Origin of the sequence: Paenibacillus thiaminolyticus (assembly GCF_003591545.1) — a bacterium.
Lineage (GTDB): Bacteria > Bacillota > Bacilli > Paenibacillales > Paenibacillaceae > Paenibacillus_B > Paenibacillus_B thiaminolyticus_A.
In genome coordinates this window covers 341,009-384,039 of the sequence record NZ_QYZD01000001.1, presented here as the reverse complement: position 1 = coordinate 384,039, position 43,031 = coordinate 341,009, and the positions used below count along the sequence as shown (strand labels likewise).

General features: G+C 53.9%; 30 protein-coding genes (1 of these 30 cut by a window edge). 4 read left to right on the top strand and 26 right to left on the bottom strand.

The window, feature by feature from the left end:
* Positions 1-141 precede the first annotated feature (141 nt).
* From DQX05_RS01925 to DQX05_RS01875, 11 genes are all read right to left on the bottom strand, one after another.
* A complete protein-coding gene (locus tag DQX05_RS01925; protein WP_119790381.1) occupies positions 142-3,054 on the bottom strand; it encodes a DEAD/DEAH box helicase in 2,913 nt (970 codons plus the stop codon).
* Positions 3,051-4,703 carry an SWIM zinc finger family protein gene (locus DQX05_RS01920; RefSeq protein WP_259391730.1) on the bottom strand — a complete coding sequence of 551 codons (1,653 nt, stop codon included), beginning with the start codon at positions 4,701-4,703 and terminating at the stop codon, positions 3,051-3,053. Before DQX05_RS01920 ends, DQX05_RS01925 begins: the two co-directional genes overlap by 4 nt.
* 217 nt (positions 4,704-4,920) lie before the next feature.
* Complete coding sequence (locus DQX05_RS01915) at positions 4,921-6,135, bottom strand: Ger(x)C family spore germination protein (RefSeq protein ID WP_259391729.1); 1,215 nt, start codon at positions 6,133-6,135, stop codon at positions 4,921-4,923.
* A complete protein-coding gene (locus tag DQX05_RS01910) occupies positions 6,116-7,216 on the bottom strand; it encodes a GerAB/ArcD/ProY family transporter (RefSeq protein WP_119790750.1) in 1,101 nt (366 codons plus the stop codon). The genes DQX05_RS01915 and DQX05_RS01910 overlap by 20 nt, the downstream gene beginning before the upstream one ends.
* A 12-nt stretch (positions 7,217-7,228) precedes the next feature.
* The gene (locus tag DQX05_RS01905) at positions 7,229-8,875 is read right to left on the bottom strand and encodes a spore germination protein (protein WP_119790376.1); all 1,647 of its coding nucleotides are present in this window, start codon (positions 8,873-8,875) and stop codon (positions 7,229-7,231) included.
* 170 nt (positions 8,876-9,045) lie between these two features.
* Entirely contained in the window at positions 9,046-10,068 is a 1,023-nt protein-coding gene (locus DQX05_RS01900) for a LacI family DNA-binding transcriptional regulator (RefSeq protein ID WP_119790375.1), read from the bottom strand.
* A gap of 94 nt (positions 10,069-10,162) precedes the next feature.
* Positions 10,163-11,908, bottom strand: coding sequence for an alpha-amylase family glycosyl hydrolase (locus DQX05_RS01895; protein ID WP_259391728.1), 1,746 nt, complete (start codon positions 11,906-11,908; stop codon positions 10,163-10,165).
* Positions 11,905-12,735: a sugar ABC transporter permease gene (locus DQX05_RS01890; RefSeq protein WP_087444030.1), complete on the bottom strand. Its 831-nt coding sequence runs from the start codon at positions 12,733-12,735 to the stop codon at positions 11,905-11,907. The genes DQX05_RS01895 and DQX05_RS01890 overlap by 4 nt, the downstream gene beginning before the upstream one ends.
* On the bottom strand, positions 12,732-14,045 hold the full coding sequence (locus DQX05_RS01885; protein ID WP_119790373.1) for a carbohydrate ABC transporter permease: 1,314 nt from the start codon (positions 14,043-14,045) through the stop codon (positions 12,732-12,734). Before DQX05_RS01885 ends, DQX05_RS01890 begins: the two co-directional genes overlap by 4 nt.
* 80 nt (positions 14,046-14,125) lie before the next feature.
* Positions 14,126-15,451 (bottom strand): sugar ABC transporter substrate-binding protein, encoded by a 1,326-nt coding sequence (locus tag DQX05_RS01880; protein WP_259391727.1) that lies wholly within the window; start codon positions 15,449-15,451, stop codon positions 14,126-14,128.
* 530 nt (positions 15,452-15,981) lie between these two features.
* Entirely contained in the window at positions 15,982-17,757 is a 1,776-nt protein-coding gene (locus DQX05_RS01875; protein ID WP_119790370.1) for a glycoside hydrolase family 13 protein, read from the bottom strand.
* Positions 17,758-18,011: 254 nt separating this feature from the next.
* Between DQX05_RS01875 and DQX05_RS01870 the strand changes: the two genes are divergently transcribed.
* Genes DQX05_RS01870 through DQX05_RS01860 form a run of 3 tightly spaced genes read left to right on the top strand, consistent with a single transcriptional unit; the run spans position 18,012 to position 21,773 of the window.
* Entirely contained in the window at positions 18,012-19,118 is a 1,107-nt protein-coding gene (locus DQX05_RS01870; protein ID WP_259391726.1) for a GerAB/ArcD/ProY family transporter, read from the top strand.
* A gap of 17 nt (positions 19,119-19,135) precedes the next feature.
* The gene (locus tag DQX05_RS01865) at positions 19,136-20,614 is read left to right on the top strand and encodes a spore germination protein (protein WP_119790367.1); all 1,479 of its coding nucleotides are present in this window, start codon (positions 19,136-19,138) and stop codon (positions 20,612-20,614) included.
* 1 nt (position 20,615) lies between these two features.
* Positions 20,616-21,773, top strand: coding sequence for a Ger(x)C family spore germination protein (locus tag DQX05_RS01860; RefSeq protein WP_119790365.1), 1,158 nt, complete (start codon positions 20,616-20,618; stop codon positions 21,771-21,773).
* Positions 21,774-21,835: 62 nt separating this feature from the next.
* Here the strand turns inward: DQX05_RS01860 and DQX05_RS01855 are convergent, their stop codons facing one another.
* Positions 21,836-24,079: a bifunctional 2',3'-cyclic-nucleotide 2'-phosphodiesterase/3'-nucleotidase gene (locus DQX05_RS01855; protein WP_119790363.1), complete on the bottom strand. Its 2,244-nt coding sequence runs from the start codon at positions 24,077-24,079 to the stop codon at positions 21,836-21,838.
* Between the two features lie 714 nt (positions 24,080-24,793).
* Between DQX05_RS01855 and DQX05_RS01850 the strand changes: the two genes are divergently transcribed.
* Positions 24,794-25,654 carry an EamA family transporter gene (locus DQX05_RS01850; RefSeq protein ID WP_119790362.1) on the top strand — a complete coding sequence of 287 codons (861 nt, stop codon included), beginning with the start codon at positions 24,794-24,796 and terminating at the stop codon, positions 25,652-25,654.
* A 617-nt stretch (positions 25,655-26,271) separates the two neighbouring features.
* Here the strand turns inward: DQX05_RS01850 and citG are convergent.
* From citG to DQX05_RS01780, 14 genes are all read right to left on the bottom strand, one after another.
* Positions 26,272-27,177, bottom strand: coding sequence for a triphosphoribosyl-dephospho-CoA synthase CitG (gene citG, locus DQX05_RS01845; RefSeq protein ID WP_119790360.1), 906 nt, complete (start codon positions 27,175-27,177; stop codon positions 26,272-26,274).
* 14 nt (positions 27,178-27,191) lie between these two features.
* On the bottom strand, positions 27,192-28,910 hold the full coding sequence (locus DQX05_RS01840; RefSeq protein ID WP_119790358.1) for an NAD-dependent malic enzyme: 1,719 nt from the start codon (positions 28,908-28,910) through the stop codon (positions 27,192-27,194).
* A gap of 27 nt (positions 28,911-28,937) precedes the next feature.
* Positions 28,938-29,498 (bottom strand): citrate lyase holo-[acyl-carrier protein] synthase, encoded by a 561-nt coding sequence (citX, locus tag DQX05_RS01835; RefSeq protein WP_259391725.1) that lies wholly within the window; start codon positions 29,496-29,498, stop codon positions 28,938-28,940.
* Complete coding sequence (citC, locus tag DQX05_RS01830) at positions 29,495-30,535, bottom strand: [citrate (pro-3S)-lyase] ligase (protein ID WP_119790356.1); 1,041 nt, start codon at positions 30,533-30,535, stop codon at positions 29,495-29,497. Before citC ends, citX begins: the two co-directional genes overlap by 4 nt.
* Before the next feature lie 111 nt (positions 30,536-30,646).
* Positions 30,647-31,807, bottom strand: a complete 1,161-nt coding sequence (locus DQX05_RS01825) for an NAD(P)-dependent malic enzyme (RefSeq protein ID WP_119790354.1) — start codon at positions 31,805-31,807, stop codon at positions 30,647-30,649.
* Between the two features lie 69 nt (positions 31,808-31,876).
* Positions 31,877-33,433, bottom strand: coding sequence for a citrate lyase subunit alpha (citF, locus tag DQX05_RS01820; protein ID WP_119790352.1), 1,557 nt, complete (start codon positions 33,431-33,433; stop codon positions 31,877-31,879).
* 25 nt (positions 33,434-33,458) lie between these two features.
* Entirely contained in the window at positions 33,459-34,322 is an 864-nt protein-coding gene (gene citE / locus DQX05_RS01815) for a citrate (pro-3S)-lyase subunit beta (RefSeq protein WP_119790351.1), read from the bottom strand.
* Complete coding sequence (gene citD / locus DQX05_RS01810) at positions 34,323-34,616, bottom strand: citrate lyase acyl carrier protein (protein WP_119790745.1); 294 nt, start codon at positions 34,614-34,616, stop codon at positions 34,323-34,325.
* A gap of 35 nt (positions 34,617-34,651) precedes the next feature.
* Positions 34,652-36,898 (bottom strand): sensor histidine kinase, encoded by a 2,247-nt coding sequence (locus tag DQX05_RS01805; protein WP_119790349.1) that lies wholly within the window; start codon positions 36,896-36,898, stop codon positions 34,652-34,654.
* A gap of 326 nt (positions 36,899-37,224) precedes the next feature.
* Complete coding sequence (locus DQX05_RS01800; protein WP_119790347.1) at positions 37,225-38,577, bottom strand: 2-hydroxycarboxylate transporter family protein; 1,353 nt, start codon at positions 38,575-38,577, stop codon at positions 37,225-37,227.
* A gap of 583 nt (positions 38,578-39,160) precedes the next feature.
* The gene (locus DQX05_RS01795) at positions 39,161-39,859 is read right to left on the bottom strand and encodes a response regulator transcription factor (RefSeq protein ID WP_119790346.1); all 699 of its coding nucleotides are present in this window, start codon (positions 39,857-39,859) and stop codon (positions 39,161-39,163) included.
* Between the two features lie 358 nt (positions 39,860-40,217).
* Positions 40,218-41,489 carry an ABC transporter permease gene (locus DQX05_RS01790; protein WP_119790344.1) on the bottom strand — a complete coding sequence of 424 codons (1,272 nt, stop codon included), beginning with the start codon at positions 41,487-41,489 and terminating at the stop codon, positions 40,218-40,220.
* Positions 41,482-42,387 (bottom strand): ABC transporter ATP-binding protein, encoded by a 906-nt coding sequence (locus tag DQX05_RS01785; RefSeq protein ID WP_119790342.1) that lies wholly within the window; start codon positions 42,385-42,387, stop codon positions 41,482-41,484. The genes DQX05_RS01790 and DQX05_RS01785 overlap by 8 nt, the downstream gene beginning before the upstream one ends.
* Before the next feature lie 14 nt (positions 42,388-42,401).
* Positions 42,402-43,031 carry the 3' portion of an ABC transporter ATP-binding protein gene (locus DQX05_RS01780; RefSeq protein WP_119790340.1) on the bottom strand. 252 nt of this gene lie beyond the right edge of the window, so only the last 630 of its 882 coding nucleotides appear in the window; its start codon lies off the right edge, out of view; the stop codon is at positions 42,402-42,404.

Below are 43,031 nucleotides of genomic sequence, written 5' to 3'. Positions count from 1 at the left end.
GCACGGCAGACGATAGGCACGGCAAACCCTAGGCACTGCAAATGCAAGGCACGGCAGACGATAGGCACGGCAGACGCAAGACACGTGGAAGCGATGCAATGCCAAAAAGGCGCCCCCTGGCCTAAAGCGGGGACGCCTCCGTTATTCTATCCAATGACTCCGCAGGGCGAACAGCTCGCGCAGCTCCGTCGTGGACATTTCCGTGATCCATTTGTCGCCGCTGCTCATCACCTGCTCACTCAGCTGCAGCTTCTGCTCGATCATATCATCGATCCGCTCCTCCAGCGTGCCAAGCGCAATCAGCTTGTGCACCTGAACATTGCGGGTCTGGCCGATGCGGTAAGCACGGTCGGACGCCTGATTCTCGACCGCAGGATTCCACCACCGATCATAGTGGAACACATGATTCGCCGCCGTCAGATTCAGGCCCGTTCCCCCGGCCTTCAACGAGAGAATGAAAGCCGATGCCCGCCCGGCGCCAGCGTCGCTCTCCTCCTGGAACTGCTCGACCATCCGGTCCCGATCCTTCTTCGGCACGCCGCCGTGCAGGAACGGCACCCTTTCGCCGGTCTCCCGCTCCAGCACCGCCTGCAGCAGACGGCCCGTCTCCGCATACTGCGTGAAGATGAGGCAGCGCTCGCCTTCCGAGCGAAGCTCCTCCAGCATCTCCAGCAGACGGACCAGCTTGCCCGAGCGTTCCGGCCTCCATCCTGGCGGCCCTTCCTTGCGCAGCATCGCGGGATGATTGCACACCTGCTTCAGCTTCGTGAGGGCCGCGAGAATATGTGCGCGCCGCTCCAGCATATCCATCCGCTCATCCATTCGCTCGATCGGCGCGAACAGATCCTGCAGCGTCTGCTCGTATAAGGACGCCTGCTCCGCCGTCAGCGGAACATACACCTTCGCCTCGTGCTTCTCCGGCAGATTGAGCTGGATATGCGGGTCGCTCTTCATGCGCCGCAGCAGGAACGGCTGCACCAGCCGCTGCACCAGTTGCATCCATTCCTTGTCACGAGTCCGCTCGATCGGCAAAATGTAGGTCTGGCGGAAATGAGCGAGCGACCCCAGATAGCCCGGGTTCAAGAAATCGAAGATGGACCACAGCTCGGTCAAATGATTCTCGATCGGCGTTCCCGTCAAGGCGATCCGGTGTCTGGCCTGCAGCTTGCGAATGGCCACCGATTGCTTGGCATACGGGTTCTTGATATTTTGCGCTTCGTCGAGACAGAGCGCGCTCCAGACGATCTGCCGAAGCTCCTCCCGATCCTTGAGCGCCAACGTATACGTCGTAATGACGATATCCGCTTGCCGGACCGCAGCGGCGAAGCCTTCTCCCTTGGCCCGATCAAGCCCGTAATGCAAATGCACCTTCAAGCTCGGCGCAAAGCGCTCCAGCTCCTTCTGCCAGTTCCCCATCAGCGAGGTCGGGCAGATGAGCAGAGACGGAACCCGCTCCGGCTCCTCTTCTTGAATGCGGAGCATATAGGCAATCCATTGTATCGTCTTGCCGAGCCCCATATCGTCGGCGAGACAGGCGCCCAGCCCGAAGCGCCGCATGAAGGCAAGCCAGGAGAAGCCCTGGACCTGGTAGCTGCGCAGCTCGCCGCGCAGGCCGGCAGGCGGTTCGCACAGCGGAATGGAGTCGTGATGCCTCAGCTTGTCGATGAACGTCTGAAGATAGCTGTTCAGCTCCAGCTCCAGGCGAACGGCGTCCTCCCGCTGCAGCGGATCCTCCTCATCCAGCGCTTCCCGCTCAGCGGCCAACTGCAGCTCCAGCACTTCGCCCAGCGACAGGCCGTCCCGCTCCGCCTTCATCATGATGCGCCGAATCCGTGCGGCTTCCTCCGGGTTCAGCGCCACCCATTGCCCATTCTGATAAATGAGCCGGCGATCCTCTTCAAGCAGGGCACGGAATTGCTCCTCGGTGAACTGGGCGTCGCCGATGGCGAGCTTCCAGTCGAACTGCACCATCTGCTCCAGTCCGATATAGGACGTCCCGGCGAAGCCGTTCCCGGACAGCTTCGCCTTCAGCCGTGTCTGCAAGCGGCGCGCCCGCTGCCACCAGGCCGGAACGGCGACCAGAATGCCCGCATCGGTCAGAACGAGGCTGCCCTCCGCGAGGAAGCGCCACGCCTCCGCCTCGGTGAGCAGCGTCTTGAGCCCGCCGCCGGCCTCTTCTGGGGCAAGCCAAGGAAGGAGACGGACGATTTTGTCCGTCTCATGATGTACGCGGCTGTCGACATAAGGCTGCCACGCCTCCGGGAATTGGCCTTCCGCGGCGGCGGCCCGATAGCCCCGGCCTTCGGGAATATACGCGCAGGCCAACTGGACGGCAGGCTGCTGCTTATCTTGAAGCAGCACGCGCAACCGCCACGGAGCGCGTTCCTCCTCCGGCTCGTCCAGCCGCAGCATGAGGCGGAACGGCGTCTCGTCCCTCACCCAGCCGATCGCCTCCAGCCAGTCGGACTCCTCCCACCAGTCCGCAGACCGTTCGGGAAGGCGCAGCCACTCGATGCCCGGCCTCACAGATGCGATCATCCGCCATACATCCGGGTGATCGTCGCGCCGGGCCTGGGCGTCAGCCATCAGGTCGTCGAACCAGCGGACCAGACCCGGATCCCCAAGGGCGGCCGCTTCTTGCTCCACCGCTTCCAGAGCCAGGCGCTCCTCCATCGTCAGTTGCAGATCCCAGCCTCGCTTCCCCTGCTTCCACATGTCAAATGACGGCCGGTACCGGCCGTCCCGGAGCACTTCCGCATAGATATGGGCGGCCGATGCCGCAATGCGGAAGCTGTCACCCCATGCAATCCCCGCCCACCGGACGGAGATCGGCTCTTCCGCCAGCTCCAGGAGCATGACGGGAGAGACGGCAAGGCCCGAGACGCGCCCTTCCTCCGCCTCGTCCAGCATCGTGCCGTAAAAGGAAGGCTGGTGCCAGCCGAACAGCGTATGCTTGAACGTCCGCAAGGCCCGTCTGAACTCCCCGTGGTGGAGCAGAAACCCGCCCTGCCGGCGGGAGAGGCATTCCACCTTCCAAGCTCCCTGTTCCTTCATGTCAAGAGCGCTCCTTCTCGTAACTCTTTGTGCAACGCCCGCAAGCGGGCATAACGGGCTGTGAACCGCTCCATGAACAGCTCCCACGTCCCGGCCGCGCCGCAGGCTTCATAGAGCGGCTTCAACCGCTGAAGCAAGCCCGCGGCCTCGCGGTAATGCTCCTTCGTTCGTTCCTCGATATGCCGTTCAATCGCCTGATGGAACAACGGCAGCAGCAGCTCCGGGGCGGTGCGCTCCATCGCTTCCAGTTCGCCAGCGGCGATCTCGGCCGGCGAGATCCGCTGCAGCAACTGAATTTCCGCCCAATCGCGGTACCGTGCCTGCTCCAGCAAAAAGGAAGACAAGTACGGGTAAATGCCAGGCAGCAGGGACAGGACGAGTGCTTCCAGACCAGCCTTGTCTGGCATCCGTTCGTAGACCCGCTTCCAAAATTCCCAATATTGCTCCAGATCGGCACTCTGGCCGGACTGCCGGATAAGGGGAGCGAGGGCGCCCAGCCAATAGACAATCCGATCATAGCGCCCGGAGCGCTCATGCTCGCTCAGGTATCCCCAGTACCGGCCGGGATCGTTGTGATAGGTCAACTCGCTCAGCCGCTTCACAGCCTCGGCTTCGCGTCCGAGCAGCACCTCCAAATGAACCAGCGCCACCCGGATCGCGTCCCGGCGCCGCGGACGCAGCGACGAGACGGGGACGAGCATCCGCTCCAGCCTGCGGTGCGCCTCCTCCATCCAGTCCAGCCGGTTCAGCACCGTCGACCAGAGCAAGGCGAGCACGTCCAGCCCGTCGACCGCCGATTCCTCTTCTGACAAGGCCACCGCTTCCGCTATCTCGCCCAGGGCGGCTACATGCTGCTGGTAAGCCGCAGGCGTGGCGGACAGCTCGTAAGACTCCGCCAGCCGCCGCAGCTCCTCCATATAGGGCCGAACCGTCTCCTCGGCCGGAGCGTCCCTCCCAGGATAGCTCCGGGAGCTGCCCTGGCCGTACCGGATGGACAGCTGCCGCAGCAAGAAAAGCAGAACATGCATGCGGTACAACGGAACAACCTCCTTGGGAAAGCGATCTCCCTCGCGGTACAATTCATTTTGCGCCCAGGCCGCGATATCGGTCACAGGAGAATTGTAAGCGGTGAAGGGCTTGCTATATTTTCGCTGAAAAAAATCATGCCATTCTTGCGCCGGAGCCGATGGGGACAGACTCATCTGCCAAGCCTTCTTCCGCCGCTCGAGCTCCGCCTTATGCTCCGCCCGCTTGCGCTGCACCATGCGTTGGCGTTCCTCTTCGATATAGACCTGGCGGAATTCCGCCAGATACAATTCCGGCTTCTTCCCCAGCTCGTCACACAGCTGAAAATAGACGGCGGCCATATGCTTGCAGCCGCCCTCCTCCGGACAGGTGCACTCGCTCCGCTTGACGGCGGTGCAGTTGAACCGGACACGGTAGCGCTTCGTCTCATACACCTCGGCCGCTATCCACTGATCCGGCTCCGCCCCGCCGCCGGCCTGTTCTTCCGCCGTCATATCCAGCACGGCTTGCTTGCGATAGTAGCGCCAGCCCTGTTCCAAAGTCGCGTAGCGAAAACGGCGCTTCATCTGCTCGGTGACACGGTTGAATGTCTTAACGGATAATCCCAGTTGTGACAAGCGCACGTACCTCCACTTTCACGGCTTCTCATGGAGAAGGCCGCATTCTGTATCCTTTCAGTTTACACAAAATCAACGAAAGATAGAAGAAAAGAGAGTAAAAAAACGGCCTGTGAAGCGCAAGGGGATTATCCCCGAATCGAAGGGAGCACCCGGAGGCCGCGCCAAAAAGAGGGCGCGGGAACATCCCGGACCGCCCTCTTGCGCCACGCTGCCCTATCCATTACTTTGCCTGGAGGTTCGTCGTGCCGAACTCCTTTACCTCCAGCTTCAGATTGTACCGGATGTCGGCATCCGCGAAGATGTCATCCCAATCCTGCTTCCACTTTACCCACATGCGAGGATAATGAATGCGGACATGATCGCCCAGGCCGAGAACGTCGGCCCGGTACTCCTTCTGCACCTTATGCAGCATCTCGCCGATTCGCGTCTTCATCTGCTCGGCCGTATCCGCCTCGACCTGATGAAGATACCGGGGGTCGAAATTGTTGCCTTCGCTAGACCACTGTTCGCCAAGCCGGCCTTCAGATTCGATCTGAATATCGAATGCAATCTTGCCCTTGTCGATGCGCGAGCGGATATGGCTTTTGAGCGACATGATTTCGTAGGCGATAACCTCTCCAGTCCGCTTGTCATGAGACTTGATGATTCCTCCTTTTACTTTCCCGGTGAGCCAGTTAACGGCCTCCAGTTCCTCCTCATCAAGAAATCCAATCAGCTTGTCCGTCTTGCCATAGATGACCGCCGCCCCGGCTAGCTTGACTTCCCCTTCCGCCGCAGCGACATTCTGCAGAAGGAAGCTGGACGACGTATTCATCTTGGGGATCACCTTCGTCAACGACACCGGTGGCAGCAGCCGGCTGCTACGGTCCCGGTTGTTAGTGATGCCGTTCAGCCGCATGGCCGGGAAATCCGTTTTGTCTTTGAGCTCCAGCGTCTTGCGGGCCTCTCCCTTGCTAATAAAGAGGAGGCAGCTTGGCCGGAACTTCTGCTCCCGCATGAAAAAGTCCAGCAGCTGCCGCAGGCTGTAAGCGCGCGCCATCTTATCGCTGATGACGATGACCTTATGATGCTGGCCGAAAATCGGACGGGCGCGGCTCAATGAGATTTCCCGCGTCAGCTCATATAGCGAATCTCCCGTTATCGAAATATTGGTGTAATTCTTTTGCTTGCTGGAGGAGCCTGCCCCCGCGCCCGTGCTGTATCCCGGATCGACGACCTGGAAGGTCATCATCAGCGCGTTTTTTTTCGGATAATCGCCGCCTTTTTGCTCCAGCCCCTGCTGCAGCATCGTCTCCTCGCCCACATCCACCGCGGTGCCGACCGTCATTCCCAGCTCCTCGATCTCCTTTGCGCTCCAGCAGCCGGAAGTCAGGACGAGCAGCGCAATCATCGCACATGACAGCGGGGTCTTCCAGCTATGTCGTGTCCAGCTCACGCTTCCCACCCCGCAGCTTCACGATCCCGAGCAGGACGGCGGGCAGCACGCCGAACAGCACGATTCCGGTATTGCCGATATTGTCGGCGAACCGGAACAAATCGTCAATATTTTTCGGCAGCATCGCAACAATGAACACGATTGGGATTATGACATACTGTAGCGGGCCAATCTCTTTTTTTAGCATGGTCGCCACCCCTTGGGCCGCTGCATAATGCGTAATGACATACGTTGCAAACATTTGCATAATCCAGATGACGAGCAACAGTGATTCATACCGTTCGAAAAAAATACCCGGAAATTCAAAGCTCCTGATTAATGTAATCGTGGGCCACGCGCGGCTTACAACGCCTTCTACCGACAACGCCCCGATCACCATCACGACCGTCGTAACATAGAAGAGTATCGGAATGGACACCCCGAACACCACTGCTCTGGCCGCATGCCGAGGGCGAACCATATACGCCTGCAAAATAAGCATGATCTCAAATCCGGTGTACGATAGCCCCGTCGTCCTGACGCCCTCCAGTACGGGCGTGATGCCAGAGCCAAGCACTGGGCGCAAATTGTCGATCTCGAATACTTTGAAGCTCATGGCGGCGGTGAGCACAAAGATAATGACCGTCATTGGAAAAATGATCTCGAACAATCGGCCAATAGCGAAGAGGCCGCCAAGAATCAGGTATAGTCCGACCCACAGGAAGGACAGGATGATTGCCCAACGCGGGGTTCCATCCAGCAGGAACAATTCCGTCACTTCGGCCAGCGAACGCACGACATGGGCGGCAATAGCAACGAAATAAGCGACGACAATAAGGTTGATAACTTGGGAGAGCCATTTCCCGATAATCAATTCGCTGTATTCATAGAAGGTTTTGCCCGGGTAATGCTGTCCGAGCTTGGCGATAATGATACCGGCCAGCATCGCCAGCAAGCCGCCGATAATGACGGAGAGCCAAATATCCGGTGTGTGCACCTTCTCTGCCGCCGTCCGGGGCAGCGTCAGGATGCCGACCCCAAGTATAAAGTTCACGATGAACACGGCCGCTTGCCGCGTCGTGATGCCCTGCTCTCTGCCCATCTCCACGTTTCTTCATTCCTCCTGCTGCTTTTTGCGTTTCTTATCCAGGACGTGCAACATCTTCGGCCGGCGGGTCATCCACCGCAGCGGCGCCCGCATGAGAAAGTCCTTCCAATCTTGAATCTGATAGGGCGCCGCAGGGCTCACATAAGGGATGCCGAAGCTCTTCAGCTTCACGAGATGGCTGCACAGCGCCAGGAAGAACAGCACGACGCCGTACAGGCCGAAGACGGCGGCGAAGAACATGGCCGCGAAGCGGAGCATCCTCAATGTGATGCCGGCGTTGTACTGCGGAATCGCAAAGGAGGATATCGCGGTAACGGCAACGACGATAATCATAATCGGGCTGACGATGCCCGCTTGGACGGCCGCTTCGCCAATGACCAGGCCGCCGACGATGCCGATCGTCTGGCCGATCGGCTTCGGCAGCCGGAGACCGGCTTCCCGCAATATTTCCAGGGCCACTTCCATAATCAATACTTCGATCAGCGAGGGGAACGGCACCCCCGCCCGCGTCTCGGCAATGGACAGCGCGAGCTTCGTCGGAATCAATCCTTGGTGGAAGGAGATGAAGGAAATATATAACGATGGGCCGAACATCGAAATGAATGCCGCGAAATAGCGAAGGATGCGAAGCAGCGTGACGGGCATCCAGCGTTCATAATAATCCTCCGGGCTCTGCAGCAGCATATGGAAGGTGACCGGGACGATGAGGGCGAACGGGGTTCCGTCCAATATAAGCGCCACGCGCCCTTCCAGCATGGCGCCGAGCACGCGGTCAACACGCTCCGTGCTCTGTACCTGCGGGAATGGAGACAGGAAATTGTCCTCCACGATCTGCTCAATATAGCCGGTGTCCTGAATATCATCCAGATCCAGACGCTTGATTCTAGCCATCACCTCGCGCACAAGGTTGGGATCGGCAATATCGGCAATATAGGTGATCAGCAATTCCCTCTGGGTTCGCTTGCCGACGCGGATCCGGGCGATGACCAGATTCTCGTTGTCGCCATGCTGCCGCAGCAGGGCGGAATTCTCGTCAATGCTCTCATTGAAGCCAAGACGGGGCCCCCGCACCAATAATTCCGACGACGGCTCCTCTACGCCCCGCGTAATTTCTTTTCTCGTCGGGAGAATGAGGGCGCCCGGATGGTGTTCGATCAGCAGTACGGTATTCCCCCGCAGCAGCTCGGAGGCGGCCTTCCCCAAGGTGTCCGCTTCCTTCACCGTACTGACTGCCAGCGCTTGCTCCACAATAAATGTCTTGGAATACGGGGAGCCGGAGGCTTCCGACCCGTTCTCCATCTGCGCCAAATCTCCCATGAGCGATTTCAATATATGAGTTTCAATCAATTCTTTATCGGAAATTCCGTTGACGAAAAAAACCGCCGCCTGCTGGCTCGTCTTGCCGAGACAAAATACGCGCATGGAAACATCGCTCTGGTGATTGAATTTATTCTGAATCAGCGCCATATCGGCACGCAGATCACCGGCAAACTGCACGGGCTGGTCCGTTACTCCGCCCTCCTGCTCTTCCTCTTGATTCGGATGCCTGCTCTTGCTTACGGCCAGAGAGATTCCATAGGGCACGCACAGCCCGATCACCGCCTGCAGCCATATGTCCCAGCTTGGAAAATAGGACACTATCGCATTCCACATTCATGATCACCTGTCAATACTATGCATCGTTGCTAATCATTCTATTCATCCGGCCGGCCGGAATCCGCCCCTCTCCCATGCAAAAAAAGCCGACACCGGCACTGCGCCGTTGTCAGCCTTTCATGTATGCTTGGTTGTGGTCATAGCCGAATTCGAGCCTGGAACGGCCCTTATTCCTTAATCGTCCGCAAAGAGGATTCACGCACAATCAACCGATGGGGAATGATGAGCCGCTGCTGCATCGGTTCGCCCTTGATTGACCGGATAAGCGTCTGAGATGCGGTATAGCCTAGCTGATAGATGCCGATATCTACCGAGGTAATCGGCGGCGTCGCCAGCTCGGACAGCGGGACATTGTTGAAGCTGACGAGGCTCAGATCGTCCGGCACGCGGTATCCCAGCTCCATCAACCCCCGCAGCACGCCGAAGGCGACCACATCGTCGATAGCGACCAGGGCGGTTGGGCGCTCCGGCAGGCTCATGAAGAACGACATGGCCCGGTAACCGCTCTCTTGCAGGAACTCGCCTTCCACAATCCATTCCGGCCGGGCTTCCATGCCTGCCTCCTTGAGCGCGGCTTGATATCCTGCCATCCGATCCTTCGAAATCATCAGATTGGAAGGACCGCTTACGAAGCCGATGCGGCGGTGCCCCTGATCGATTAGATGGCGGGTCGCGTCATAGGCGGCCTGCACATTATCATTATTGACGGACAAAATATCCGGGTGCTCCTCGCTCCGCCCGATAAGGACGAATGGAAATTGAAGCTCCTCCAGGAACGACACGATCGGGTCGTTGCGCCGGGAATAGAGCAGGATGACCCCGTCGACCCGCTTGCCCTTGACCAGCCGGGTTATGGCTTCAAGCTCCTCCTGCTCCGTCGCCCCCGTCGTCATCAGCAGATCGAAGCCCGCGCGGCTCGCTTGGGTGACCAAGCCGCGCATCACTTCGGAGAAGAAGAGGTTCAGAAATAATTCCTCCGCCGGGCGGTGGAGCAGCACTGCGATCGTATTGCTCACCTTGGAGACCAGGCTCTTCGCCATCACGTTCGGGTGATAGCCGAGATCAGCCATCACTTCGCGTACCCGCTGCGCGGTCTTGGCGCTAATCCGAGGGTGGTTGGATAATACTCGCGATACCGTCGAAGGAGAGACTCCCGCTTGCTTGGCGACATCGATGATTGTTACGGACATTACAGCTTCCTCCTTCGTCTTGTATCCATCTTGATATTATCGTAAACCCCTGTAAGAGGTAAGACATGTTCCTCTCTACCCGAACATGCCCCCTCTACTTCAACAGCACGGAGCTATAAGGCGGCAGCGTCACAACGCCGTCGCGCAGCACCGCCTCCTCCTTCGTCGACCGGACCATCTCCTCGAACGGCAGATCCGGGCGGGCACCGAGGTCGACGGTCTGCTCGCGGGCGGACAAGTTATGAAGGACGAGCACTTGATCGTCCTCATTCAGGCGAATGAAGGCCAGCACTTCATTCGGCACGCCCGCATACGGCAGGATCGCGCCATCGGCCAACAGCGGTTCCTCGTCGCGCCATGCGATCATCGTCTGATAATGCCGCAGCAGCGAGGACGGATCCTTCAGCTGCTCCTCGACCGGCACGACGCCATCCGCATGCTTCGACGGCTGCCATCGGGTCTGTCCCGCCGCCTTGCTGTCGGAGGACCAGAGCATCGGCTCGCGAATCTGCTCATCCGGCTTCACTCCGCGCATCCCGATCTCTTCTCCATAATAGATGTACGGAGTGCCCGGCATCGTTAATAAGAGCGAGGCCGCCATCTTCGCCCGTTCCCCATGGCCGTCCAACTCGCTCATGACCCGGTTCTGATCATGATTGGTCAGGAACGGGGCGTCGATGAAGGCGCCGTCCGATTGCTTGCTGAAGAAGGAGTATGTCTTGCTTAGCACTGACGGAATCGTGGAGGCGCGCTCCAGCTTGGCGGCGTTGACCAGCATCTTCGCCAGATCGAAGTTGAAGCCCGAATCGAGCGCGTGATCCAGATACGGCCCGACTACGCTCGCGGCATCCCATATCTCACCGATCAGATACGCATCGGGATTCACCTCATTGAGGCCGCGGCGGAATTCCTGCCACCAGGCCTGATTCTTCTTCACTACGTCCGGATTGTTGACCGATGATTGGAAGTCTTCATAGATATGCTTCGCCGCATCGAGGCGGAATCCGTCCGCGCCCTGCTTAAGCCAGAACTGCCCGATCTTGATCATCTCGGCGCGAACTCCGGGACGATCCAGATTCAGATCCGGCATTCCTTCCCAGAAAAGCCCGACATATTTGTTGGCGCCCGATCCATGCCAGACCTGCTGTCCCCAGGCCCCCAATTGGGATTCCTCCGGGCGGGTGCCGTCTGCAAAAGTATACCATTCCCGGTACGGGCTGTTCTTGTCCCCAAGTGCGGACTTGAACCACGGGTGCTCGCTGCTCGAATGGTTGACGACCAGATCGATAATGACCTCGATGCCGCGCTCATGCGCCGCTTCCGTCAGCGCCCGGAAATCAGCCAGCGTCCCGTACTCCGGGTTCACTTCATAATAGTCCGTGACATCATATCCATGATAGCTCGGAGACGGATGGATCGGCATCAGCCAGATGCCCTTGATGCCGAGATCCTGCAAGTAATCGAGCCGTTCGATCACACCGCGCAGATCGCCGATGCCGTCGCCGTCCGAATCGTGGAAGGAGCGGACGAAGATCTCGTAATAGACGCCCCGGCTCTTCCCCATCGCCGGCTGAGCGCGGTCCAGGGCAAAGGCGGCTGCCCCTGCTGTGCTATCCCCCGGTTGACTCGGCGCGTTATCCGCCGGTTGACTCGGCGCGCTGTCCGTCGGTTGGCTCGCCGCGCTGTCCGTCGTCGGAGTGCGTCCCGGTTCCGGCTCGCTGGACCCGCATCCTGCGGCCAACACTGCCGCCAGGCAGATCGCGGCCAGGGCGCCCAGTATGCGCCGGACGAAGCCGGCCGTTCCCTGCCGCTGCCCGCATGGGCTGTACCTTGTCCTCATCCCTTATCCGCTCCCGCCGTCAGACCTTCGACCAGGAAGCGCTGCATCGACATGAACAGGATCGTGATCGGCAGCGCGACGAGCACGCAGCCCGCAGCGAAGATGGTGAACTGCGTCGCGAACTGATCGCTGACCATACTGTACAGCCCGACTGCCAGCGTCTGCTTCTCCTTCGTGCGCAACACCATCTGCGCGAAGATGAAGTCATTGAAGGCGCCGGCGAACGAGGTCACGCTGAGGAAGACGATCAGCGGGCGCGACAGCGGCAGGAAGATGCGGAAGAACACGGTAAGATGGTTCGCTCCATCGATCCGCGCTGCTTCTTCCAAGCTTTTGGGAATCGTGTCGAAGTAGCCCTTGACCAGCAAATACCCCATCGCTGCGCCTGCAGAGTAGACGAGCATCAAGGCCGAGTGCTTGTTGAGCAGGTTCATGTTCAGCAGCAAAATGTACACGGCAATCATGCTCATGAAGGAAGGGAACATGCCGAGTATGAACAGAAAGCTCATGATTCCTTTGCGTCCGTAGAAGCGGAAGCGCGAGAAGGCATACCCTGTCAGCAGGACGAACAAGGTGCTGAAGACCATCGAGACGACGGCGATTTTGATCGTGTTCACGTACCAGTCGGCGAACGGGAACTTAATGAACAGCTGACGGTAATGCTCGAGCGTGAACCGATCCGGGATCAGCGACTCGCTGAACAAGGATGTCCCTGGCCGGAAGGAGGACAGAATCACCCAGATCGCCGGATACAGGGCGAACAGGGCGATAAGCACAAGCAGGATATGGGTAATGACGGACCAAGTCTTTTTTCTCCATCGGTTCATCGGTAAACATCCTCCTCTCGGAACGAGCGTGTGCGCCGGAAATTCCACAATGAGATCGTAGCGAGAATGACAAAGATGATAATGCTGACGACCGCAGCGAAATTGTACTTGCCGTTGTTAATCGACAAATTGTACAGCCATGTAATTAAAATATCCGTCTCGCCGGCAAACTGGTAGTCGCTATTGGCCGGCCGCCCGTTCGTCATCAAATAGATGACATTGAAGTTGTTGAAGTTCCCGGCGAACTGGCCGATCAGAATCGGCGCAAGCGAGAACATGACGCTCGGGAACGTAATCTTGCGGAACTTCTGGAACGGCGATGCCCCGTCGACTTCGGCCGCCTCGTACAGATCACGCGGAATCGTCGTCAATATCCCGATGATAAGCAGCATGGACACCGGGAACCCGAGCCATAGATTGACGAGCAGAATCGTCGCCTTCGCCCAGACCGGATCAGAGAGCCAATTCGGCCCCTCTAGCCCGAGCCAGCGCAAATACTGGTTCACCGGCCCGAACTGCGCGTTGAACATATTGCGCATGATGAGCAGGGAGACGAAGCCCGGAATCGCGAACGGCAGCATATACAGCGTGCGCCACATCGCCTTGAAGCGCGTAATTGGCTGCTGCACGAGCAAGGCGACCGCGAAGCCGCCGAAGAACGTCGTCACGGTGGACAAGATGGCCCATACCACCGTCCAGGAGAAGACGCCGTAGAACGTTTTGGCCCAGGCGCTGAGCGCGAACAAATCTTTGAAGGTCGATAACCCGACCCAGTCCACCAGATTCGCGGGCGGCAGATTTTTCGGCGAAGAATAGTTCGTGAAGGCAATCAAGATATTGAATATAAGCGGCAGCACGCTGAAGAAAAAAACGAACAAGAGCGGCGGGAACAGAATCAGCTGCGCGAAATTTTTCTCGAATACATGCTTCAACGATTGCACGAACGTATGCGGGCGTCCGCCGGCTTCCCGCAGGGCCCCGTTCCGGTAGGCATCCCGAATGTTGTAAATATAGAGCATGATGAAGACGATGACGACGAATACGATAATGAGTCCCTCAATCAGCAGAAAGATCGAGTGATCGCCGGCAACCCGTTGATACACCTTGCCGACCAGCTTCAGCTCCTGCTTCCGTTCCCCAAGCGTAGTCAGGCCCCATAATGCATGCCCGAGATTCATAAAGGCGAAATACAAGCCTCCGGCATACATGGCCAGCAGAACGAGGCCTTTGCCCAACTGCCGATTGTAGATCTGACCAGCGCCCATAATAACGGCGGATAGCACGGCGGCGATGCCGCGGTGTCTGTTCATGATTCAATCCCCCCGATGAATGAGACCGTCACCTGCCCGCAGCGGGGAGGTGACGGCGCTCGAAGTGACGATCGATCTTATCAGCCCTGTTGGGCAATCGCGGTTTTGACGTCCTCCACCGCTTTTTTCAGAATGGCCTCTACATTGCCGCCATCCCAGATCGGCTCCAGCGTGGCGGTCAGCGGTCCCCAGACGGAACGCATTTCAATAATGTACGGCATCGCCTCCACGTGTTTGAACTGCTCCAGGAACGCCAGCGCATTCGGATTCGCCTGGATGGCCGGCTCGTTCTCCATGCCGTTGCGCGCCGGGATAATGCCTGACAGCTCGTAGTTCTTCACCATCGCTTCCTGGGAGGTGACATGATGAATGAACAGCTTCGCCGCATTCGGATATTCGGAGAAGGTGCTCACGAAGTAGGCTTTGACCCCCAGGAACGGCTTCGGCGCCTTGCCGTTCGGCATCGCCGGCATCGGCACTGCGCCGACTTCGAAACCGAGCTTCTCCTTGGTGAAGTTGCTCAACTGCCAGATGCCGTCCATATTGATCGGCAGCTTGCCGGTCTGGAACAGACTTGTTTTGACATCTCCGCTCGCGTCCGCTGCCTTGATCGGAATCGCTTCGTGCAAGCTCTGGAAAAATTGGAACGCTTCTATCGCTTCCGGCGTAGCCAGGCCGATATCGGCCGGATCGGTGCCGTTGTTGCCGAAGACATAAGCGCCGTTGCCGGCCATAAAGGCATAGTTGTAGTAGAAGTTATTGACTTCATACAAGAACCCGAATTTATTGTTCTTCGCATCGTTGTAATTTTTCGCAAAAGCGATGATGCTGTCCCATGAGGCCAGATCTTCTTCCTTCACTAAGTCTTTATTGTAATACAGCAAGTACGTCTCCATATTGCGCGGATAGCCGTAGATGATGCCGTCCAATGACACCGCTTCCACAGCAGCCGGCGCGAAGTTCTTCATCGTATCTTCCGCATAGAAATCATTCGGCATGACGAGACCCGCAGCTACCGCCTCCCCCAAATGATCATGCGGCATCACCATAATATCAGCTCCGAGCCCGGCCGGTCCGTCTGTCTTCACCTTCGCCATTTGCTCGCCGGATCCGATCTCCTGTATCTCGACCGGAATGTCATACTTCGCGGTGAATTCCTTGGCCATCGTCTCCAGGAACTCCTTCTGTTCCGGACCTTCCCAGATGACCAGCTTCGCTCCCGGCTCAGGAATAAGCTCCTCGTCGCCAGCCGCTTCGCCGCCGGGCGCTGTCTCATTGGACTCGCCCTGTGCCGCCGGCTCCTCTGCTGCAGGCGCCCCGCTATCCGACCGCGGTCCGCACGCCGAAATCATCAACAACATCATGACCATTACGATGAACAAGCTTCCAAGCTTTATCCCTTTCATGTTCATACCCCTCTCCTTGGTTGGTTCCGATGACGTCTTTTTAATGCAAACGTTTGTCTTTTCTGATATGCCCTCTCTTCCTTTTCGCTTGAATTCTTCAAATTCCAAATAAGATCCATTTAAAGAAAAAATGATAGATCGGATCAAATGAACATTTATTCATTTGGTGAAAATGACAAACACCGCTATACAATCGAAAAAATCCCCTCGTGAAAACAACATCTTTTTTCTTTGTGCCCATTATCCGCTTCGTCGTTTGTCCATATAGCAAGCCGGGAGGGTCCTCTTCAGCGCCGCATCAGCTTGCCTCATTACCCGATTTATTCAAACGCTTGCACAAATGGACAAAAGACACCCTGCCGTCCGTATCATCCCCTTATCCGGCAATAGCTTCGCTGGCACATCGTTATACAAAATAACCCCGGTATCTCTTTAATCAAGCTTCAAAGAGAATACCGGGGTTGTTCGGCTAAGCTGCCGAAAGCATTGCCCTTAAATTGTCATCTGGCTTAGTTGCATTGTATACGTTTTCATCGAGCGTTGTCAATATCGCTTTTCATATAAAGGACCGCAAAACCGAAGCCATCCAAAGCCAACTCCAGCATGTCTGGCTGGGCATTGATACGAATGCCTTCTCCGTATTCCAGCGACCATGAACCCTCTGCTCCCGTTCCCGTCTCCAGCCGAAGCCCTGCCGGAGCATCGCCTGCATTCATCGCGATCAAGAAGCGGCCATCGGCTCCCATTAATTCATACAGCAGAGTCCTTCCCTCTACTTCGGCATGCAAGAAGCGAATGCGTGCGGAGCGGAGCGCCTCATGCTTGCGGCGAAGCGCGATAATGCGCTGATAGAAGGCGAACAGATCGCGGTCTTGTTCCGCTTCCTCCCATACCATGCATTTGCGGCAGCCCGGATCCGGTCCGCCCTCCAGACCGATCTCGTCTCCATAGTATATGCAAGGCGTGCCCGGATAAGTGAGCTGGAACAGCGCCGCCAGCTTCATCGGACGGACATCTCCATCACAGAGCGTCAGCAAGCGCGGCGTATCGTGGCTGTCGAGCAGATTGAAGGACACTTCGGTCACCGGCTGCGGATAGCTGGCCAGTATCGACCCGATGGAATCCGCGAATGCGCGGGCATCCGTCGTCTGTCGGGCGAAGAAGTTCAACACCGCATCCGTGAACGGGTAATTCATGACGGCATCGAACTGGTCCCCCTGCAGCCACGCCATCGAATCATGCCATATTTCCCCCAAAATATAGGCGTCCGGATTCGCCTGCTTGACGACTTGCCGGAATTCGCGCCAGAATTGATGATCGACCTCATTGGCCACATCCAGCCGCCAGCCATCAATCCCGATCTCCTCTACCCAATATCTCGCCACCTCCAGCAAATACCGCTTCACCTCCGGATGGCTCGTATTGAGCTTCGGCATCAACGGCTCGAAGGAGAACGTCTCATAGGTCGGCTTACCGTCCACGACGCGAAGCGGATAGTCTTTCACATAGAACCAGTCCGCGTATGGGGATTCGCTCCCCTTCTCCATCACATCGACGAATGGAGGAAACGTGCGGCCGGCGTGGTTGAACACCGCATCCAACAGAACACGGATTCCCCGTTCATGGCACGCTTCGACCAATTCCTTCAGCTTCTCATTCGTGCCGAAATGCCTGTCCACCTTCAAATAATCCCGCGTATCATACTTATGGTTCGTCGTCGCTTCGAAGACCGGTGTAAAGTAAATGGCATTAATGCCTAGCTCCGTTAAATAATCCAGATGATCCAGAACCCCTTGCAGGTCGCCGCCGAAGAAATTCCCCGGCTTCGGTTCCCCGCCCCATTCCTCGGTCTTCTCCGGATCGTTGGCTGGATCGCCGTTCGCGAACCGCTCCGGGAAGATCTGATAGAAGATCGCCTCCTTCACCCAGGCAGGCGCTTCGAACATATCGTGCGGATGGAGGAACGGATACTCGAACGATTCGAAGTAATCCCAAGGCAAGTCCTCGAAAAACCCGCGTTCCGTCAAATACACCTGCTCGTCCTTGCCCTGTATCCGGAACGCGTAGCGCAGCCGCCGGTATGGCGGACGGTACGCAGCCTCCCAATAATCGAACAAAGCATCCGAAGCAAAAATATGCATCGGAATGAACTCTGTCGAATCTTTAAACGCATATTTGTCCACCACGATCGCTTCCACCTTCACGGCATCATCCCGCTTCGTGCGGATCCGGAGATGGATCGTCTCGCGATCGTAGGCATACGACCAATTTTGCTTGGAACGATGATACACCGCTTCCCTTAACATGTGCCCACTCCCTTGTACATCATCTCAATCTGCCATAACCCATAACCGAAGGCATCGCCGGACAACAAAAAAAGGCACAGCCAGCGCGATAAATCACGAGGTTGTACCTGTCCGGTAGCATTGCCTTTAAGTTATGTAGCTGTATTATAGCCGGAACCGTCCAGTTTGGCTATAGCTTTTTCCGATTTATGATTATTTTTTTCCTTCCCGGCTCATTCTAAGGATGTCAATTGTACCCAAAAAGGATGATCTCCATGAACCGCGGCTCTGAGTTTATCACATATCTGCAGCTTTGCTTCATCATGATGCTGTCAACAGGGCTACTGAATCATGTCATCATTATTCCGGTCCTGCTTCAGCAAGCCGGCCGTGACGGATGGTTGAGCGTTATTATGCTGGCGCTTATCGTTCTGGCTTGGATCCCCTTGCTCCAGAGGCTGATGAAGGCCAAGGGACAGCAGGCGTTGTTCCCTTGGATGAAGGCGACCTTCGGCCCTGCGGTTGCCTGGTGCGTCACGGCCATTGTTGGGCTGTACCTATGGATCAGCGCGTTTGTCACCGTGAAGGATACCGTGAACTGGGCCAAAACATCGTATTTGCCGCAGACCCCCCTGTTTGTTATTACGGTATCGCTCTTGCTTCTCTGTATTTTCGGGGCATTGGCCGGGCTTCGATCCATTGCCATTTGTTCGGGGATCCTGCTTCCGTTTGTCCTCCTGTTCGGATACTTTATCATGTTCGCCAATGCCAGATATAAAGACTACACCTTAATGTTCCCGCTGTTCGAGCACGGGTATATGCCGGCGGTTCGCGGAACGATGTACATCGGAGCGGGTCTGGCCGAACTGTTCCTCCTGATCCTGATCCAGCACCGGATTTCCAAGATACCCCGCTTCCGGGGACTCGCTGTGCTCGCTCTTATTTTATGCGGGTTGACAATAGGGCCGCTCATTGGTTCGATTACGAATTTCGGCATCAAAGAAGCTGTCAATATCCGATACCCGGCATTCGAGCAGTGGAGATTGGTTACCGTCAGCAAATATATTGAACATGTCGATTTTCTGTCCATTTATCAATGGATGTCGGGCGCGTTTATCCGCATTTCGTTCCTGCTCTTTCTGATCGTGGAGCTGCTTCCGCTCCATTCGCTTTACCACAGGCTGCTGATGTGCGTATTTTCGGGAGTGACCGTGCTGATTGCCGTCAATTTGCACCTAAGCGATATGGTGTTTTTCAAATTTCTCGAAATCTTCTTTTTTCCTGGAACCACAACAACCTTTGTCCTGTTGTCCCTGTTCCTGTTCCTGATGAGCCGGTTCCGTTCCCGGCGCGGCACGAAGCCGCGCCCCAAAGACTTATAAGCAAGGAGGCTGTAAACATGGGCGCCAATTCGCCATCCTCTTCTCCGCTTACGCTCAAAGTCATTCGCGATTATTTCGCGGAATGCTCCGATATCAAGTCAGAAAACTACGAATTCGGTTCGGCTGCAAGGACATTCCAGCTCACCTTAATCTACTGCTCCGGACTGACCGATATGAAGCAGTTGAACCAGGCTGTCGTTCCGGCGCTGCATCGCATGCTGCAAGAGGCTTCCTCCGTCTCCCAAGCGGTGAGCCGCAACCGGTTCATCGCTCTGCTTCCATTGCCTCCGGGGGCAGGGCTGAGGGAGATGGAGCGGAAGCTGTTCGCCGGAGAGCTGCTTGTCTATGTGCATGGCGACAATGAAGTCTACTTCATCGATATTTCCGAGCGGCCGGAGCGGCAGCCGGAAGAATCCAATACGGAAGTTTCCATTAAAGGCCCAAAGGATGGCTTTACGGAGAATCTGGCGACGAATATAGCGCTCGTCCGCAAGCGCCTTCGTACCCAGTCAGTGAACTACGAAACGTTTATTATCGGCAGGCGCTCGCAGACTGAGGTCGGACTGCTCTACATGCAGGATGTCATTCGGCCGGATCTGGTCGATATCGTAAGGAAGCAGCTCCATGCGATTGACACCGATATCATCGTCGGCAGCTCCCAACTGGGCGAATTGATGCTGAACTCCAATTATTCCATGTTCCCGCTGATGGATTACATCGGACGCCCCGATTATGTGGTGGAGTCGCTGAGCCGCGGAAGATTCGTCATCCTGGTCGACGGATCGCCTATGGCGCTTATCGGTCCTTCCAGCCTGTGGCTGCTGCTGAAGTCGCCGGAGGATGTCCATTTTCCGGTGTTCTTCGTGGTGCTCCAGCGCATCATCCGCTTAAGCGGTCTCATTATCTCTCTCTTCACTCCCGGCTTCTGGCTTGCCCTCACCGCCTACAATGTGGAGCAGCTTCCGTTCCCGCTCCTGGCGACCGTGTCGACTGCCCGGACTGGCCTGCCGTTGTCGGCGACGATGGAATTGCTGTTCATGCTGGGCATGTTCGAATTATTCCGTGAGGCCGGCATTCGCTTGCCGAAGGCGGTAGGCCAAACCTTGGCGGTTGTCGGCGGCCTCATCGTCGGAGACGCCTCGATCCGCGCGGGGCTGGCTTCTCCGACGACGCTGGTCGTCGCGGCGGTCACGGCCGTAGCGACCTTCACGCTTATCAATCAATCTCTAAGCGGAACGGTTAGCGTGCTGCGGCTGGGCGTGCTGCTGGTCAGTTCGCTGCTGGGCATGTTCGGCTTCTTCCTGGCCGTAATGGCCATTTTGCTCTATTTATCATCGATAATGTCTTACGGCATTCCGTATCTTGCCCCCGTATCGCCGCCCCAATGGAGAGACATGTGGAAGGCGCTGCTCCGCTTGCCGCTCAATATGGACAAGTACCGTTCCTCTAATTTGACGAGAGAGCAGGACAACACACGAAAAGGGGACGATTCATGAGATGAACGCTAGATGGAAGCGGGTTATCATCCTTCCGCTCGCGGCAATGATCCTTCTCGGTCTGCCCGGCTGCTGGGATGCCAAAAATATTCAGGACATGAACTATATTGCAGCCATCGGGATTGACTTCGAGGACGGGAAATACATCATCTACACGCAATCGCTCGACTTCATGAACGTCGCCAAGCAGGAGACTAAAGCGGCTGAGCCCGCTCCGATCTGGGTTGGACGCGCCACGGGCTACACGTTGGAGATGGCCATTAATGCCATCTACAACGCCTCCCCGCTGCGCGTCCTGTTCGAGCACACATCCGCCATTATTATTACGGAGAGAGCGATGAAGCATAATGTCAATCATATGTTGGACGGGCTGCGGAGATACCGGGAAGTCCGGTATACGCCGTGGGTATTCGGCACGAAGGAGCCCCTGGACAAGCTGTTGTCGGTTACGAATGTGTTCAATATATCGCCGATCACATCTCTGCTTCATCACCCGGAGGAGGTGTACCAACAGAGCTCCTTCATCGCCCCGATTCAATTACAGAAGATGGCGTCGGAACTGGGAGAGCCCAACTCTGCCATTATCCTCCCGTCCCTGATCACGCAAGACACGCAATGGGTCAAGAATGGGAAGCCGAGCGGACAGTACTTAATCAACGGGGCTTATATCCTCGTGAACGGCAAGTATAAAAAAAGCTTGTCATGGAGAGATCTGAAGGGCCTGCGCTGGCTGACAAGGACAACGGCGCACACGCCCGTCGTCGTCGGCAATAAACTCAAGCCAGACGCCGTCCTGTCGATGTATTATCCGATGAGCCGGATCCAGGTATCGATGAAGAACAATCAGCCCGTCTTTCACATCAATCTGAAAGTGTCCGGACATCTGGACGAAATGGTGGAAAATGTGCCGCTTGTGAAGCTCCGCCATATGCTGAACGAAAAAATCGAGAAGGATATCCGGAAAACATTCGAGAAGGGGTTGGAGCATGGCATTGATATTTATAACTTGAAAAACGAGGTGTACCGCAAAAAGCTGAAGCTGTGGAAAGCGCTTGGCAACGGAAAAGATATCCGGCTCACTCCCGACTCGATCGCTTCAATCAAGATTAACGCGGAGATTCGCCATAGCGGCGCGTATAAGTATATTAATCCGAAGTAAACTTCCGGATATAGAAAGACCCTGTCCGACAAAGACAGGGTCTGTTCTGCTTCCGCTGCGCCTTAGCTGGCCGCCGGAGCGCTCGCGCTCAATGATTGCAGGATCGATTCCGGCAGCCACAACCGGTTGTCCGTCAGCTTCGATTGAACCGGCTGCTCCTGTCCATTCACCTGAATCTCGAGCGCATTCAAAATATAAATTACGGTGGCATCGCCTTTGGTCAAGGTGACCGTCTTCGTCTTGTTGTTATAGACGATGTCGATGCCTTGCTCTTCCGCCTTCGCCCGCACCGGAACAAGGACGTCCGAAGCGGATGGCTTCTCCGGCGCGGTCTGCTGCTCCTCACCCGCCGACATATCCAGCGCGAACTTGGCGAAGCCGTCGCTCTCCAGCCCGATGAATTGCATGCCTCCGGCTTGAGCCGCTGCCTCTTGGGCCTTCGGAGACGTGCGGAACGTGACATTGGTCTCCTCATGAATCGGTACGAAGGACCAGTTGTTATCCGCGGTCGGATTGATTTTTTCGTTCTGCGCGATGTAATCGATCAAGACTTGCCGAGTCTCGTCCGGCGAAGAGATAACGATATTGAATCCGTCCAGGTTCGGGAAGTTGCCTCCGCCGCTCGCACGGTAATTGTTCGTGGCAACCAGGAACTTCTGCTCCTTCGTCACCGGCTTCCCGTTATATTCCAGATCGACGATCCGGTGCGCATCCGGATCCGCCAGTTGGCCTTGCCGGTTGTAGCGGGCAGGCTGCGTCACGTCAATCTGATACGTAACGCCGTCGATGACGTCGAACAGGTAGGTAGGGAATTCTTCATTGATGAGCGGCTGCTCTCCTGACTTGCCCGGCACAATCTGATTGAATTGCCCCGCCGCATGCTCCAGCCATTCTCTGACTTCATCGCCATTGATCATTACGACATTCACCGTATTCGGATACACATACAGATCAGCTGCGCTCTTCACGGCCAGCGTCCCCGCCGGAATATCGGTGAAATAGCTCGGGCCCCAGCGTCCGCCGGCCTTGAACGGAGCTGCCGCCGACAGAACTGGAATTCCTTCGAAGGAAGTGCCTTGAATATATTTTTCCGTATACCATTTCTGGGCATTAGAGACGATCTGAACGGATGGATCGTCGCGTACGACGGAGAAGAAGCTGTTGATCGGCGCCGTCGTCTCCCCAATCGGCTGGCGCACATATTCGATCGTGCCTTCGTGATCCGCCTTCACGGCATCCACAATGCGCTGATCGGCATCGACAAGCGATTTCTTATTCTCCTTATCGTAGATCGGACGGGCTTCGGACTCGCTGTCGACGACCGTCCATTTCCCATCAGACTTCTCCAAGGTCAGATCGATGATACCAAGATGATCTCCCCAGAATCCCGGCATAACCGCAGGAGTCCCATGAATGGTTCCTTTCTTCACATCGACCCCTTCGATGTTCTCGAAGTCCGAACTCGGGAAGACATTATGGTCATGCCCGAACATAACTGCGTCGATTCCTGTGACCTGGGTCAAATAGTAGACCGTGTTATCATCATTGCCCTTCCGCGGACTACTGTCGAAGCCGGAGTGAGGAATCGCGACGATGATATCAGCGCCTTCCTGCTTCATCTTCGGCACGAATTTCTCCGCAGTCTCGATAATGTCCTTGACGACAACCTTCCCTTCAAGGTTCGCCTTGTCCCACTCCATGACCTTCGGCGGCACAAATGCGATAACCCCGATTTTCAACGTAACGTCTTGGCCGGCGTCATCCTTGAACGTTCTCGTCAAAATTTCGTACGGTTTGAAATAGTTTTTATCGTTATCCGGGTTGTTGTCGCCATCATCGATATAGACGTTGGCATTCACGTAAGGGAACGCGGAGCCTTTCAAGCTGCGATCGAGGAACTCCAGACCATAGTTGAACTCATGATTCCCGATTCCGGCCGCATCGTACTCAAGCAGATTCATTGCTTTGAATACCGGATGGACCTGGCCGTCCTGAAGCGGCTTGATTTTGGCGGCATAATCCCCCAGCGGATTGCCCTGAATCAGGTCACCGTTGTCGAACAGCATGCTGTTCGTCACCTCTTGACGCGCCTTCATAATGAGCGATGCCGTTTTTGCCAGGCCGAATTCGTCGGTCTCCGTGTCCTGGTAGTAATCATGATTGACAATATGTGTATGAATGTCAGTCGTCTCCATTAGCCGCAGCTTCAGCTTCGCCCCTTGCGCCTCCGCCGACGCCGCCATGGAGAATGTGCTGCTCAGCAGCATGACGGCAAGAAAACATGTTAACGCTTTCAATTTCTTCATTCCAGCAACCCTCCCGTTGTCTTCAATCCCAATTCGGCAATCAAATGATACGAGTGTCTTTACAATATTTCATCATAATGCCCCTTATCCTATGTACAATGCTGCTATTCCCTCTCCCCTCCTGACGATAAACGAAAAGATTCAATCATAACATGAACGACTTGCTTTATTACTGTAACCTTTGTTCATTCATTTGGCAATAACCTGTTTCTCATTTTACAAAATAAAAAAAGCCTGCGGCCCATGCGCCATCTATCTTAGTTCACTGACGATATCGATGCCCAGCATAGCCAATGCGCCCGCGCCGACCGTCCATACGGCAATCAGTCTCGCGCAACTGCGGCAGATTCAGAAGGCAGGAACGATGACAGCAGTAGAAGCCATGGAAGCTGCGCATAGGGGATACGTTTGACTCCGGAGTGTTAGCCAAGTGCCATTCCCAAGTTCCGGCAGCCTATAACTTAACGGTTCTGGATGAGTATTGGCGAATGGAGTCTGTAAGCTCATAAGTAAGCTTGCCATAATCCCAACATCCTCTTCCCAACTCCCTGTTTTTCAACTATAATGATAATCATTATCAATTATAGAAAACTCAATATACGCTTATCCGACTTCACCGCTACCAGCCGAGATTTAGGCGAACCAGGGGTGGAGCCCGGCATTCTGGTGCTGAATGAGAGGCTTGTATAGATATATTATTTGGAGGATTTATAAATGTGGGTCATCTATGCTTTTGGTGCGGCGCTGTTTGCCGGTATAACTTCTATTCTTGCTAAAATCGGAATTCAAAATACAGATTCCAACCTGGCTACCGCCCTCAGGACCGGGATTGTTGTCATTTTTGCCTGGATCATTGTATTTACGGGAAACATTCACCATACTCTTTACGACATCAGCTTGAATTCCCTTGTCTATCTTATTTTATCAGGGATGACGACGGGCGCTTCTTGGATTTTCTACTTCAGAGCGCTTCAATTAGGAAATGTTAATGTTGTCGTTCCAATTGATAAATCAAGCACGGTTATTACGATGCTCTTCGCGATCATCATGCTGGGCGAGCCGGTCACATTATTAAAAATCATCAGTATGGCGATGATCGGTGCTGGAACGTATATGATGATACAAAGACAAGACGTTGAACAATCCGCCGATAGGAGCAGGAAATGGATTTGGTACGCTGGACTATCCGCTTTTTTCGCAGCAATCACGGCTATATTAGGGAAAGTCGGGATCGAGGATGTTGATTCCAATTTAGGCACCGCCATACGAACGATTGTCGTGCTGATCATGGCTTGGTTGATTGTATTTGCCACCAAAAAACAGGGTGGCATCAAAGAAATTGATAAAAAGAGTTGGATTTTTATTACATTGTCCGGTTTGGCCACCGGAATGTCTTGGCTGTTTTATTTCAAGGCATTGCAAGAAGGACAGGCAAGTATTGTAGTGCCCATTGACAAATTGAGTATCATCGTGACGATCATCTTTGCTTATATTGTTTTGAAAGAAAAATTGTCTATGAAGGCTTTTGCAGGTTTCATCTTGATTATTCTTGGTACCTTGTTGTTGCTAATATGAACATTTTTGGCTCCCATCCCACGCTCAACACGGAATTGGCAAAGAAAAAACCAGTAGAAACAAGGAAGTTGAGAAAATCCAAAGGATTTTTTGGGCACTTCATTAGGACTTGTTCTCAGTAGAAAAATCGTGATTTCAAACGCTCTGATCGAAGTGCCTGAAAACTGCACAATGAAATGTCTATCCGATAGGCGAAGTCCTCAAAACTGCACGGTTTCTCAAGACACGTTGATTCGGTAGGCAAAATCCTGCAAAAATACAGCAACTCGATAGGGACGACTTCACCAGAAAGGGAATCCTGTAAAACTGCAGCAATTTCACCCGTTTCTCTTCGACTTAGCTCAAAAGGGCCTAAAATGATGTAGCTGTGCAGCAATTCCTCGAAATGTGGACTCATTGAGCCGAAATTCCTGTAAAATAGCAGCAATTCCCTCCACACGTTCAAGCCCCACGAGGCAACGATGCTTCCTGAACGCAATGATGCCTCCAGAAGGCGATGACGCTCTGAATGCCAAATTTCAATTAGGTAATCACCCCTCCTAAAAAACAGGGATTTTCCAACAGCCTGAGAAACAAGGAAGTTTTGCTTCTACTGGTATAAAAATTGTCTCAAACGACTAATCTTCGCGAAGCACAGATGCACGTTCTGTTCCCTCGCTGCAAATACGGTCCAGCATGATGGTGACCGCGAGCAGGTCCGCCGAACCGCCGGGGCTGATGTTTCGCTTGATGAAGTCCTCGTCCAGCTCGTACACCATTTGTCTGCCCCGATCCGTCAGCATGCCCCCGGCGGCCAGAACGCGCTGAGCCTGCCCTTGAACAAACGCGAGCGTGTCCATGTCGTGTCTGGCGACAATGTTCGTGTCTTCGTTTACGGCCATCAAATGGAGCAGCGTCTGCACGCATCTATCGTTCATATGGCAAGCACCCTCGGATTTTAAATGCCGGAACGCCGGAAGCGAGCAGTTCCTTACGGTAGGAAATCCGTTCTCCACTTCTCCGCGGATTCCTTTCAAGCCGAATTTCCTGTACAGCGCTTCCCCGTTGGTCAGCCCTTCCGTCTTCTTCAAGGAATCCAGCTCGCGCGAGCACAAACCCGCCGTCATCCTGGATATTCGCTCGCAGAGAGCGTCTGCATCCGCACGGGCCCTTTGCTCCTCCACCATACCGCAAGCTGCGGCGGCACAGATGATCCCAAGTGAGAACACCAGCCCCTTGTGGGTGTTTACGCCGCCTGTAGCGTCAAACATGGCTTGCTCGGCCGCCATGCCAAGCGGCCGCAGGCTGTTGAAAAGCTCCTGCGGATGGTCCCCGCGAGACTCCGCTCCCAACCGGGCACACGTGACGAAATAGGAAGAAAGGGAGGCAGAGCTTTCCATAAAGGTGAAAAAGTCCATGTCCTTATGCGCGCCCCGATTGAACCGGTCAACCAACCCCGGCTTCGGACTGGCGGAAACCTCCAGCAGCAGCGCCAGCACCGCATCTTTTCCCAATTTCTCGCAAAGCTCAACCTCTGCCATCATAGGTCACCTTTCTCCTAAGCCAAAATGGAATTGTTTTTTTCGATGTGAGGCTTATAAACCGGCTCCCACATGGCGTTTTGCACCGCTTCTTCGATATTGTCCGTCGGAGCGCCCGCTACGCCATCCTTCATCGCGGCCTTCGCCACCGCAATAGCTACGGCTTGCGACACGCTGCGAAGATCCTCTACCTTGGGCAACAGGGATGCGCCGGGTTTGGTAATATCGACAAGACCGGCTACGGCGGATGCGGCAGCCGTTAACATATTTTCCGTGATCAGCCTGGCTTTCACGACAATGGAGCCAAGGCCGAGGCCGGGAAACACGAACGCGTTATTGGATTGCCCGATCGCATACTCCGTTCCTTTATACGCGACAGGCTCAAACGGGCTGCCCGTGGCGATCAGCGCTTTGCCGTCCGTCCACTCGATAAGGCTGCCCGGCGCCGCTTCCGCTAAAGCTGTCGGGTTCGACATCGGCATGATGATGGGCCGTTCCACGTGCCTCGCCATTTCTGTGACGATTTCTTCCGTGAAAGCGCCGGCCACGCCGGATGTGCCGATCAGAATCGTGGGCTTCACCTGGCGAATGACTTCCATCAGAGGAACGGTTCCCTTCTCGCAGCGTGTCCAGTCCGCCACTTCATCGGCTTTTCGAACGTAAGGCCGCTGGAATTCCATTATTCCGTCCATCTCGTCCGTTAACAGCCCGCGTTGATCAATGGCCCAAAATCTATCGTACGCATCCTCTTCGGAAAGTCCGTCCGCCATCATCGCCCGGCTGATCTGATCGGCATTGCCGGTGCCCGCCGAGCCGGGGCCGAAGACAACGATCCGCTGCTCCCGCAGCGGAACACCCGTGAGCTTGATCGCCGATAAGATGGCGGCAAGCGTAACCGCTCCCGTGCCCTGAATATCGTCATTGAACGTGAGGATTCGATCCTTGTAGGACTTGATAATGTTGCGGGCGTTCACGAAGCCGAAGTCTTCCCAATGAAGCAGGGCGTTCGGGAACCGCTCAAGCGCCTTGGCAATAAAGGTATCGACAAATGCCATATACCGTTCCCCTGTGATCCGCTCATGACGGTTGCCGATATAAAGCGGGTCCTTGAGCAGCTTCTCGTTATTCGTCCCCGCATCGAGCACGACTGCGAGAACCCGGCCCGGATGGATGCCTGCGGCTGCCGTATAAACCGCCAGCTTCCCGATGCAAATAGTAATGCCGCCTACTCCCCAGTCGCCGATCCCCAGGATGCTTTCGGAATCGGTGGCGACAATCAGATCGATATCGTCCGGCTTCGCATCGATATTGGCGAATGTTTCCTCCATGCCCCCGATGTCGTCGATCGAAAGGTACACACCGTCGGGGCTATGGTACTCCAGACTGTACTTCTGGATCGCTTCCCCAACCGTCGGCGTGTAGATAACGGGCAGCATCTCGTTGATGTGATCGGTCAACAGACGGTAGAACAGAACCGTATTTCGCTTTGCCAAATCGTTTAGCATGATGTTCTGCCGCAGCTTGTTCGGCTGCGCGAGAAATTGCTCATAGGCCCGTTTGGCTTGCTCTTCCAAGGTCAGCACGATGGGGGGCAGCAATCCTTCGAGCTTCAATTTCTTGCGCTCTTCCAGCGTAAAGGCCACGCCTTTATTGAGTAACGGCTTGGCGAGAATTTCTTTCCCGCAGACGACGGATGCTTCATCGCGCTCAGCGGTTGGAAGATGTAGAGCTGCCATTCGATTTTCCCTCTTTCTTCATTATAGTTAACAGACGAACTCCGGCGTTCTTGCATGTACGGCTTCCTTCTGGAAATAATCGTCCGCGATCTTTTGAATAGCGTGCAAAAGCTCGGTTATGGAATGCGCCCTGCTCCGTCCGCATACGTGCGCGTCCTGTTCGCACAGCAGGCACTTGCGCTTGGGATGACTCAGCTCCTCTCTGGATATGATCATTCCGTTGCGCCCGATAACGTCCATATCCAGCAATCTGCCCAGCGGATGTAGGTTCTCCAGCGATATGAGAAGCTCCTTGACCGCATGTTCATCCGCATCGACGACAATAAATGCTTCGGACCCCGTCGCAAGATGATAAGTTTCCAGATAGACCGGCGATATTCGATTCATTGTCAGTCTTTGAATCAGGCTCTCATACCCCTCCTGGAAAATTTGCCTGCTCATCGAAGTGGATTTCCGGGGACCGGGGATGTTTACCGTAAAGGAAATTAACGGCAGCGAAAAGGTCTCCAGAAGTCTTCTTTGTGTGGCCGCCCTGTCTTCGCGGGCCAGCAGCATCTGTTCAAGGGTTACTTCAACGTCTTGCATCATGGCGTCTCTCCCCGAATACGACGAATAAGTTCACCGGCCTCCGGCGACATCAGGAACGTATAGGTCGTCTCCGGAACCAGTTCTTGTACAGCATTCATATCGCCCTTACGAATCAGTTCCCGGACTCTCGATGCGCTGATAGCCACTCCGCCGGCTGCCAATCTCGGCACTTCCTCCACTTCGATTCCGCAGGAAGGAAGCATCTCTTTCATGATCCGGTTATAGGTGCGGGTAACCTCGCAGAATGGTTCTTCGCCTACGAACCTTTTTTCAATCCGCAAATAAGGCGCGATATATCGGGTAAAAAGGGTCAGGTCAAGCTTGGCATAGATCTCCGCCACGTCCTCATACTTCTTCATAAAATAAGACGGAAAGGTAGCGTCGGATATGATATAATCCTTGCCCCAATGCAGCACTACATTGGACAAATGCTTGACCCCCTCCTGTACCAGCCTGTATCTGATTTCCGACGGAAAAATCGACCTGTCCTCCCGGACGACGAACACATGCAGTCTTTTGCACCTGGCGGCGGCATATTCAATCAAGTGCCGGTGTCCTAATGTAAACGGATTGCAGTTGACGACCATCGCCGCCGAAGGAACCGCTTCGCCGGATTCGCGCAGGGCGTTATCGAGATACTTTTGTACGCCGTCTCTTCGATTCTCCAGCAGCACGATGTCAGGCGGCACTTCGGCGATAGCATGAAAGCCGAGCCCGGAAAATATTCGCTTGTTCTCGGGCTTGGTAAAAATGAACAGGTGCGCCCGGCCTCTTCGGTATTCTTCATTCACGAGGTGCGTGACGACGCGGGCCGAAAGCCCTTGGCTTTTATATTCGTCATCGACGGCGATGCATTTCAGCACCCTGCCGGAGAAGGAGCCCGTGGCCACCATTCGGCCATCGTCCACGATGGCCACGGCATATTCCATTTCCTTGTCCACCGTCAGTCCCTGCGTGCCAAGGAACGCCTGGAGCCCGCTGATATCGCGCCCAGATTCCAATCTTAGCACCTGTTCCTGCAGTTGATCAGTCCACATGGCATTCTCTCCAATAAAGGAAGGCGCGTCCCGCCCCTGTAGAGGTATGGACGAATACGCACCCATATTTGTCCCGCCGATGGAGCTGCGGGAGGGCCGATGATTGTCTTGCTACCCCTGTTGCCGGGCAACCGTTTTGACCGCTTCGCTGACGGCGCCACTTACTCTTTTATCCAGTGCGTCCGGGACGATATATTGCTCGTTCAGCTCATAATCCTGCACCAATTCGGCGATTCCTTTGGCGGCGGCGAGCTTCATTTCATCGGTAATATCGGCTGCTCTGACATCCAGAGCGCCTCTGAATAGACCCGGGAACACCAGCAGGTTGTTGATCTGATTGTGGAAATCCGATCTGCCGGTGGCCACGATTCTGGCGCCGCCCTGTAACGCTTCATCCGGTAAAATTTCCGGAACCGGATTGGCGAGCGCGAAAATGATGCTGTCCGGATTCATCGTTTGCACCATTTCTTTCGTTAGCACGCCTTCCACCGATGCGCCGATAAATACGTCCTTGCCTTTGATGACCTGTTCAAGCGGGCCCGTTTCGAGACTTCGGTTCGTAACCTTCGCTATACTTTTCTGCGCGTCGTTAATGGAATCGTCGTTCTCGACAATGGCCCCGTTGATATCGCACAATACGATATGCTTGGCTCCAGCTGCAAGCAATAGCTTCGCAATGGCAATTCCCGATGCGCCTGCGCCGTTGATCAAGATGTTTACGCTATCAAGCGACTTATTGACGATTTTTAGCGCGTTGTACAAGCCAGCCAATACCGCGACGGCCGTGCCGTGCTGATCGTCGTGATAGACCGGAATATCGAGCAGCTCTTTCAGCTTGTCTTCGATATAGAAGCATTCCGGCGCTTTAATGTCTTCCAGATGAATGCCGCCGAAGCCCGGAGCGATGACTTGAATGGTTCTGACAATTTCATCCGGGTCAGAGCTGTCGATACAGATCGGATACGCATCCACGCCGCCGAATTCCTTAAGCAGCAGCGCCTTGCCTTCGATTACGGGCAATCCCGCCTCCGGACCGATATCGCCAAGCCCTAAAACCGCCGTTCCGTTCGTAAGAATGGCAACGGTGCAGCCTTTGATCGTATACTCGTAAGCTTTGCTTTTGTCTTTGGCGATTTCTTTGCATGGCTCGGCTACTCCCGGCGTATACGCAATGGCCAGATCATCTTTGGTATTGATGGGCATTTTCCCCGCGATTTGCAGCTTTCCGATGCATTCCTTATGCGCTTTTAACGCCACTTCTTTTATGCTCATTGGTTTATTTCGTATTGAACAGCAGGTTCAATACGGCCTCCTCTTCGATAGGATCAGAAACGCCCGATCTTATTTGTTTTTTACCTGGCGAATGACGTCGATGACCGAGCCGTCGCGGTATTTGACAACGCCGACAACTTTATCCTCCCATTGAATGGGCTCCGGATTTCCGACGATGCGGGTCGCTTTCTCCTTCAGTTCCTCAATCGTCACTACCGGAAGCTTGGCTGCTTTTAGGTTGTGCAGCAGGTCGTCCCGCAGCGGGTTGACCGCGATGCCCTGATCGGTGACGAGCACGTCGACCGTATGGCCCGGGGTAATGATCGTATTGACCTTGTCGAGAATCGTGGGCATTCTGCCGCGGATCAGCGGAGCGACAATAATCGAGGCGGAAGCTCCGGCCGCGGTGTCGGAATGTCCGCCCGAAGCGCCACGAATCACGCCGTCGGATCCTGTGATAACATTCACATTGAAATCAAGGTCGATCTCCAGCGCGCTCAGTACGACGACATCGAGCTGGTGCGCCGCGCATCCCTCGTTGTCGGGGCTCGCATAATACTCAGCGTCGATCTGATGGTGGAAGCGGTTGTTCTTCAGCGATTCCACCGCTTTCAGGTCAAAACTCTGCACATCGAGCAGCCGGTGGATCAAGCCTTCTTCGTGCAGCTCGACGATCTGTTGGGTGATGCCGCCAAGGGCAAAGCTTGCCTTCACATTGTGCGCCAGCATCTTGTCCCGCAAAAACCGCGTCGTCGCAAGGGAAGCACCGCCCGAGCCGGTCTGCAGCGAGAAGCCGTCCAGGAAGTAACCGGAAGCCTCGATAACGTCCGCGGCATAGCGGGCGATCAGGAGGTCCTTCGGATTGCTCGTATACCGGGTAGCTCCCGAGACGATTCCCTTCGGGTCCCCGATGCAATCGACTACGACGACGTAATCGACCTGCGATTCCGGGATGCCGAAAGGCACGTTGGGATACGAGACCAAGTTGTCGGTAATCATGACGACATGGTTCGCGTGCTGCGCATCCACTTTCGCGTAGCCCAGCGAGCCGCAGGCGGAAGCGGCGGCATTGCCCCGCGAATAGCCGTTTGCGTTTCCGTACGGGTCGCACGAAGGCACGCCGAGAAACGCGACGTCGATCGGGCATTCTCCCGATGCAATCGCCCGCGCCCGGCCGCCGTGGGAGTTGATGACGACGGGAATGCCCATCAGGCCGTGCGAATAGGCTTGCGCGAGCTCACCTCTTAGGCCGCTCGTTTCAATTCTGCGGATAACGCCGTTCTGCACATGCTTGACCAATGGAGCATGGATATCCGTAAGCGAGCTGGCCGCGAGCACGAGGTCGCGAATGCCCATCTCGGCGATTTTATCGATGACCATATTGACGATATAGTCTCCGTTGCGGAAATGATGGTGGAACGAGATCGTCATCCCGTCTCTTAAACCGGTCGCTTTAATGGCAGCTTCAATCGAAGCAATGATTTTGTTTTTGGCGGGATTTTGCTGGCGCTCCTTGAGCCGCTCCGTATTTTTATACTGGCCGTTGACCTGTTTATTATGATAGGGGGTCAGCGAGCCGAGCCCGTCGATATGCAAGGGAATTTCTCTTCCTGTCTCGTTATGCATCACATCACCTTATTCCATGTTATTTTTACGCGTTGGCCAAGCTGAGAACTCTACGGGCTCTTTCGACGATCGGACGGTCGATCATCCTGCCGTCCAGACTGATGACGCCCGAGCCCTTGGCTTCCGCTTCCTCGATGGCTTCAATGACCCGCAGGGCTTTGCGTACTTCGTCCTTCGTGGGCGTGTAAATGCGATTGACGATCTCAATTTGGCGCGGGTTAATGATGGACTTGCCGTCAAAGCCCAACTGCTTGATCAGCTTCACTTCGTTCGCAAAGCCTTCCTCATCCTTGACGTTCGAGAAGACGGTGTCGATCGCATCGATGCCCGCCGCCCTTGCGGCGAACAAGATGATGCTGCGGGCCGTCAGCAGCTCAATGCCGTCGGCCGAACGAGCCGTTTTGAGATCGGTTACGAAATCCTCGGCGCCCAGGGCAATCCCGATGAGCCGGCTGCTGGACGTGGCGATGCGCTCGGCGTGCAACACGCCCTTGCCGCTTTCAATCGCGGCGAACAGCTTGATCGTGCCGTGCTCCATGCCGATCCTGCGCTCAATCTCCGTGATTAATTCGTCCGCTTCGACGACATCGTCGGCTGTCTCCGTCTTCGGCAATCGGATGGCATGCGGTTGCGCCCGCACGATCGCCTCGAAATCGTCCCTGCCGTAAGGAGTGTTGAGGCCGTTGACCCGAACGAGCACCTCCGTCCCGCCGAAGTCGAACGTTTTCAACGAATGGTATACGAGCAGACGCGCCGCATCCTTCTCGTGTAACGAAACCGAATCCTCAAGGTCGATCATGATCGAATCCGCGCCGTATATATGAGCATCCCGGATCATGCCGGGATTGTTGCCGGGAACGTAGAGCATCGTTCGTCTAAGCTTTTGCATTTATTCCGCCTCCCATGGATGGTAGTTGTCATGGACCGCTCTGCCGACAGCCGTCTTGACTCTCGCCTGTATGGTGCAATCCAGTGCGCCCTTGTCGTTGGCGCGTACAAGCGCATCCGCTACCCCCATGCTTTCCAGCGTTTCCCGGATGACTTTACGAATCTGATTGCCGAACTGGTTTTCTACCGTGCTGAACAGCTCGATTTCGATGCCCTTGCCTCCGTTTTGTTCGATGGATATCGTGATATCGCTTGATTCCAGCGTACCCGCTATCCCTACTTTGCTAATCTCCACAGTGAACACCTCGCTACTATGTCTGTTACCTGCCTTTAGCCTCCGGATTGGAACAGCTCCTTGATCTTTCTCGCCAGTTCCGATCCGGTTACCGGCTTACACATGTAATCGTCTATGATGAACCGTTCCTTGGACTCCACGACCTTTTCCTCCACAAATCCGGTCACTAAGATGACTTTGATTTGCGGGTTTAGTGTTTTCATCCGTTCCGCCAAATCCAAGCCTTTAATATAGGGCATAGCTTGATCGGTGATGACAACGTCGAACTTTGTCGGGTTCACCTCGAAGGTTTTGATCGCTTCAACGCTGCTCGATTCGGATAGTACCTCAAAGCCGAAGGGCTCAAGACCTTTTTTCATCGCTTTCAAAACCTTGATCTTGTCATCGATAAGTAGAACGGTCTTTGAATCCGTAGGAACAGGCAAGGGACAAGACTGGCCTTCAATCACCTGCAGTATGGCTTGAGGAATGTAAACCGCAAAGACGCTCCCCTTTCGGACTTCACTTTCCACCGTTATAAATCCTTTATGATTCTCGACGATTCCGTACGCGATGAACAATCCAAGTCCTGTACCTTCTCCGGTTTGCTTCGTCGTGAAGAACGGATCGAAGATTTGGGACATCGTTTCCTTACTCATGCCATATCCCGTATCAGAAACGGATATTTTGACAAAGCATGGAGCGTCCTGTGCGGATTCATTTATTTTTCTGGCCTCGTGGAGAGAGATCGTTTCCACCCTGACCTTCAAAGTCCCGCCTTGATACTTCATCGCCTGATACGCATTGGTGCAAAGATTTAATACCACCTGATGGATCTGCACTTTATTAGCCAGAATGACGGCACTGCCATCGAGCTTTTCAAAAACGACAGCAATATTTGGCGTTATGATCGGCTCGACAAGTTTCAAAGTTTCCTCAACCAGTGCGGCTACGTTGGCGGGCTCGTATTTGCCTTTCCCGTTGTCCGAACGGCTAAAGACAAGCACTTGTTCGATAATATTCCGGGCTTTTTCAGACGCTTCATAGATTTCGTTCGCATAATCGTACATTTCCTCCTGAGGACTAAACTTGTTCAGCATGATTTCCGAATACCCCAAAATCGGGGTTAGCAAGTTATTGAAATCATGAGCGATTCCACCGGTCAACGTACCGATAACCTGAAGCTTTTGAGCGTGCACCAGTTGCAGATCCTTTTTCCTTATCTGCTCGTGAGTGGCGTTCAGCTCTCTCAAATACTTCGTCTCCACTTCAAGGGCTTTTTTATTTTTCTGAGCCTTCATGACCATGAAGATGGCACCGGATAAAATTAATAAGATCATGGCAAAAATCTCCATGGTTTTGAAACGATTCTCGGCAATGGGCCCCTTCACGTCATCATAGTCCATAGCCGCGGCGACGATCCAAAAAAAACCGTCAAAGTGAGCCTTGGAAAAAGCTTCGAACTTTTTGGTTTTTTCCAGGCTCTGCTCCATCCACCAATAGGAATGGTAAACCGCCGAACCTTCTTCCTCGCTTAACTGCAAATCCATTAACTTGTCCAGATCCCTAAAATCCAGTTCGGGATAAGCAATTTTCAGACTCTCCAGGGATTTCCCTATATTCCACGGATTCGGATGCATGAGGTAAACCCCCTCATCGTTCTTCACGTGGACATAGCCCTTCTTGCCGACTCGGAACGGCTTGACCAGAAGTTCATATACAGCGTTCAGATCAACCGAACTGACGAGAATACCTTCAAATTCCTGATCTAGAAACACGGGTTGGTAAATATTTGTAATGTATCTTCCAGGTTGTTCAAGCTTGGCCTCTCCGATCAGAGCCTGTTTTTCCCTCAGAACATTTTGAATCTCATCTTCAATGGTTGTCAGAATGGTCCCCGCTACGGTATCGGAGGTTTCGGGAAAAATACCTACCATTTTCCCCTCTTTGTTAATAACGTAAATTCTTTCAACCCCTTGATTTTTTGCCATGTAATAAGCTTCGATCGCCTGCTTTACCGGCACCGGATCGGCATTGGCCATTCCGAGGGCAACACCGCGGTTTCCCGCGACGACTTCCAGGTTGTGAACCTGCTCTTTAAAGGACACCTCCAGGTTCCTGGCGGTCAATTTGGCGATCGTCAAAAGCTGCTGCTGTTGCTGAGTGATCACGGTCCGTTCGTCATTAACATAGGAACCATAGGCCATCCAGACAAGAAGCAGAAAGGCAACCGGAAGCGCCAACAGCATAATGCAATACAGCAAACTTTTTTTGTTTCGCAGCTTGTCAAGTTTGAAATACATATCGTTTTTCCTCTCCGGGCCATCATCTAGTCGCCCACTTCATCCGGATGGAGGCAACCTGATTCCATTATGGACGAATGTGAAGTAATTTTTAAGCGATTCCCAGATTCCGACTTGTAAAATCATTCTTAACGAATCTGCTGATCTCGAGATATACCCATCGTAGAACAAAAATCTTAAAGTATTCTGGCTTCATCTTAAAATTTTTTAAAGATTTTCGCTTTCGATACATTTGTCGGGATCAAGAAAGCCGTGATTGCCGCTACAATGGAAGCCCCGACAACAAAGACAGGCTGGCACAGCAACGCCAACCCGCCCTTATATCATTACTTCAACCACAACTCGAAAATTACGCCTGCTGCCACCAGAATCATGGCTCCGCCGAGACGGGTAGCCAGCTGCGCATAAGACATCAAGATCATTCTGTTCGATGCGCCCAATATTTCAAGGTCACCCGAGCCGCCGCGGTTAACGTGGCACAGACCGCCGGCAATGACGGCTTCAATTTCATAGAAGCCAACCATTTTAGCAAAGAACCAACATCCGACGGAAACGCCTGCAATCGTAAAGATACAAATAACAGTGGTTTGCAGATTAACTGCATGAAGCAGTGCGCTAAAATCGGTAAAAGTGATACCAACACCTGCCAAAAAGACATACATGATTTTACCCATCATAAATTCGTTAACCTTTTTCAACCCGTCTTTTGCACGTTGAGGAATGACGTTACATGCATTTGCAAGGATCAAAAAGATAACCATGTAAGCATAAGGGTGAACCTTGAAGGAACCGATACTTGGAAGCAGCCCGTTACCAACCAAATTTGCCAGAGCAAAGAAGGCCATGGCAACAAACAGCCCAAAAACTGCGTCCGCCATTGTGGCATTATTTTCCTTTTTGGCTTCGTTTGCAGCAGTGACTTGACCTTTAATCAATTCGCCGTTACCGGTCCACTTCGGCTTTTTCTTTCCGATTCCATTTAAAATTGCTGCGAAAATGATGGAGAAAATGTTGGCAATTGTTAAGATTGCGATTGCCGAGGAATACCAAATTGTCGGGTCTTGCTGAGTAACTTGGCCCCAAATTTTACTCATCGGAATGGCCCCGGCGCCATTTCCGCCGCCCATAATCGGAAATGCATAATTGATGACGACTTCTTTATAAGGCACACCAACAATTAATCCGCCTACAATCGCAAAGATTATTGCAGTAATTGTACCGACGACAACCATCGGAATAAATGCGCCAATAGCTTTTGCCAAAAACTTTCTATTAATTGCCAAAATGGAGCTGGTGATAATGACCGCAATAAAAAAGTCAAGCATTCCCATTTTGTCAAAAAGATTCTTTACTCCGTCTGCTGCTTCAGTAGGAATAATACCTTGAGCCACTAAAAATGAAGCGCCCAAGAAAGAAAGCAAGGCGCCGCCGCCGAGATAGTCTTTCCAGATAGGAAGGTTATCTCCGACCTTCCCAAAGAAAAATCCAACAACATACAATAACATAATACTTCCGGCAAAAGATGTTTCGATAGATTTGGTGACAATAGATAATGTCACGATTACGAAACCGGCGAACCATGCCCATAAAGGCACCCCGTACATGTTAAGGGATAGAAAATTCCCCTTTGAGGAGGTTCCAATCCCCTCGGAACCTAACGTTGGTGATAGTTTTGACATCGTTATTTCCTCCTAAACTGAATGAATTACAGGGCCATGAATTATGTAAGCGCTTTCAGAAGCGGCACTTCACCATACAAATGGGATACCTTTTTTCGCGTGGTTACGCTCACTGTAAACGCTTCCCATTTTTCTGCAATCGAGCTTCCTGGTATTCGGCTTTTTTTTCGCTTAACGGGTAAGCGGGGAAGGATGGGTAACCAAACTCCAGCAAGTCCGCACATTGATCGCAAATTTGCCCAGCTTTGTCCAATGTCCTTCCATTGCCGTGACATAGCGAGCATTCTTGTCGAGGCTCGTTCAATGGATTTCTTCCTTTCCGATGTCGAAATGATTAAGCGTGTATTGCTTCTCCCATCGAATGTTGGATCATCCTCCTTTATAACAGCATCCAGATTCTTATTAACGTTTTCATTTCTTGCTAATCCAGAGCGTGTTATCATCTGGGATTGAGATAATTTCATTGTAGATTGCAGTTCTTAAAGTATTCTGATCGAATCTTATTATTTTTTAAGATTTGAACGAAAACGAAAGACCGCCAGGAGGATGGTCCTGACGGTCTTTTGGCTTATGCAATTTTGTTCTAGGTTTCCACAGTAAAACGGTATCCGATCCCCCAAACCGTCTGGATATATTTCGGTTTATCGGGCTTATCCTCGATTTTTGTTCGCAGATGCCGGATGTACACCATGATCGTATTGTCGTCGATCACCGTTTCCTTCCAGACGTTCTGGTACAGCTGCTCCTTGCTGAACACCTGGTTGGGATTCTCCATCAAAAATTTCATCAGCAGCGCTTCTTTGGAGGAAAGCGTGATTTCTTCGCCGTTTTTGTAGAACGTATACGTTTTTAGATTGAACAGGAACGGCCCCAAGGCCAATTTAGAAAACTTATCCTTCGATTCGAGCATCTCGCGGTAGCGCCGGATGTGATTTTTCACCTGGGCGCACATAACCTGCGGGCTAAAGGGCTTGGTGATGTAACCGTCGGCACCCAAGCCGAAGCCGATGATCTGATCCGTGTCTTCCTTCTTGCCGCTAAGGAAGACGATCGGGGTGTTGATGCCAAGTGCGCGGGTCTTCCCGAGAACGCCGTAACCGTCGATATGATCCATCACAATATCAAGAATGATCAGATCAAAGGCTTGCTTTTGGATCATATCCATCGCTTCGCTTCCGTTCTTCGCCTGAAATACCTGCATGTTATCGCTTTCAAGAACAGTGGTGATCAGCTTTCGAATATAGTCTTCATCATCGGCGACGAGTACCTTTGCTTTGCTCATACTTATCCGACACTCCTTCGTTAAGATCAAGGCTGCACACGAGTTTTTATCGGACAAAGAATGTGATTTTATTCCCATGACCTTTTAAGGTGAAGTTTATCAACACTTTTCTGAAAAATCAAGAAGTCAAACCTAAAAAAAGGAGATCCGATGAAAGGAGACCACGAAATAACTTGCTTTTTTCACTAAGCAACGAAAAATCGAAAAAACACGGCCGATATCCCTTAATTTGGAATAACGGCCGTGTTTTCGTTTTCTACTTCTGCCTCCAAAGCTGGATTTCTTACTTCATCAGCTTTAGTATTCTTTTTAACTTTACGGTAAGGATCTCCATCGCTATTCCCGTTACCCACACAACTTAAATCTTGTACGCCTTCATCGCCTTGCGGAGCTCTTTCCACGACGGGCGCTTGCCGTACATCAGGACGCCGGTGCGGTAAATCTTGGCCGCCAGCCAGCCGAATACGAAGACCGAGGCGAGCAGGATAACGATCGATGTCCCGAATTCCCACCAGGCTACCTCGCCTGCGCCAAGGCGCAGCAGCATCGAGGTCGGCGTAAAGAACGGAATAAAGGAAGAAATCTTCACCAGCAGTGAATTCGGCGTCGAGACGCTGAAGATGGCAATATAGAACGCCGCCAACGTCAACATTGTAATCGGCATAATCGCTTGGCCAAGATCTTCTGTCCGGCTAACGATCGAGCCAACCGCCGCGAACAAGGTCGCGTACAGGAAGTAGCCCAATACGTAGAGCAGTACCCCCCCGCCTACGACATTCCAATCGATCATCGACATATCGAAGTTAATGGCCTTCAGCGGCGCATTGTTATGCGGCAGCATCAGATTCCCGATCATGACGAGGAAGAAGAGCACAATCTGCATCAATCCAAGGATGAACATCCCGATAATCTTCCCGAACATCTGGGCGAGCGGCGAGACGCTCGTAATAAGAATCTCCATAATCCGCGAGCTCTTTTCCTGCGTAACCTCGGACGCGATCATATTCCCCGTCATTGTATTTGTCATGAAGAATAAGATGATGAGCACGGTGACGACGACGATAGATATCCCTTTCTTGGCAGGGTTCTCCTCTTTGCCGGTATTGCCGCCTTCCTTCAGGATCGTCTTGTTCTCGACTTGAACCGGCTGGTTCAATTGGGCGATCTGCTCCGGAGTCAGCGAATCCTTGACAAGCCACTCCGTCTTAATCAGCGTGAGCGTGCCCGTCAGCTTTGATTCCTTCTCCATGTCAAGTCCGTCTTTCCCGGAATAGACGACGAGCGGAAATTCTCCCTGCGCCTTGTCCTCGAACATGATATACCCTTCGATCTCCCCGGCCTGCACATCCTTCTTCAACTGCTCCTCCGTCGCGTCCGTATACGGCACGAAGCGGAAGTCTGTCTTCTCCTGCTTGGCGTAATGGTCCATCAGCGACTTCGCAATGTCTGGATGCGGTCCGGAGACGATACCGATCGTCGACGGCTCGTTTTTCGAAAATAATGAGATAAAGTACGGGACATTGGCGCCCACGCTAATCAGCAGAGCCAGAACGAGGGTCGAGATGAGAAACGATTTGGTCATTAACTTTGTCCGCAGCGTAAATCCGATAACCGTCCATACATTATTCATTCGAATCACCTCCTACCGCCTTGATGAAGATTTCGTTCAAGGTCGGCTCCTTCACTTCGAAATGCTGAATTGGACCTTGGACGAGCGCCTTCTGCAAAATCTCCTGCGCCGCAGCCTCGTCGCTGATCCGAATTCGGTAACCTTCCTCCGTCCGGTTCACGCCGGCTACTCCCGGAATCGAGCCGAGCCCTTCCACTTCCCCAGCCGTACGAAGCAGCACTTGTTCCCGCGGGTAACGGGACTTCAACTCCCGGAGCGAGCCTTGGACGACCGCATTACCCTTCTGCAAAATCGTTACATTGCGGCACAACTCCTCAACATGCTCCATCCGGTGGGTCGAGAACAGAATGCTCGTGCCTTGGTCGCGAAGCTCCTTGACGGTCTCCTTCAGCAGCTCGACATTGACCGGATCAAGCCCGCTGAACGCCTCATCCAGAATGAGCAGCTTCGGCTTATGCACGATGGCGGCGATGAACCCGATCTTTTGCTGATTTCCTTTGGACAGCTCCTCAATCTTCTTGTTGTAGTTCTCCGGCACATTGAAGCGCTCCAGCCAATATTTGAGATTCCGGTCCGCTTCCTTGCGCGGCATTCCACGCAATTGCGCCAAGTAGGTCACTTGATCGCTTACCCGAATCTTCGGATACATGCCCCGCTCTTCCGGCAAGTACCCTAGCGTGTGCTGAAGCTCGGTATGGAACGGCTTGCCATTATAACGGATCTCTCCTCCATCCGGGTAAATAAGACCAAGCACCATGCGCATCGTCGTCGTCTTCCCCGCGCCGTTCGCCCCGAGCAGACCGTAAATTTCCCCTTCTTCGACGTCCAGACTCAAGCCGTTGACGGCCGTCTTGTCCCCATACTGCTTCACGACTTGCTTCAACTCCAATGGCTTCATTCGCTTCGAACCTCCTAATTCAACTCGATTAAATACGCCAGAATATCATCCAGCTCGATGCCGGCCGTCTGCCGCGGAATAATTCCATTCTCCTCTAAGAACGCATCGGTCCGATCCGCCTGACTGGTAATCAGCCGCACCCCGTGCCGCTCCTGAATCACCTTGACGACGCCCGGAACGCCGGCATAATCCTCGGCTTCCCCTTCTACCCAGAATTCCTTCCAGGCATCGAACAGCGCATCCTTCTCAATGACAAGCAGCACCTGACCCTTGTGCAGAAACAGAACATAATCGGCCAGCCGCTTCACTTCCTCGATAATATGCGTCGCAATGACAACGGAACGCTGGCCTTCTTCCAAATACGAATTCAAATCTTCAATCATCATCCGCCATGAAATCGGATCGAAGCCGGAAGACGGCTCATCCAGCAGCAGGAGATCCGGCTGCGGGCAGATGGCGAGGATAAGATCAAGCTTCCGGCGCATCCCTTTGGACAGCTTCTTGAGCTTCGTCTTCGGGGGGATATCGTACCGGGCCATCAGATGATGGTACAACTTCCAATCCCAACGCTCATACCAGTAAGCGGTGAAGGATGCTGCCGCTTCCGCGGTGAGATCATCCTCCTCCGTATTGGGGCTCTCCGC

Coding starts and splice junctions, on each gene's coding strand:
- DQX05_RS01925 (WP_119790381.1), bottom strand. CDS start 3,054: ATGAAGGAACAGGGAGCTTGGAAGGTGGAATGCCTCTCCCGCCGGCAG.
- DQX05_RS01910 (WP_119790750.1), bottom strand. CDS start 7,216: ATGGGCAGAGAGCAGGGCATCACGACGCGGCAAGCGGCCGTGTTCATC.
- DQX05_RS01905 (WP_119790376.1), bottom strand. CDS start 8,875: ATGTGGAATGCGATAGTGTCCTATTTTCCAAGCTGGGACATATGGCTG.
- DQX05_RS01900 (WP_119790375.1), bottom strand. CDS start 10,068: ATGTCCGTAACAATCATCGATGTCGCCAAGCAAGCGGGAGTCTCTCCT.
- DQX05_RS01895 (WP_259391728.1), bottom strand. CDS start 11,908: ATGAGGACAAGGTACAGCCCATGCGGGCAGCGGCAGGGAACGGCCGGC.
- DQX05_RS01890 (WP_087444030.1), bottom strand. CDS start 12,735: ATGAACCGATGGAGAAAAAAGACTTGGTCCGTCATTACCCATATCCTG.
- DQX05_RS01885 (WP_119790373.1), bottom strand. CDS start 14,045: ATGAACAGACACCGCGGCATCGCCGCCGTGCTATCCGCCGTTATTATG.
- DQX05_RS01880 (WP_259391727.1), bottom strand. CDS start 15,451: ATGAAAGGGATAAAGCTTGGAAGCTTGTTCATCGTAATGGTCATGATG.
- DQX05_RS01875 (WP_119790370.1), bottom strand. CDS start 17,757: ATGTTAAGGGAAGCGGTGTATCATCGTTCCAAGCAAAATTGGTCGTAT.
- DQX05_RS01870 (WP_259391726.1), top strand. CDS start 18,012: ATGAACCGCGGCTCTGAGTTTATCACATATCTGCAGCTTTGCTTCATC.
- DQX05_RS01865 (WP_119790367.1), top strand. CDS start 19,136: ATGGGCGCCAATTCGCCATCCTCTTCTCCGCTTACGCTCAAAGTCATT.
- DQX05_RS01860 (WP_119790365.1), top strand. CDS start 20,616: ATGAACGCTAGATGGAAGCGGGTTATCATCCTTCCGCTCGCGGCAATG.
- DQX05_RS01855 (WP_119790363.1), bottom strand. CDS start 24,079: ATGAAGAAATTGAAAGCGTTAACATGTTTTCTTGCCGTCATGCTGCTG.
- DQX05_RS01850 (WP_119790362.1), top strand. CDS start 24,794: ATGTGGGTCATCTATGCTTTTGGTGCGGCGCTGTTTGCCGGTATAACT.
- citG (WP_119790360.1), bottom strand. CDS start 27,177: ATGATGGCAGAGGTTGAGCTTTGCGAGAAATTGGGAAAAGATGCGGTG.
- DQX05_RS01840 (WP_119790358.1), bottom strand. CDS start 28,910: ATGGCAGCTCTACATCTTCCAACCGCTGAGCGCGATGAAGCATCCGTC.
- citX (WP_259391725.1), bottom strand. CDS start 29,498: ATGATGCAAGACGTTGAAGTAACCCTTGAACAGATGCTGCTGGCCCGC.
- citC (WP_119790356.1), bottom strand. CDS start 30,535: ATGTGGACTGATCAACTGCAGGAACAGGTGCTAAGATTGGAATCTGGG.
- DQX05_RS01825 (WP_119790354.1), bottom strand. CDS start 31,807: ATGAGCATAAAAGAAGTGGCGTTAAAAGCGCATAAGGAATGCATCGGA.
- citF (WP_119790352.1), bottom strand. CDS start 33,433: ATGCATAACGAGACAGGAAGAGAAATTCCCTTGCATATCGACGGGCTC.
- citE (WP_119790351.1), bottom strand. CDS start 34,322: ATGCAAAAGCTTAGACGAACGATGCTCTACGTTCCCGGCAACAATCCC.
- DQX05_RS01805 (WP_119790349.1), bottom strand. CDS start 36,898: ATGTATTTCAAACTTGACAAGCTGCGAAACAAAAAAAGTTTGCTGTAT.
- DQX05_RS01800 (WP_119790347.1), bottom strand. CDS start 38,577: ATGTCAAAACTATCACCAACGTTAGGTTCCGAGGGGATTGGAACCTCC.
- DQX05_RS01795 (WP_119790346.1), bottom strand. CDS start 39,859: ATGAGCAAAGCAAAGGTACTCGTCGCCGATGATGAAGACTATATTCGA.
- DQX05_RS01790 (WP_119790344.1), bottom strand. CDS start 41,489: ATGAATAATGTATGGACGGTTATCGGATTTACGCTGCGGACAAAGTTA.
- DQX05_RS01785 (WP_119790342.1), bottom strand. CDS start 42,387: ATGAAGCCATTGGAGTTGAAGCAAGTCGTGAAGCAGTATGGGGACAAG.